Consider the following 57,671-nt stretch of genomic DNA (forward strand, 5'->3'; position numbering starts at 1 on the left):
CCGGCCGGGGTTTACTACGTCCACCCGCCCCCCCCCCCCCCCCCCCCCCCCCCCCCCCCCCCCCCCCCCCACCGCCTTGTCCGCATACGTTCGTCCCGCTGCGAGCCGCCGGGTCAACGGCGGCTCCCCAAACGGGAGATCGGGGGTGCGCGCGTGCGCATCGGACTGCTTACGGAGGGTGGCTATCCGTATGTGAGCGGTGATGCGGGGCTCTGGTGCGACCGGCTCGTGCGCGGGCTGGGACAGCACGAGTTCGACGTCTACGCGCTCAGCCGCAGTGAGCACCAGGAGGCCGCGGGCCAGGTCGCACTGCCGTCGCAGGTCACCCGCGTGCGCACCGCGCCGCTGTGGACCGCCGAGGACGACGGGGTGGCGCACGGGCGGCGCGCGCGCCGACGTTTCACCGAGCACTACGGCGCACTGGTGTCCGTCCTGTGCGAGGGAGCGCCCGGCGACGCGGGGACGAGCCGTTCCGCGCTTCAGGCGGACCGTTTCGGCAACGCGCTGTACGGGCTCGCGGAACTCGCCCGCGACGAGGGCGGCCTGGTGGGCGCGCTCCGCTCGGAGCACGCCGTACGCGCCCTGGAGCGCGCCTGTCGTGCGCCCGGCGCGCTCGGTACGGTGCGTGAGGCGCGCGTTCCCGACCTCCTCGCCGTCGCCGCGCACCTCGAAGAAGCCCTGCGCCCCCTCTCGCTCGACTGGTACGAGGACGGCGACGACGGGCTCGGCTCGGTCGACCTCTGCCACGCGGCCTCCGGGGGCGCGGCGGCGCTTCCGGGCCTGCTCGCCCGTCACTTCTTCGGCGTGCCCCTGCTGGTGACGGAGTACGGGGTCCGGTTGCGGACGCACTACCTGGGGGTGGGCACGGGCGGTGCCGCCGCGCCCGGCGCCGGGTCGGACCCGGCAGCCGCCCCGGTGCCGCACGCCCCGGCCGTACGGTCCCTGCTCGTGGCCTTCCACGGACGGCTCGCCGCCGAGGCGTACCGGCAGGCGGCGTGCGTCACGCCCGGCAACGCGCACGCCCGCCGCTGGCAGGAGCGCTGCGGTGCCGACCGGGCCAAGCTCCGCACGGTCCACCCGGGCATGGACGCCTCCCGCTTCGCCGGGGTCGGCGAGGCCCCGGACGCCGCCGACCCGCGCACGCTGGTCTGGGTCGGCAGGGTGGAACCGGCCAAGGACCTGGTGTCCCTGCTGCACGCCTTCACCGAGATCCACCGGGAGGAGCCCGGGACCCGGCTGCGGGTCTTCGGCGGCGCGACCTGTGCGGAGGGCGAGGCCTACCTCGGCCACTGCCGGATGCTCGCCGCGCAGCTCTTCCCCGACGAGGCCGCCGGACCGCACGCCGTCGGCGACAACCCGGTGTCCTTCGAGGAGATCGGCGGACCGGAGGTCCCCGGACTCGCCGAGGCGTACGCGGCCGGTTCCGTCGTCATCCTGTCCAGTGTCGTCGAGGGGTTCCCGGTCGGCCTCGTCGAGGCGATGCTCTGCGGGCGCGCGACCGTGTCCACGGACGTCGGCGCGGTGGTCGAGGTCATCGGAGGCACCGGACTCGTCGTCCCGCCGCGCAACCCGAGGGCGCTCGCGGAAGCGTGCGTGGCTCTGCTGCGCGACCCCGGGCGCCGCGCACGCCTGGGCGCGGCCGCCCGCGCCCGCGCCCTCGAACTGTTCACCGTCGAGCAGAACATCGCGGCGTTCCACGGCATCTACCTGGAGATCGTCTCCCGGATCCCGGTCCGCCGGGTCGTCCTCGACGCGGCCGGGGAACCCCGGCCCTTCGCGGTCCCGGCCGAGGCCTGGCTGCCCGGCCGGTGGGCCGGCCCCGGCGGACGGGCCGTTCCCCGGAAACCGCCCGGCTGGGCGGCGGAACCCCCGCCGCCGGGTGCGGCGGCGGGCGGTTCCGCCCCACCGCACGGCCCGTCCGTGTCCCGCGCCACCACTTCCGTCGCCGCGACCGAGGGTGCCCGATGAGCGGCCTGGGCGAACTCGACCACCCCGCGGCACCGGCACCCGCAGACCGGGACGAGCAGTCCGGCGAACGGCCCGCCGGCCGGGACGAACGGCCCGGCGAACGGCCCCAGGAGTGGCCCGTCAACAGGGAGCGGCCCGTGAACGAGGACACCCCTGCGGACGCCGACGCGCCGTCCGGTCCCGGCGAGCCGGCCACGACCACCCGGGCCGTGACCACCCGGGCCGGGCGCCCCGCGCCGGCCACCGCGGCGCGCCCCGGTCCGGAGACGGCCCCCGCCGCCCCTCGGCGAGGCGGTGCCGTGGACCCGGTGAAAGCGCTGATGCACCGTCACCGCGACCTGTGCGAAAGGGCGGTCGATCCGCTGGAGATCGCGGCGGGACTGGAGGCCCACGGCGTCACCGACCGGGCCGCCGCGAGGTTCCGGCACCGGGACGTCTTCTCCCTCGCGGAGGAGATGTACGCCCGCGTCCCCAGGGACGGCGACGCGCCTTCGCACCCGCGCCCGGAGTCCCCGCCGCCACGGGCCCGCCTGGACTGGGCACTGCTCACCTTCCTGCCCGGTGGCCTGGGTGCCGCGACCGCGGCCGGCCTTCGCCTCACCCACGGCCGGACCCGCCTCCTCGTGGTCACCGCGGGCGTCCTGGCGGTGGCCCTCGCCCTGCGGGCCGCCCTTCGCCGCGGCCCCTTGAGCCGCGGCGGCGGCCGGGGCCCGGCGACCCCGCGCGGAGGCCCACAGGCCGGCCCGCACGCCGGCCGGCCCCGCACCGGCGGCTGGACCGGCTGGCTCCTCGCCTACGCGGCCCTCGGCGACGGCCTGCTGCGCGCCGCGGCCGACGGCGGCCCCGACGGCCTGCCCACCGGAACCCCCGACGGGCCCTGGCCGCTCGCCGCGGCCCCGCTCCTGACCCTCGCCCTGGCCTGCGTGCCCGCCGCCTGGTGCGCGCACCTCCTCGCCGTACGCGTCCGGCGCCGGCTCGGCCGCAGCCGGGGCCTCGACGAGTTCGCCGCCTCCGTGCGGCCGCTCCTGCTCGGCGTCTTCGCGCTGTTCCTGTGCGCCCTCGCGGTCCTCACCGGTGTCTGCGCGGCCGCCCTCGGCGAACCGGCCGCCTACGCGGGCACGCTCACCCTGGGTGCGCTGCTCCTCCTCTCCCGCCTCCTCACCGTCCACGGCTTCACCCACGCCCCGACGGTCGCCCTCGGGGCCGCCGGAGCGGCCGAGGCGATCGCCCCGGCCCTGCTCTTCGCGGGCCGGCTGCCCGGCTGCGACTTCCTGGCCGTACCCGTCGACACCCTCGTGGCCGCCTGGGGACCCGCCGCGGTACCCGCCCTCGCCTGCGGGCCGGCCGCCCTCGGCCTGCTGGCCCACGCGACCCGCACCCTCACCAGGGCCTCGGCCCACGCGCCATCGGGTCAGCCGTGCTGACCCGGAGCCGTCCGCCCGCCCCCGACCACCGCGCGCCGCGCCACCCCCACCGTGCACGGACCGCACGACGCACGCGCTCCTCCACCCATGCAGTCCCCTTAAGGAGAGACCAGATGACCACCTCCCGATCCGGAGCGACCGGAGCCACCGGGGCACCCGCGGTCGCAGGAGCCCGCGCGGTCACCGGAGCAGCCGCGACGCACACCCAGGGAGCCACGCGATGAGGGTCCTGCTGACCGGAGCCAACGGTTACGTCGGCCGCTTCGTCGCCGACCGCCTGCTCGCCGACCCGGCCGTCCAGCTCACCGCGCTCGGCCGCGGCGACGACGCCGACGTCCGCTTCGACCTCGCGAGCGGCAGTCCCGGCGCCCTCACCCGCTTCCTCGACGCGGTCCACCCCCAGGTCGTCGTCAACTGCGCCGGAGCCACCCGGGGCGGGGCCCGGGAACTCACCCGGCACAACACCGTCGCCGTCGCCACCGTCTGCGAGGCACTGCGCCGCAGCGGGTGCGGCGCCCGTCTCGTCCACATCGGCTGCGGCGCCGAATACGGCCCCAGCCAGCTCGGGTCCTCGACCGCCGAGGACGCCGTGCCGCGCCCCGGCGGCCCGTACGGCGTCAGCAAGCTCGCCGCCACCGAGCTCGTCCTGGGCTCCGGTCTGGACGCGGTCGTGCTGCGGGTGTTCTCCCCGGCCGGTCCCGGCACCCCCGCCGGCTCTCCGCTGGGCCGGCTCGCCGAGGCGATGCGCCGTGCCATGCAATCCGGTGACGGCGAACTGAAACTCGGCGGACTCGGTGTCCAGCGCGACTTCATCGACGTCCGTGACGTCGCCCGCGCCGTGCACGCCGCCTCGCTGTCCGCCGCGCAGGGCGTGATCAACATCGGCTCCGGGCGCGCCGTCCGCCTCCGGGACGCCGCCGCCGTCCTCGCCCGCGTGGCCGGATACGGCGGCACCCTCCACGAACTCGACGGCCCGCCCGGCGGCCACCTCAGGCCGGCCATCGGCCACCCCCGTCCCGACTCCGACCACGCGGCTCCGGTCGCGCACCCGTACCCCGACGGGTGCGGCAGCTGGCAGCAGGCCGATGTCCGCACCGCCCGCGACCGGCTGGGCTGGCGGCCGCGGATCAACCTCGAGGAGTCCCTCGCCGACATCTGGATGGAGGCAGCGTGTCGTATCTGACCGGCACCCGGGCGGACACCGCGAACCTCGCGAGCACCGGCGTCCGCACCGGTTTCGGTGTCCCCGGTTTCGCGCACCCCCTCGTCGCGCCGGCCGAGTGGGCCGAACTCGCCCGCCCCGGCAGGCCCCTGCACTGGGTCGTCCTCGACGTCGCCGACGGGCCCGGTGTCCGCCCCGACCCGCACTGCCTGGAGGCCGCGGGCCGGCTCCGCAACGCGGGCGTCCGCGTCCTCGGTCACCTCGACGCCGTCCACGGCGCCCGCGCCCTCGCCGAGGTGGTCTCCGACGCCCACCGCCACCTCGACTGGTACCAGGTCGACGGCTTCCTCCTGGACCGCTGCCCGACCGAACGCGCCGGCCTTCCGCAGACCCGACGCACCGTCAACGCCCTGCGCTCGCTCCGTGACGCGCCTCACATCGTCCTCGGTCACGGCATCCATCCGCATCCCGGATACGCGGAGAACGCCGATCAGCTCGTCACCTTCTCCGGTCCCTGGAGCGACTACCGCTGGTCCCAGGCGGCCGAGTGGACCGTCGACCACCCGCCCGAGCGGTTCTGCCACTTCGTGCACGGCGTGCCCCGCGGCCACCTCGACGAGGCACTGCGGATCGCCCGCTGGCAGGGAGCGGCCACGATCTGGGTCACCGACCGCCACGACCACGACGGAGGGTTCGACCCGTGGGAGGCCATGCCCGGCTACTGGGACGAAATCGTCTCGCGGGTCGGAACGGGTGTCTCGGAATGAAGAAGGCCATGGCAGTGTTACGGAGAGAACAACCGTAGTGATTGACCGACCAACGGAGTCCCCGTGTCGCTGCCACCCCTGGTCGAGCCGGCTGCCGAGCTCACCGTAGACGAGGTCCGCAGGTACTCCCGCCACCTGATCATCCCCGACGTCGGGATGGACGGGCAGAAGCGGCTGAAGAACGCCAAGGTGCTGTGTGTCGGCGCCGGCGGCCTGGGCTCGCCGGCGCTGATGTACCTGGCCGCGGCGGGCGTGGGCACGCTCGGCATCGTGGAGTTCGACGAGGTCGACGAGTCGAACCTCCAGCGCCAGATCATCCACAGCCAGGCCGACATCGGCCGCTCCAAGGCGGAGTCCGCCCGCGACTCCGTCCTGGGCATCAACCCGTACGTGAACGTGGTCCTGCACGAGGAGCGGCTCGAGGCCGACAACGTGATGGACATCTTCAGCCAGTACGACCTGATCGTGGACGGCACGGACAACTTCGCCACCCGCTACCTGGTCAACGACGCCGCCGTGCTGCTGAACAAGCCGTACGTGTGGGGCTCGATCTACCGCTTCGACGGCCAGGCGTCCGTCTTCTGGTCGGAGCACGGTCCCTGCTACCGCTGCCTCTACCCGGAGCCCCCGCCCCCCGGCATGGTTCCCTCCTGCGCCGAGGGCGGCGTGCTGGGCGTGCTCTGCGCGTCCATCGGCTCCATCCAGGTCACCGAGGCGATCAAGCTCCTCACCGGCACCGGTGAGCCGCTGGTCGGCCGTCTGATGATCTACGACGCCCTGGAGATGCAGTACCGGCAGGTCAAGGTCCGCAAGGACCCCGACTGCGCGGTCTGCGGCGAGAACCCGACCGTCACGGAGCTCATCGACTACGAGGCCTTCTGCGGCGTCGTGTCGGAGGAGGCCCAGCAGGCGGCGGCCGGCGCGACGATCACTCCCAAGCAGCTCAAGGAGTGGATCGACGACGGCGAGAGCATCGAGATCATCGACGTCCGCGAGCCGAACGAGTTCGAGATCGTCTCCATCCCGGGCGCCAAGCTGATCCCGAAGAACGAGTTCCTGCTCGGCACCGCCCTCGCGGGCCTGCCCCAGGACCGGAAGATCGTCTTGCACTGCAAGACGGGTGTCCGCAGTGCGGAAGTCCTCGCGGTGCTGAAGTCCGCGGGCTTCGCGGACGCCGTCCACGTCGGCGGCGGTGTGATCGGCTGGGTCAACCAGATCGAGCCGAGCAAGCCGGTCTACTGAGCCGACCTGCCTGCCCGAGCGGCGGGGGTCGCGCGCACCACGGGTGCCCGCGGCCCCCGCCGTCGTCATGAGCAGACCTTGCCGTCCTTCGGCACGGTGCCGTCGAGCAGGTAGTCGTCCACCGTCGAGTCGACGCAGTCGCTCCCGCTGCCGTACGCCCCGTGGCCCTCGCCCTTCCAGGTGAGCAGCACACCCACACCCTCGCCCAGCTCGTCCGCCATCCGCTGCGCGCCCTCGTAGGGCGTCGCCGGGTCGCCGGTGTTGCCGACCAGCAGAACGGGGGCCGCCCCGGCCGCGCTCACCTCCGGGCTGTCGAACTGTCCCGCCACCGGCCAGTCGTGGCACCAGCCGGCCGTGTCCCAGCCGAGGAACGTGCCGAACACGGGCGAGATCCTCTCGAACTCCGGCAGCAGCTTCCTCGTCTCCTCCACCGTCGGCCGCTGCTTGTCGTCCAGGCACGATATGACCCGTTGCGAGTGGGTCGTCGTGCCGTAGTTCCCCTCGTCGTCCCGCTCGTTGTAGGCGTCGGCCAGGGCGAGCAGTTCGGAGCCGTCGCCTTCCCGAGCCGACTCCAGGGCACTGGTCAGGGTCGGCCACCCCTCCTTGCTGTAGAGCGGCAGGATGATGCCGGTGGCCGCGAGCGTCTGGGTCAGCTTCCGTCCGGAGGACGTCGGCAGCGGGTCGGCGTCGATCCGCTCCAGCAGGCCGGCGATCTCGCGGCTGCCCTGGGCGGGGTTCCGACCGGTCGACTTCAGGTAGTTGTCGAGCGCCAGCTGAAAGCCCTTCGCCTGGTTCTTCGCGTGCCCCACGGCGTCGGCGCCGGGGTCGACGACCGCGTCGAGGATCACCCGTCCCACGTTCTTCGGGAACAGGTGGGCGTAGACGCCGCCGAGTTCGGTGCCGTAGGAGATGCCGAAGTAGTGCAGCTTCTCGTCGCCGAGGACCTGGCGCATGAGGTCCATGTCGCGTGCGGTGTCGGTGGTCGAGACGTGCGCCATCAGCGCTCCGGCGTCCTTCTGGCAACCCCTGCCGAAGTCGACGGCGTCACGCAGGTAGGCCTTCTCCTCGGCCGTGGTGTCCGGGGTGGAGTCGACCGACTCGGCGGCCTGGATCTTCCTGTCGCTGCGGCAGCGCACGCCCTCGCTGGCGCCCACCCCGCGCGGGTCCCAGCTCACCAGGTCGTAGTGCTCGCGCAGGGAGGAGACCGTGGAGCCGTACGCCGGCATCGTCGACACCCCGGAGGCGCCCGGGCCGCCGAAGTTGAACAGCAGGGAGCCGATGCGCTTGCTGCCGGAGCTGCGGGAGGCGGCACGGATCAGTGCGAGGTCGATCGTCTCCCCGTCCGGCTTCGACCAGTCCAGCGGCACCTTCAGCTTCGCGCACCACCACTCGTCGCCCGGCGCCGCGGAGTCCGAGGTCGCCCCGCAGCGGCCCCAGGCGAGCTTCTGTCCGGTCAGCGAGGCGGGCGGGGCTGCCGCCGTCGTGTCCCCGGGGCCGGAGGAGGCCGACGTACGCGCATCGGCCGTACCCCCCTTGTCGTCCCCGTCGTCCGACGAGCCGCCGCAGCCCGTCATCAGCAGTGCGGCGGCGGCTCCCCACGCGGTCCACCGTACGAATCGCGCCATGTGCGTCCCCCTCGCGGAGCCGTCCGCACCGGTGGCGGACGGCTGTCAGGCCATAGTAGGCGGATCGCGGCACGCCCGACGGAGCCTGTGGATAACCGTTTGACCTGGGCGTTCATCGAGTTCTTGGGGGTCAGGAGCAGACCGTCCCGGCGGCCGGCACCCTCCCGTCCAGCAGGTAGCCGTCCACCGCCGCCCGCACACACGGGTTCTTGCTGTCGTACGCGCCGTGCCCCTGCCCCTTGTACGTCAGCTCCACCCCGACCCCCTTGCCGAGGGCGTCCACCATCCGGCGGGCGCCCTCGTACGGAGTGGCCGGGTCGCCGGTGTTGCCCACGACGAGGATCGGCGCCGAGCCGGCCGCGCTCACGTCGGGGCGGTCGGCGGCGCCCGGCACCGCCCAGTCGGTGCAGCCGACCATGCCCCAGGCCAGGAAGTCCCCGAACACGGGGGATGCCGCCCGGAACTCCGGAAGCCTGCGCTCCACCTGGGCGACGGAGTAGCGCGGCCTGTCGTCGGCGCAGTTCACGGAGACGTTGGCGGCGACGATGTTGCTGTACTCGCCGTTCTCGTTGCGGCCGTTCAGGGAGTCGGACAGCAGCATGAGGATCCTGCCGTCGCCGTCGTAGGCCTGGTCCAGGCCTTCGGTGAGGTACCCCCAGAAGTCCTTCGAGTACAGCGACTGCGCGATGCCGCCGGTCGCGGCGGTCTGGGTGAGTTCGCGCGGGAAGACGCCGGGGATCGGCCTGCCGTCCAAGGCCTTCAGCAGGGCCGTGATCCGGTCCTCGACGTCCTGCGGGGTGTCCCCGACGGGGCAGTCCTCCGCCTTCGACGTGCAGTCCTCCGCGTAGTTGTCGAGCGCGAGCTGGAAACCCCTGGCCTGTCCGAGCGCGCTCTGCTCGGGCGTCTGCGTCGGGTCCACGACCGCGTCGAAGACGGCACGGCCCACGTTCTCCGGGAACAGGTGGGCGTAGACGCCGCCGAGTTCGGTGCCGTAGGAGATGCCGAAGTAGTGCAGCTTCTCGTCGCCGAGGACCTGGCGCATGAGGTCCATGTCGCGGGCCGCGTCGGTGGTGCGCACGTGCGGCAGCATCTTCTTCGACTTCTTTTCACAGGCCGCGTTGAACTTCCTGGTGCTGTCCAGGAACGAGCCGCGCTCGGCGGCGTCGTCGGGAGTCGCGTCCTGCTGGAAGTAGGCGTCGAGCTGCCGGTCGTTCTCGCAGCGCACGCCGGCGCTGCGGCCTACCCCGCGCGGATCGAAGCTCACCAGGTCGTAGCGGGTGCGCAGGGTCGCGTAGTCCTCGCCGAACGCGGGCAGGGTGGTGACCCCCGAGCCGCCGGGCCCGCCGAAGTTGAACAGCAGGGAGCCGATCCGCCGGTTCTCGGCACCGCTCGCCCGCGCCCTGATCAGCGCGACGCCGATCGTCTCGCCGCGGGGGGCGCTCCAGTCCAGGGGCGCCCGCAGGGTCGCGCACTCCCACTTGCCGCCGTCCGGCAGCGGTGACGGGGCGTCGCCGCCGCCTTCGGACGAGGACGGCGCGGGGCAGTTCCTCCAGTTCAGCTTCTGCGCCGTCAGGTCCTCGTCCCGGGAGCCCTCACCGCACCCCGCCACCAGGGAGGACAACAGGACGGCGGTGGCGGTGAGCACGACGGCGCGAGGGCGGGAGGGGTTCGGCATGATCCCATCCTGGAGTCGTGCCCGCCCCCGCGCGCGGGGCACGGTCCGTACGAGGTACGGCCGTTCCCGGAACTACAGAGCGCCCTTGCGGGTGAGCTGGGTGAAGGCCAGCCAGCCCGGCAGCACCGGCAGCCACAGCGTCAGCAGCCGGAACAGCAGGACCGCGGGGGCGGCGACCTCCTTGGGCAGGCCGACGGCGATCAGACCGACCGTCAGGGTCGCCTCCACCGCCCCGACACCGCCCGGCGTCGGGGCGGCGGAACCGAGCGCGTTGCCGGCGAGGAAGACGACGGCGACGCTGGCGATGCTGATCGAGGTCGTCTCGTCGCCGAAGGCGCGGATCGAGGCGTCCAGGCACATCACGAAGCAGGCCGTCAGCAGCAGCATGCCGCCGATGCCGGTGACCAGTTTCTGCGGCCGCTGGAGCACGTCCAGCATGCGCGGCACGACCCCCGCGAACAGCGACCTCACGCGCGTGACGACGAATTTCCGCAGGAACGGCACCGAGGTCACCACCAGCACCAGCACCGCCACCGTCAGCAGGCCCGCGATGACGGTCCGGGACGGGGACAGCGACGGCGTCTTCTCGGTGCCCGTCAGATAGCCGAACGACAGCAGCATCAGGATGTGGCAACCCAGCCCGAACAGCTGTGAGGCGCCGACGCTCGCCACCGCGAGCCCCGGCCGCACGCCCGCGCGCTGGAGGAAGCGTGTGTTGAGGGCCACCCCGCCGACCGCGGCCGGTGCGACGATCTTCACGAAGGACCCGGCGACCTGCGCGGCCACCGTGCGCGGGAACGGCACCCGCTCCGGCACGAAACCCAGCAGGCTCATCGCGGCCGCCACGTAGCTCGCCGCCGAGAACAGCACGGCCGCGGCGACCCAGCCCCACTCGGCGTTGGCGATGAGCGGGCCGAACTCGATGTGGGTGAGCTGCGTCAGGAGGAAGTAGGCGCCGATCGCGCCGGCGATGAAACTGATCAGCGTGCGCGGCCGCACCCGCTCGAGGCGGGCGGGCTCGACCGGCGCCTGGGGACGGATGCGCAGCACCTCGTGCCGGATCTGGGTGAGCAGGTCCTCCTCGCGGGCCTCCTCCAGCGCCTCGTCGATGGCCCGCTTCTCGGCCCGCGCCTCCGCGCGCACGGCCTTCTTCTCGGCCTTGTCCGCGGGCGGCGGCCCGGCCTCGTGTCCGGCTGCCTCGTGGCGGGCCTGCTTGGCCTGCCGGGAGGCTTCCAGGACGGCGTCCCGCTCGCGCTGCGCCCGCTCCCGGGCGAGTCTGCGCAGGGTCGCGCGCGTGGAGCGGCTCAGCGCGATGGGCTGGAGCATCGGCAGGCAGTCGGCGACGGCGTCGGGACCGAGCACGCTCACCGCGGAGGCCACCGAACGCTCGGCACCCACCCGCAGCCCGAGCGTCACCAGCAGCTGCGAGGTGTCCATGCGCAGCAGCAGATCACCGGCGGCGATCTCGCCGACGCGCATGTCGGTGAGGATCACGGTGCCGGAACGATCCACCAGTATCGCGTCGCCGACGAGCCTGCGATGCGCGATGCGACGCGACTGCAGGGCGCGCACCTGCTGCCAGGTGTCGTGCAGCAGCTCGTCGGTGATCTCCTCGTCGGCCAGCGAGTCCAGGGTGCGGCCCCCGGTGTGCTCGTAGACGAGCATGACGGCGTCGGGGCCCAGCTCGGACGTCGCGATCAGCTTCGGCGCGTTGGCTCCGGCCGAGATCGCCGCGTAGGCCAGCAGCGCCTCCTGTTCCAGCGCCTGGCGCAGTGACTGGAGACTGCTGCGGGTGGCGAAGCCGCGCAGGGTCAGATTGCGCCACGCGCGGTAGAAGAAGCCCTGCGCCTGCTGCTCGCGGTCGACCACGGTGACGTCCAGTGGTGGGCCGTCCTCCAGCGTGACGAAGTAGCGCCGGCCGCGGTCGCCGGTCTCCGGGTTCTCCGGGACCTCCTGGCGCGCGGCGCTCACCGGGCGGAAGCCGACGTGCCGCAGGCCCGCCATCAGCGTCCGTCCCGTGGGCCGGACGTTGGGCGAGCCGACCGCGTACAGCGTGCCGTACGCGACGGTCCAGCCGATCAGCACCGTCAGGATGATCGAGAACGGTGTCGTGTAGCCGGTGACGAGCATCGAGAACGCGTCGAGCATCAGGACGATCCACAGCACCGCGCGCCAGCGGGGACGCCGGGACATGCCGACGGCCGTCATGTAGGCGATCACGGGCGCCAGATAGCCGTGGACGGGGTCGGTGAGGGCGTGGACGTCGCCCGGGGAGGGCTGGGTGAGCGCCTCCTGGATCGAGTCCGGGGCGGCCTTGGCCACCCACAGGTCGGTGGCGAGTGTCACTCCGTGGGCGAGGACCGCCGCGAGCACGCCGTCGGCGATCCGCAGCCCGTCCCGCTTGATGAGCCGCTCGATCGCGAACGCCACGGGCACCAGCAGGATCGCGATGCTGGACGCCAGTCCCGCGATCTTGATGAGGAGGTCGGGCGCCTGCCCGGTGCCCTTGTTGATGTCCTGTTCCAGGCCCGAGGTCGTCCCGTGCGCGAAGGCGGCGATGCCCAGCAGGACGACGACGGCCAGTACGCCGACCAGCAGCCGCATGAGGTCGGAGGGACGGTGCACGCGCGCGGGGAGGAGCGGTTCGTCGCCCTCGACCTCGTCGATGTGCGTCACCTCGACCAGGTCCTCGTCCTCTCGCGCCGGACCGGCGGTGTCCGGGCGCGACGCAGCGTCAGAGGTGCCCTCCGCGTCCTCGGGATGCACACCCTGCTGCTTCATCGTCTCTTCTTGGTCTCGTATCACCGGTCACCGCCCGCACGATGGTGGCATGCCGCACCGACACACAGGGGCATCAGGGTGCAAAGGCAGGGCGCACAGTCTGCCCGAAGCGCCGCCGCGGGGTGCGGGTCGCGCAGGGTCGCGGACCCGTCACATTGTCGGTGGGGTGGTGCAGGATGGGGCGGATGAGCGAGCAGAGCCTTCCGGACGCCGCCCGCCCGGAGTACACCGGCGACGTCCCGCCGGACCACGCCGGCGACGCGCTGCCGGAGTACGCCGAGCGCGTCCTCGAGGTCGCGGAGCTGATCCCGCGCGGGCGGGTCATGACCTACGGTGACGTGGCCGAATGGCTGGAGGAGGGCGGCCCGCGCCAGGTCGGCAGGGTGATGACCCTCTACGGCGGGGCCGTCCCCTGGTGGCGTGTCGTGCGCGCCGACGGGGTGCTGCTGGCGGGCCACGAACTGCGGGCCCTCGACCGGTACCGCGCGGAGGGCACCCCCCTGAGGGAGGCGAGCCGGGCCGCCGAGGGGCACCTGCCGCGCCTGGACATGAGACGGGCGAGGTGGGACGGCGGCGAGCGTGCGGAGGGTCACACCTGACAGCTTCCGCCATCGACCCCGCCCGAGGGGAGCCCGTGGCCCGTACGGGGGAGACGGGGCACGTCCGCGACATGGCGTACGTTCGACGGGCGAGGGAACCTGACGGCCTGCGGGTCGCACGGACCCCGGGGGAAGAAACGGAAGCCGTCCTTCCGAGCCGCCCGTCGGCGTAGCGTCGGCCGCACGCGTCGCCCTCATACCGGGACCACCGCCCGCCCCGGGCGGCACCCGTCCCACCACGAACCCCTCGCGACGGCGCCCCGCGCCGGACGTGACGATCTGCACACCCACCAGGACCGGCGAACCACGTGAGCTCCTCTTCCTCCACCAGGCGCCTGCCACACCCCCAGGGGCGGCAGGGGAGCCGTGGCGCGTACCGGCTGGTCCGGACCCCGCCGGTGCGGGTGGTTCCCCCTCGTCTGGACGCCGCACAGCGCTCCGTGGTTGACCACGCCACCGGCCCGCTGCTCGTCCTCGCGGGCCCGGGCACCGGGAAGACCACCACGCTCGTCGAGTCGGTCGCGGCCCGCGTGGCGCGCGGCGGCGACCCCGCGCGCATCCTCGTGCTGACGTTCAGCCGCAAGGCGGCCGTCGAACTGCGCGACCGGATGGCGCTGCGCATGGGCGCCGCCCGGGCGCCCCGCGCCACCACCTTCCACTCGTACTGCTACGCCCTGGTCCGCGCCGAACAGGACAGCGACCTGTTCGCCGAGCCGCTGCGGCTGCTCTCCGGCCCCGAACAGGACGTGGCCGTCCGCGAGCTGCTGGCCGGCCAGATCGAGCTCCAGCGGCAGGACCTCGCGCACGTGCGCTGGCCCGACGACCTCCGCGCCTGCCTCACCACGCGCGGATTCGCCGACGAGGTCCGGGCGGTGCTCGCCCGCAGCCGCGAACTGGGCCTGGGACCCGACGCCCTGGACGCCTTCGCCGGCCGCACAGGCCGCCCCGACTGGCGGGCCGCGGCCTCCTTCCTCGCCGAGTACCTCGACGTCCTCGACCTGCACGGCGTGATCGACTACGCGGAACTCGTCCACCGCGCCGTCCTGCTCGCCCACCGCCCCGAGACCGCCCGGCGGCTCGCCGCGCAGTACGACGCCGTCTACGTCGACGAGTACCAGGACACCGACCCCGCCCAGGTACGGCTGCTGCACGCCCTCGCGGGCGGCGGGCGCACCCTGGTCGCCTTCGGCGACCCGGACCAGTCGATCTACGCCTTCCGGGGCGCCGACGTGAACGGCATCCTGGAGTTCCCGCGCGCCTTCCCGCGCCACGACGGGCACCCGGCCCCCGTCGAGGTCCTGCGCACCTCCCGCCGCTCCGCGGCCGCGGTGCTCGCCGCCACCCGGCTCGTGACCCAGCGCATGCCCCTGACCCGCCTGCCGGCGGAGAAGGTCCGCGCCCACCGGGACCTCGCCCCCGCGCGCGAGGGCGGTGGCGTCGAGGTCTACACCTACCCGACGTCCGGCACCGAGCTCGACAACATCGCCGACATCCTGCGCCGCGCGCACCTGGAGGACGGCGTGCCCTGGGGTGAGATGGCCGTCCTGGTGCGGGCCGGCTCCCGCACGATTCCCACGGTCCGCCGCGCCCTGACAGCCGCGGGCGTCCCCCTCGACATCGACGGCGACGACCTGCCCCTGCGCCACGAGCCCGCGGTGGCCCCCCTGCTGACGGCCCTGCGCGCGGTGGCCACGGCGGAGGCGGCCCCGGGCCCGGCACGGCCCGCCGCGCCGGGGGAGGACGGCTCGGAGGAGGACGGCGGGTCCGCACGCGGTGGGACACCCCGTGCCGACGGGGAGGCGCCCGTCGACGCGGAGGGAACAGACACCCTCGGCCCGGACGCATCCGGCCCGGACGCACTTGCGCCGGACGCGTCCGACGCAGACACCACCGACACCACCGACACCACCGTCGCCGACACCGCCGACACCGGGCGAGCCGTGCCGGACGCCTCCCGCTGGCTCGACACCGAGACCGCCCTCACCCTGCTCACCTCGCCCCTCGCCAGCATGGACGCCGCCGACCTGCGCCGCCTCGGACGTGCCCTGCGGGACGAGGAACGGGCCGCGGGCAACCCCCTGCCGCCGCCGTCGGACGAACTGCTCACGCGCGCCCTCGCCGAACCGGAGCGCCTGGCCGTGCACGACCCCGTGTACGCGCGCGGCGCCCAGCGGCTGGGCGCGCTGCTGAGGAAGGCCCGGCAACGCCTCGCGGACGGCGGCACGGCCGAGGAGGCGCTCTGGGACCTGTGGGAGGGCACGCCCTGGCCCGCCCGCCTGGAACGGTCCGCCCGCCGCGGCGGCGCGGCCGGCCGCAACGCCGACCGCGACCTGGACGCCGTGTGCGCGCTGTTCGCCACCGCCGCGCGCGCGGAGGAGCGCACCGGCGGACGCGGCGCGCTGAACTTCCTGGCCGAGATCGAGGCCGAGGACATCGCCGCCGACACCCTCACCCGGCGCACCGTGCGCCCCGACGCCGTACGCCTGATGACCGCGCACCGCGCCAAGGGCCTGGAGTGGAGCCTGGTGGTCGTCGCGGGCGTGCAGGAGGGGCTGTGGCCCGACCTGCGCCGCCGCGGCTCCCTGCTGGAGGCCGACCGCATCGGCCGCGACGGACTCGCCGAACCGCTCACGCCGGGCGCCCTGCTCGCGGAGGAGCGCCGCCTGTTCTACGTGGCCGCCACGCGCGCGCGGGACCGGCTCGTCGTCACGGCGGTCAAGGCACCCGCGGACGACGGCGACCAGCCCTCCCGCTTCCTCACCGAACTCGGCGTCGAGCCCAGGGACGTCACGGGCCGTCCGCGTCGCCCCCTGTCGGTCGCCGCGCTGGTCGCCGAACTGCGTGCCACCACGGTCGACCCGCGCGTCTCGGAACCGCTCCGTGAAGCCGCGGCCCGCCGCCTCGCCCGCCTGGCCGCCCTGGCCGACGAGGACGGCCGGCCCCTGGTGCCGTCGGCGCACCCGTACCGCTGGTGGGGCATGTTCGAGCCGACCGAGAGCAAGGTGCCGCTGCGCGACCGCGACCGGCCCGTCGTGCTCTCCGGCAGCGCCCTCGAACAGCTCGCCAACACCTGCGCCCTCCAGTGGTTCCTGGGCCGCGAGGTGAAGGCCGACGCCCCCGCCACGGCCGCCCAGGGATTCGGCAACGTGGTGCACGTCCTCGCCGACGAGGTCGCCTCCGGACACACCCCGGCCGACCTCGCCGTTCTCACGGAGCGCCTCGACTCCGTGTGGAACGCGCTCGCCTTCGACGCGCCCTGGAAGTCGGCGCAGGAGAAGGAACACGCGCGCACGGCGCTCGAGAGGTTCCTGAAGTGGCACGTCATGGACCGCGCCGGCCGCACGCCCGTCGCGAGCGAGCACGACTTCGACGTCACCCTCGAGGCGGGCGAGTACGAGGTCCGCATCCGTGGCCAGATGGACCGCGTCGAGGCCGACGGCGACGGCCGGGCCTACGTCGTCGACTTCAAGACCGGCAAACAGGCGCCCACCGCGCGCGAGGTGGAGCGGCATCCGCAGCTTGCCGTCTACCAGCTCGCCGTGCGCGAGGGCGCCGTCGACGAGGTCTTCGACGGCGCCCGCCCCGAGCCGGGCGGCGCCGAACTCGTGCAGTTGCGCCAGGGCGCCGCCAAGCGGGACGGCGGCGAGACCCTGCCCAAGGTGCAGGCGCAGGAGCCGCTCGAGGGCGAATGGGTCGGCGAACTGCTGGCCACCGCGGCCGGCAAGGTCCTCGACGAACGGTTCACGCCCACCACCGGCCAGCACTGCACGCACTGCGCCTTCCGCGCCTCGTGCAGCGCCCGGCCCGAGGGGCGCCACGTGGTGGAGTGAGCCCGACGACGCCCACAGCGCGGGGACGACCCGGTGTGACGGACCGCACCGACCGTCCTGACCTGCACGTTCTGTGCGGCGGCAGGCGTTTTGTCATCGGCTGTCGGTAGTCGCCGTTAGCCTCTCCCCATGCCCGCCCGTATCACCGATCCCGAGCAGCTCAAGGAGCTCCTCGGGATCCCTTTCACCCCGGAGCAGACGGCCTGCATCACCGCACCGCCCGCCCCGCAGGTGATCGTGGCCGGAGCCGGGTCGGGCAAGACGACAGTGATGGCCGCGCGCGTGCTGTGGCTGGTCGGCACCGGTCAGGTCGCCCCCGAGCAGGTCCTCGGCCTGACCTTCACCAACAAGGCCGCCGGCGAACTCGCCGAGCGCGTCCGCAAGGCACTGGTCAGGGCCGGCGTCACCGATCCCGACGTCATCGACCCGGACGACCCGCCGGGCGAACCGGTGATCTCCACGTACCACTCCTTCGCGGGCCGTCTGCTGACCGACCACGGCCTGCGCATCGGCCTGGAGCCGACGTCCCGGCTGCTCGCCGACGCCACCCGCTACCAACTCGCCGCCCGCGTACTGCGTGAGGCGCCCGGCCCTTATCCGGCACTCACCCGCTCCTTCGCCGACCTGGTCAGCGACCTGCTCGCCCTCGACTCCGAGCTGTCCGAGCACCTGGTCCGCCCGGAGGACCTGCTCGCCTGGGACACCGGTCTGCTGCGCGACCTGGAGGGCACCCGGCTCAGCAACGCCGATCTGCGCAAGGTCCCCGAGACCGCCGCCGCCCGGCGCGAACTCGCCGGGCTGGTGATGCGCTACCGGGCGGCCAAGCGCGAGCGCGACCTGCTCGACTTCGGCGACCAGATCGCCCTGTCCGCCCAGCTCGCCCGGCTCCCCGAGGTGGGCCGCGTCCTGCGCGACGAGTTCCGCGTGGTGCTCCTGGACGAGTACCAGGACACCTCCGTGGCCCAGCGCACCCTCCTGGCCGGCCTCTTCGGCGGCGGAACCGGCCACCCCGTCACCGCGGTCGGCGACCCCTGCCAGGCGATCTACGGCTGGCGCGGGGCGTCCGTCGCCAACCTCGACGACTTCCCCGAACACTTCGCCCGCGCCGACGGCAGCCCCGCGACCCGCCAGGCGCTCAGCGAGAACCGCCGCAGCGGCGGCCGACTCCTCGACCTCGCCAACGGTCTGGCCGAACCGCTGCGCGCCATGCACGCGGGCGTGGAGGCGCTGCGCCCCGCCCCCGGCGCCGAGCGCGACGGAACGGTCCGCTGCGCGCTCCTGACCACCCATGCCGAGGAGGTCGACTGGATCGCCGACTCCGTCGCGCACCTGGTGAACACCGGCAAGGCGCCCGGCGAGATCGCCGTCCTGTGCCGTACGGCCACCGACTTCGCCGAGATCCAGGGCGCCCTGGTCGCCCGTGACGTACCCGTCGAGGTGGTAGGACTGTCGGGCCTGCTGCACCTGCCCGAGGTCGCCGACCTCGTCGCCGTCTGCGAAGTCCTCCAGGACCCCGGCGCCAACGCCGCCCTGGTGCGCCTGCTCACCGGCCCGCGCTGGCGCATCGGCCCCCGTGACCTCGCCCTGCTGGGGCGGCGCGCGCGGCTGCTCGTGTCCCGCACCCGCGGGGACGACGGCGACGACCCGGACCGGCGGCTCGCCGAGGCCGTCGAGGGGGTGGACCCCTCCGAGGTGACATCCCTCGCGGACGCCCTGGACACCTTCCTGGAGACAGCCCTGGAGGGATCCGACGACGGGCTGCCCTTCTCGCCGGACGCGCGCGTGCGCTTCGCCCGGCTCGCCACGGAACTGCGCGACCTGCGCCGCTCCCTGGCCGACCCGCTGATGGACGTCCTGCACCGCGTTCTCGCCGTCACCGGTCTCGAGGTCGAACTGTCGGCGTCCCCGCACGCCCTGGCCGCCCGCCGCCGCGAGACCCTGGCGAACTTCCTCGACGTCGCCGCCTCCTTCGCCGCCGCGGAGAGCGAGGCGAGCCTGCTCGCCTTCCTCGGCTTCCTGCGCACCGCCGCCCAGTACGAGAAGGGGCTGGACAACGCCCTGCCCGGCGGGGAGAACACCGTCAAGGTCCTCACCGCGCACCGGTCCAAGGGACTGGAGTGGGACGTGGTCGTCGTCCCCGGTCTGGTCACCGGCACCTTCCCCAGCGGCCAGGGCCGCGAGAAGTGGACCGCCCAGGCCAAGGTCCTGCCGCACGGGCTGCGCGGCGACGCCGACACGCTGCCCGACGTCGAGGCCTGGGACTCCCGCGGCATGAAGGCCTTCCACGAGGCCATGAAGGACCACCAGCACACCGAGGAACTGCGCCTCGGCTACGTCACCTTCACCCGCCCCCGCTCCCTGCTCCTCGGCTCGGGCCACTGGTGGGGCCCCACCCAGAAGAAACCCCGCGGCCCCTCCGACTTCCTCCACGCCCTGCACGACCACTGCGCCGCCGGGTACGGCGAGATCGAGGCCTGGGCCGACGAACCCGCGGAGGACGAGGAGAACCCCGTCCTCCACCGGGCGTCCGCCGACCAGGTCTGGCCGCTGCCCCTGGACGACGCCGCGCTGGCCCGCCGCCGCGCCGCCGCCGAGACCGTCCTCACCCACCTGGAGAACCTCGCCGCGACCGGGACGGACACACCCACGGCCGCACCCGAGACCCACGACGACCCCGACTGGCCCCCACCGCCGACCGACGACGAGCCGGATCCGTACGACGAGCCGGATCCGTACGACGAGTCCGACAGCCACAGCGGACCGACCCCGTACGACGAGTCCGACAGCCACAGCGGACCGGACCCGTACGACGAACCGACCCCCTACGACGAGCCGGACCCCTTCGCGGAGGCCGCTCCCGGCCTCCCCCGCAGCCGGCCCCGGCCCCCGGCCCGCGGCGGCGAGGGGAACACCGTCCGCCCCGCCGTTCCGCACCAGGCGTCCTCCCCCGAGCGGCGCCCGGCCCGCCTCACGCCCGAGGAGGCCCGCACGATCGCCTCCTGGGACCGTGACCTGGACGCGCTCACCGGGGAGCTGCTGCGCGCCCGGCAGAGCGTCACGGACGTACCCCTGCCGGTGACGCTGACCGCGTCGCAGGTGCTGCGCCTGGCCGCCGACCCCGACGGGCTCGCCCAGGAGCTCGCACGCCCCATGCCGAGCCCGCCCCAGCCGGCCGCGCGCCGGGGCACGAGGTTCCACGCGTGGGTGGAGGCCCGCTTCGAGGAGCTGCCCCTGCCCTTCCTGGAACCGGAGGAGCTGCCCGGTGAGGACGCGGAGATCGTCGACGAGCGCGACCTCGAAGCGCTCAAGGAAGCCTTCGAGCGCACCGAGTACGCCCACCGCACCCCCTGCCGCGTCGAGGCCCCCGTCCAGATCACCCTCGGCGGCCGCGTCGTACGGGGCCGTATCGACGCCGTCTACGAGGTCTTCGGCCACGACGGCGTGACGTACGAGATCGTCGACTGGAAGACCGGCCGGGGACGCGACGGTGACCCGGTCCAGCTCGCCGTCTACCGGCTCGCGTGGGCCGAGCAGCAGGGAGTGCCCGTGGAATCGGTCACAGCGGCCTTCGTGTACGTGCGCACCGGCGAGGTCGTACGGCCCGGGGATCTGCCGGACCGGGCCGCGCTGGAGCGCCTGTTGACGGGGGAGGAGGCCCCGGCGGACGGTCACGGGGGACCGGCCGTGAAAGTAAACCGTGCGTAAGCGCCCGGCCGGGAGGCCGGCGCGGCCGGATAGGCTCGGGGCCATGAGCCAGACCCCGGACAGCGCCGTCCGCACGTACATCGAGCACCACCGTGCGGCGTTCCTCGACGACCTCGCCGAGTGGCTGCGCATCCCGTCGGTCTCGGCCCAGCCCGACCACGCGCCCGACGTACGCCGAAGCGCCGACTGGCTCGCCGCCAAGCTCAGGGAGACCGGCTTCCCGACCGCCGAGGTCTGGCGGACGCCCGGCGCGCCCGCCGTCTTCGCCGAGTGGCCGTCCGGCGACCCGCAGGCACCCACCGTCCTGGTCTACGGCCACCACGACGTGCAGCCCGCCGCCCGCGAGGACGGCTGGGACAGCGACCCCTTCGAGCCGGTCGTCCGCGGCGACCGTCTCCACGCGCGCGGGGCGGCCGACGACAAGGGCCAGGTCTTCTTCCACACCCTGGGCGTGCGCGCCCACCTCGCCGCCACCGGCCGGACCGCCCCGGCCGTCAACCTCAAGCTGCTGATCGAGGGCGAGGAGGAGTCCGGCTCCCCGAACTTCCGCGCCCTCGTCGAGGAGCACACCCGGCGGCTCGCCGCCGACGCCGTGATCGTCTCCGACACCGGCATGTGGTCCGAGGACACCCCGACGGTGTGCACGGGCATGCGCGGGCTCGCCGAGTGCGAGATCCGCCTGTCCGGACCCGACCAGGACATCCACTCCGGCTCCTTCGGCGGCGCCGTGCCCAACCCGGCCACCGCCGTCGCCCGCCTCGTCGCCGCCCTGCATGACGAGCACGCGCGCGTGACCGTCCCCGGCTTCTACGACGGCATCGTCGAACTCACCGACCGCGAGCGCGAACTCTTCGCCGAACTGCCCTTCGACGAGGAGAGCTGGCTGCGCACCGCCAAGTCGCACGCCACCCACGGCGAGGCCGGGCACACCACCCTGGAGCGCGTCTGGGCCCGCCCCACCGCCGAGGTCAACGGCATCGGCGGCGGCTACCAGGGCCCCGGCAGTAAGACGATCGTCCCGTCCTCCGCCTTCGTGAAGCTGTCCTTCCGGCTGGTCGCGGGACAGGACCCCGACCACGTGGAGAAGGCGGTCCGCGCCTGGGCCGACGAGCAGGTGCCCGCCGGCATCCGTCACGAGATCACGTTCCGCCCCGCCACGCGCCCGTGCCTGACCCCGCTGGACCACCCGGCCCTGCAGTCCGTCGTGCGCGCCATGGGCCGCGCCTTCGAAGGACCCGTCCGCTTCACCCGCGAGGGAGGCTCGGGCCCCGCCGCCGACCTCCAGGAGGTACTCGGCGCCCCGGTGCTCTTCCTGGGCGTCTCCGTCCCCTCCGACGGCTGGCACGCGCCGAACGAGAAGGTGGAACTGGACCTCCTCCTGAAGGGCGTCGAGACCACCGCCTACCTCTGGGGCGACCTCGCCGACACCTGGCGCCGTGCGCCCTGACGACCCCGCCCGGTCCGGAGCGACACCGCGCGCGGGGCACACTGGAGAAGCCGCCCCGCACGCCGACACCGCACCCGGCCCGGTCGCCCCCTGCCGCACGACCCGCTGAACCGCCCGCCGAAACAACCGTTCCACCGGGGGAGTTGGAAGCACCTGTGACCACCTGGACCGACCAGAACGCCGACCGACCCATCTCGCTCACCGCCCCGAGCGGCATCGACCGCGCCGCCCACCACCGGCTCGACGAGGCCTGGCTCGCGGCGGCGTGGAGCCACCCCTCGACACGCTGCTTCGTCGTCTCCGGCGGCCAGGTCCTCATCGACGAGACGTCCGACGGCCGGACCGAACTCGTCATGACGCCCTCCTTCGAGGCCCCCCTCACCGAGGCCCACCGCTACTTCCTGGGCACCGACGCCGACGGCGTCAGCTACTTCGCCCTCCAGAAGGACGCGCTGCCCGGCCGCATCGACCAGTCCGCCCGCCCCGCGGGCCTGCGCGAGGCCGGACTGCTGCTCTCGCCGCGCGACGCCGGCCTCATGGTGCACGCGGTCGGCCTGGAGAACTGGCAGCGCACCCACCGCTTCTGCTCCCGCTGCGGCGAGCGCACGGTCATCGCCGCCGCCGGCCACATCCGCCGCTGCCCCGCCTGCGGCGCCGAGCACTACCCGCGCACCGACCCGGCGGTGATCATGGCGGTCACGGACGAGGAGGACCGCATCCTGCTCGGCCGCCAGGTCCACTGGCCGGAAGGCCGCTTCTCGACGCTGGCCGGCTTCGTCGAGCCCGGCGAGTCCATCGAGCAGACGGTGCGCCGGGAGGTCTTCGAGGAGGCCGGCGTCACCGTCGGCCAGGTCGAGTACGTCGCCAGCCAGCCCTGGCCGTTCCCGTCCAGCCTCATGCTCGGCTTCATGGCCCGCGCCACCTCCACCGACATCGACGTCGACGGCGACGAGATCCACGAGGCCCGCTGGTTCTCCCGCGACGAGCTCGGCGCCGCCTTCGAGTCCGGCGAGGTGCTGCCCCCCTACGGCATCTCCATCGCGGCCCGCCTGATCGAACTCTGGTACGGCAAGCCGCTGCCGACCCGCAGCGTCATGTGAGCAGGTGAGACCGAACACGAGGAGGGCGGCCCCTGAGACCCAGGGACCGCCCTCTCCGCTTTCGCCGTACCGCCGAGGCGTCCGGCGGGCTACGCGCCGATCTTCTGCTTGACCTGTGCCAGCGAGGGGTTCGTCAGCGTTGAACCGTCGCCGAACAGCACCGTCGGCACCGTCTGGTTTCCGCCATTCGCCTTCTCCACGAACGCCGCGGACTCCGGGTCCTGCTCGATGTTGATCTCGGTGTACGCGATGCCCTCGCGCTCCAGCTGCTTCTTCAGCCGCTGGCAGTAACCGCACCACGTGGTGCTGTACATCGTCACAGTGCCCAGCATGTCTCTCGTGCTCCTTCGGCGGGTCCGGGGTAACAGGTGGTCGCAGGGGGAGAACGCACGCGCACGGCGCACCATTCCCGCGCCGTGCGGACGGTGACCCTCACCGCGTCGGCTCGCCGCATCCGCTCATCGCATCAGTACGACTGCCGGTGCCCCCCTGTGGACAACCTGCTCACGCGTCTCCGGCGACCTGGCAGCATGGCTGTGTGACAGCAGCAACGCACTCCACCCTCTTCCCGCAGGTACCGGACTCGGCCGACGCGGTGCTCGAAGGGCTCGACCCCGAGCAGCGCGAGGTGGCCACCGCCCTGCACGGGCCGGTGTGCGTGCTGGCCGGAGCCGGTACCGGCAAGACGCGGGCGATCACCCACCGCATCGCCTACGGTGTGCGCGCCGGTGTCCTGCACCCCTCCAGCGTCCTCGCCGTCACGTTCACCAACCGCGCCGCCGGAGAGATGCGCGGGCGGCTGCGTCAGCTCGGTGCCCAGGGCGTGCAGGCCCGCACCTTCCACTCCGCGGCCCTGCGGCAGCTGCAGTATTTCTGGCCGAAAGCGATCGGTGGTTCGCTGCCCCGCCTCGTCGACCGCAAGGTCCAGCTCGTCGCCGACGCGGCAGCCGCCTGCCGCATCCGCCTGGACCGGGGTGAGCTGCGGGACACCACCGCGGAGATCGAGTGGTGCAAGGTCACCCAGACCGTCCCCGCCGACTACCCGGCGGCCGCCGCCGGGGCCGGCCGCGATACGCCCCGCGCGCCCGCCGAGATCGCCCAGCTGTACGCGGCCTACGAGGACCTCAAGCGCGAGCGCGGCGTCATCGACTTCGAGGACGTGCTCCTGCTGACCGTCGCCGTCCTCCAGGACCGACAGGACATCGCCGAGCAGGTCCGCGCCCAGTACCAGCACTTCGTGGTCGACGAGTACCAGGACGTCAGCCCCCTCCAGCAGCGGCTGCTGGAACTGTGGCTCGGCGACCGGGACTCCCTGTGCGTGGTCGGTGACGCCAGCCAGACGATCTACTCGTTCACCGGCGCCACCCCGGACCACCTCCTCGACTTCCGTACCCGCCATCCGGGGGCCACCGTCGTCAAACTGGTCCGCGACTACCGCTCCACCCCCCAGGTCGTCCACCTCGCCAACGGTCTGCTGGCCCAGGCCCGCGGCCGGGCCGCCGACCACCGCCTGGAGCTGATCTCCCAGCGCGCACCGGGACCCGAACCCGTCTACGCCGAGTACACCGACGAGCCCACCGAGGCCGAGGGTGCGGCCCGCCGCATCCGCGAGCTGCTGGCCGTCGGCGTCCAGCCCGCCGAGATCGCCGTCCTGTTCCGCACCAACGCCCAGTCCGAGACCTACGAGCAGGCCCTCGCCGACGCCGGCATCCCCTACCAGCTGCGCGGCGCCGAGCGGTTCTTCGACCGCCCCGAGGTGCGCAAGGCGATCAACGCGCTGCGCGCCGCCGCCCGCTTCGGCGGCAACGACGCCCTCCTCGAGGACGTCGTCGACCTGCCCTCCCAGGTGCGCGCGGTCCTGTCCGGCGAGAACTGGACGCCCCAGCCGCCGGCCGGTTCCGGTGCCGTCCGGGAGCGCTGGGAGTCGCTGGCCGCCCTGGTGCACCTGGCGCAGGACTTCACCGCCGCCCGGGCGGACGCGACCCTCGCCGACCTGATCGCCGAACTCGACGAGCGCGCGGGCGCCCAGCACGCCCCGACGGTCCAGGGCGTCACCCTCGCCTCCCTGCACTCGGCGAAGGGCCTGGAGTGGGACGTCGTCTTCCTGGTCGGCGTCGCCGAGGGCATGATGCCGATCACCTACGCGCGCACCGACGAGCAGATCGAGGAGGAGCGTCGCCTGCTCTACGTCGGCGTCACCCGGGCCCGTGAGCGCCTCCACGTCTCCTGGGCGCTCTGCCGTTCGCCGGGCGGCCGCCCGAACCGCCGGCCCAGCCGGTTCCTCGACGGACTGCGCCCCGGCTCGGGCAGCGCGTCCGGACGCGGCGCCGGAGCCGGCGCCGGGGGCGTCGAGCGCGGTTTCGGGAGCGCGGCCACGGGTGTGGCGGCCGGGCCACGCCGGACCCAGCGGACTCCGGCCCGTTGCCGGATGTGCGGGCGCACCCTGACCGACGGCGGCGAGATGAAGCTGATGCGCTGCGAGGACTGCCCCTCCGACATGGACGAGGGGCTCTACGAGCGGTTGCGGTCCTGGCGCGCGGTCCAGGCCCGGCGGTCCGGGCAGCCCGCGTTCTGCGTCTTCACGGACAAGACGCTGATCGCGATCGCCGAGACCGCCCCCGAGGAACCGGGCGAACTCGCGCGGATCCCGGGCGTCGGCACGCGCAAGCTCAACCGCTACGGAACCGATGTCCTGGCCATCTGCGCAGGCCAGGACCTGGCGGCGGAGGACGGCGACGACTGATCCGAACTCGTCGGAAAAATAGTTTGCGCATGCCCCGGGAATCCCCATAGGTTCTTAGGCACGAGAACAGAGGCCTTCTCCGAGGCCCCGGTTCCGTGCTCTACTTTCATATCCGTCGGACCGGTTCGTCCTGGTCCCCCGAGACGCCGAGAGGAGGCGCTTCCAGTGATCATCATCAACACCAACTCCGTCAGCACCGCCAAACTGACCGACCGCTCGAACGTCTCCACGTGCATTCTCGGCGCCTCGAACCTGGGCACCGGTCTGTCCGGCATTCGTGCCGATCGGCCGGCCTCCCTCTCCGTTGCCCCCGCGGGTCTTGTCGCCCGTGGTCGCAGCGAGCGACCGACCAAGGCACTGGAAGCGGCAGTAAAGGCACAGGCGAAGGCCTATGCCTTTACGGCGACCGGTGCCGGAGCCCGGAAGCAGACGACGCAGCACCACCTGATGTGGGCCTTCCGTGGGCCAGAACCCTGGAGTGATCCAGCCTGATCGTCGATCAGGCCGGCGCCTTCAGGGCCGCGGAACCCCACCCGGGATCCGCGGCCCTTCTGTTTGTCCCCGACCGGGGACGACAGAGCGAAGGGGCCTCGGGACAAGAAAAGAACCCGGTACCAAGCCGCCCCCGGCCCAACACGGCCGGAACGACCAGACGAGGAAGACGACCCGTGCAACTCGAAGCGCACGCCCCGTCCGTACCGCCTTCCGAAACGATCCCCCCGCCCGGCCTCACGGAGGACTCCACCTTGATCCCGCTCACGGCGCTCACCGCGCTCGACGACGCCATCGAGAACCTCGGCGTGCCCGTCCCATGCCACTCCTACGACCCGGAGGTCTTCTTCGCCGAGTCGCCCGCGGACGTGGAGTACGCCAAGTCCCTCTGCCGCACCTGCCCGCTGGTCGAGGCCTGCCTCGCCGGTGCCAAGGAGCGGCGTGAGCCCTGGGGCGTCTGGGGTGGCGAGCTGTTCGTCCAGGGTGTCGTCGTCGCCCGGAAGCGGCCCCGTGGCCGCCCGCGCAAGAACCCGGTCACGGCATGAACACCATCGCAGGAACGATCGACCGTCCCGTCACGCACGACCCCAAGAAGCAGGCCCCGATGAAGCCGTCCACCAGCGAGCCCGCAGGCTCCGCGACCCAAGACGTCACCACCACCGGCGCGAACGACTCGCGCCAGAACAGGACTCGCGAGATGCAACTCATCCCAGAAGCCCTGGCTCGTGCGCATATGCACGACCGGCTGCGGGCGGCCGAGCAGGAACGCCGGGCCGTGCGCCTGGTGACCGCTCGCCGGATGCAGCGTCGGGCCGAGCGCGCCTCGCTGCGTGCTCGCCGGGCGCTCGCCATGGCCGTGATGCAGTGACCCTTCTCACCTGAAGCGGTGGCCTCCCGGCAGGGAGGCGAAGCTCTCCCCGCGGGGGCCGGTCCGTCCGAACGGACCGGCCCCCGCGGCGCGTTGTGCCGCAGGATCCGGCGGCGCCGGCCGAGGGCCGGCCGGTCCGGGCGCACGATCCGCCGTCCCCGGCGGCCGCTCACGCCTCGGCGACCGACTTCTCCGCCTCCGGGCCCTCGTCGGCGAGGAATCCCGGAAGCCACTCCTCCAGTTCCTCCCGCAGTCGCACCGTCGCACCGAGCTGGCACAGCACACCGATCGTGCTGAGCGTCACCCGGTGGATCAGCAGGTAGGCCGGAGGAAGGTTGAGTTGCCTGCCCAGCTGGTAGGCGGGGGAGCGCGGGTCGGCGACCCGGGCCGCCTGCCGGCGCATCCATTCGCGCGTGAACGTGAACTCGTCGACCACCGCCGGTTCGATGATCGGCAGGAGGTAGTCGAGGACGGCGTCGGGCTCCAGCGCGACGGACTCCTTGACGAAGCCCTCCTCGCGCAGCAGCTCGTAGACCGCTCCCGCCTCGCCGTCGAGGGTCATGCGCAGGGAGGTGCCGATCGGCTCGGGCAGACCGCCCGGGAGCCGGTCGACGGTGCCGAAGTCCAGGACGCCCAGGCGCCAGTCGTCCTCGCCCTCCGGGCCACCGGGCACGAGACGGAAGTTGCCGGGGTGCGGGTCCGCGTGCAGCAGGCCGGTGCGGGCCGGCCCGGAGAAGAGGAACCGCGACAGCAACTGGCCGGCGCGGTTGCGCTGCTCGGGGGTGCCGGCGGAGATCACCTCGGACAGGGGGACGCCGTCGATCCACTCCGTGACCAGGACCTGGTCGCACTGGTGGACCACCGCCGGGACCACGACATCGGGATCACCGGCGAACTCCTCCGCGTGGGCCTGCTGCGCCTGCGCCTCCAGCCCGTAGTCCAGCTCCTCCGAGACCCGGTCCCGCAGTTCGGCGATCAGCGGCTTGACGTCCATGCCGGGGATGAGGGGACCCAGCAGCTTGGCGAAGCGACTCAGCTGGTTCAGGTCCGACAGCAGGGCCTCGCCCGCGCCGGGGTACTGGACCTTGACCGCCACCTCCCGCCCGTCGTGCCAGACCGCACGGTGCACCTGGCCGATCGAGGCGGCCGCGGCGGGCTTGTCGTCGAACGTGAGGAACAGTTCGGGCCAGTCCTCGCCGAGCCGCTCCGCGAGCACGGAGTGCATCGTGCGGGTCGGCATGGGCGGCGCCGCTTCCTGGAGCTTGGTGAGGGCCGCGCGGTAGGGGCCGGCGACCTCCTCGGGCAGGGCGGACTCGAAGACGGACAGGGCCTGCCCGAACTTCATCGCACCCCCCTTCAACTCGCCCAGGACCTTGAACAACTGCTCCGCGGTGCGCTGTTGCAGCTCACGGCCGACGATCTCCGCGGACTCGCCCACGATCCTCTTGCCCAGGCCCCAGGTGGCCCGGCCCGCGATGCCGAGCGGGAGCGCGGCGAGCTTGGCGGTCCGGGTGACCGCCTTCCGGGGAAGATCAGACATGCGCCCTCCAGGTCCCAGAAAGCCGCGCCGCGTCTGCCGTACGGCGTAACTCCTTCGAATGCCGTTGCTCCGCCATTGTCGCGCGCGACTCCGCGTCCTCGGAGAAGGTGTGTTCCTCATTACCTTTCTCCGCCGCCCCGCACGGGCATGCGGGGTGCGCCCACACCGGTCGCGCGTGCCACTGGAGGGCCGGCACGGACACCTCCCAGCGGGCGCCCGCGCTGGAGGGGAGCGTCCCGTCGAGAAAGGCCAGCGCATGCGCCGCCGCCAGCCCCGCGACCGTGGTGGCCAGCGTCAGGTCGCAGGCGCTGACGGCGCGCCGCGTCCCGGAGTGCCACTGCGCGACCAGCCGGGGCCAGGCCGGGTCCCGGTCGGTACGCGATCGGTGAAGGCACCCCGCGCAGGCCGTCTCACCCGGCAGGACGAGCGGGCCCACCGCTCCGGTCGCCTCCACCACCCCGGCGTGGAGATGCGGTGTGCCCGAGGCGATCAAGGACTCCGTCTCCGACGGGGCCGGAGCGTGCACGGACACGTCGTCCCTCGGGGCGAGGACCACCAGGGAGAAACCGGGCACGTCCGTCCCGGCGGGTGAGCGGGTGCTCCTGCGGGGCGGCCGGCCCGGTGCGGCCCGGCGCACCGAACGGCGGGCGGACTCGTCCCGGCGCTCACCGACCGCCTCGGCGGGCAGCCCGCCCGGGGCGACGTCCCCCGGCTCCACCACGCCGCCGTCGCGCACGTCCACCTCACCCACCCCGGCTCCCGAGAGCAGCGAGGCCACCACGGCGCCCACCCGCCCCGCGCCCCGCACCTGCACGCGCAGCCGACGCCGGGCGGCCAGGTGCTCGATGGCCTCGCCCGGTTCCGACGTGGTCAGCGACAGCGACGCGAGGTCCGGGCGCAGCCGCTCCATGACGTCCTTGTTCTCCCGCAGGGCGGCTCCCTCCGTCCCGCCCCCGCGTGCGTCGTCGAGCAGACCAGCCCGCGCCAGCCGCCGCACCAACTGGTCCACGTGCCCGTCCGGCAGGTCCATGCGGCGCCCCTCCTCCCGCAGGAGGGGGAGCCCGCGGGTGCCGTCCAGCAGGTCCAGGAAACTGCCCGTCGCCGTGTCCACCGGGCCGAGCGTCAGCGCGTGCGCCGGGGCCAGCCCGAACTGCACGGTGTTCAGGTCACGCCAGCCGCGCCGCAGCGCGGGCTTCACCATCGGATGCATCGAAGGCCCCCGTCCGCCTGGAATCTCCCCGTACGCCGGCGGAGCGGGGCCATGGGACGACCTGGCTCCGCCGACGACCGCCAGCATGCCCGGCGGCGCCGGAGGGCGCCGAAAGTTGTCCACAGGGAACGGGATTCGTCGTACGAATCCGTCGTACGGGGCAAACACGGGGCTCGGGATCGAAACCGAACCGTCCCGGAGTCGGGACTTCCCCCGTGCGCAGCGGGTAACGTCGGGGCGTGCCCGCCGACCCACCGCACCGTGCCGGAACGCCACAGCGCAGCACGACGAGCCAGCCGCCGGGCGGCTCGTGGGCGAGCGCGATCGAGGTCCGCAGGAGCGCCCGCCGGCGCCGCACGGTCTCCGCCTACCGCGAGGGCGATCGCACCGTCGTCCTCATCCCCGCCCGGATGTCCGAGGCCGAGGAGCAACGCTGGGTGAGCGTCATGCTCGACAAGCTCGCCGCCCAGGAGAGCCGCCGGCGCGCCCCCGGCGACGCCGAACTGGCCGAACGCGCCGAGCGGCTGTCGGCCCAGTACTTCGCGGGCCGGGCCCGGCCCGCGACGGTGCGCTGGGTCACCAACCAGAACACCCGCTGGGGCTCGTGCACCCCCGCGGAGGGCAGCATCCGCCTGTCGCACCGGCTCAAGGGCATGCCGGAGTACGTCGTCGACTACGTGCTCCTGCACGAGCTGGCGCATCTGCTGGTGCCCGGCCACGGCCCCGACTTCTGGCGGCTGCTGGAGGCGTACCCGCGCACCGAGCGGGCCCGCGGCTACCTGGAGGGGGTGGTCGCGGCCGAGCGGCTGCCCCGCCCGCCCGGAACCCGCGGGGAGTGAGCCTTTGCGCGCGGGACGTGCCGGAGCCGTCCCGCGCGGGTTGTGTACCGGGTCTGTACCGACATCGTCCGATGTCCGGGTTTGCCGTTAGCCTGACGCGACGCACTCGCAATCGGGACGGGGGACGGCGTTACGCATGTCCAGGGAATTCCAACGCGGCCACAAGGCCAGGATCAGTGACCTCACCGCGGGCACGGATCTGTACGTAGGCGTGCAGATCTCCGGTCCCGGTCTGACCTTCGACATCAGCTGCTTCGGCCTCGACGCCGACGAGCGGCTCTCGGACGACCGGTACTTCGTCTTCTTCAACCAGCCGAAGACCCCCGAGGAGGCGGTCCAGCTCCTGGGCGCCCAGGCGGGCGACACGGAGTCCTTCCGCGTCACCCTGGACCGGATCCCCCCGCAGATCCGGAAGCTGTCCTTCACCGCGACCCTCGACGGCGCCGGCCAGATGTCGCAGATCGCCCCCGGCTACCTGCGGATCGTCGCGGGCGGCCAGGAGGTGGCCCGCTACTCCTTCGACGGTTCGGAGTTCTCCACCGAGCGCGCCGTGATGCTGGGCGACTTCTACCTCAAGGACGTGTGGCGCTTCGCCGCCGTCGGGCAGGGCTTCGACGGCGGCCTGGACGCGCTGCTGAAGAACTTCGGCGGCGAGGTCGCCGAGGAAGAGGCGCCCGCCGCCGCGCCTCAGCCGCAGTCCGGTGCCGTTCCCGGCTTCGCCCCGCCCGCCCAGGCGTCCGCGCCGCCCGCGTTCGGCGCCCCGTCCGCACCCGCTCCGGCCCCCGCCCCGCAGCAGCCGCAGCCCGCGGCCCAGGGCTTCGCCCCGCCGCCCGGCCCGTCTCCCGCCGCGCCCCGGCCGCCGGTGCACGCCGCACCGACGATCGTCGCGCCCATGACACCGCCCGGCGGAGTGCAGGTCCCGCCGCCGTCCCCGGCCCCCGCACCGTACGGACCGCCCGGCCAGCAGCCCCCGTACGGCCAGCCGCCGCAGCAGCCGTACGGTCAGCCCGGTGCGCCGACCGCCCCGCCGCCGCCCGGTTACGGCCAGCCCCAGGCGCCCCAGGCCCCCATGCCGCCGGGCTACGGGCTGCAGACCCCGCCGCCCGGCCACGGACAGCAGCCCGCGTTCGGCCAGGTGCCGGGCCAGCAGCCCTACGGCGTCCCGCAGGGCGTGCCCCAGGGCGGCGCCGGCGTGGCCGCGGCCCTCCAGCAGTTCAAGGAGACGCCCACCGGGCAGCGCTGGACACAGCAGAACCGGAAGCTGATCCGCGTTGACCTCGGCGTCGGCGGCCAGCCCGTGCTGGCCCGGCAGGGCAGCATGGTGCTCTACCAGGGCAAGGTCGACTTCAGCTACAAGGGCGCCGGTTTCGCCGGCCGGATCGTCGGCAACGCGACCGGTCAGGAGATGCAGCTGATGCGCTGCACCGGCCAGGGACAGGTGTTCCTCGCCGAGGACTCCACGATGCTGCACCCCATCGAGCTCCAGGGCGACGGCATCTGCGTCTCCGCGGAGAACGTCCTCGCCTTCGACGAGAGCCTCCAGTACGAGGTGCGCCGCATCGAGGGCCACGGCATCCCCGGCGGCGCCCTGTTCACCATGCAGTTCACGGGCACCGGCACCATCGTCGTCAAGACGCACGGCACGCCCGTCGTCCTGCCGGTCACACCGACGACCTTCGCCGACTGCAACGCCGTCGTCGCCTGGTCGGCCGCGGCCCAGGTCGTCGTCTCGAGCCAGGTGCGCATGCGCCGCAACGCCTATCCGGGCGACACGGGAGAGAGCGTGAACCTCCAGTTCCGGGCCGCTCCCGGCAATTTCGTCGTCGTCCAGCCGTACGAGGTCTGAGGGAGCCCGTCATGAACCAGCCGCTCGCGGGCCATGCCCCCGCACCCGTCACCGCCCGCATGGAGAACCACGGCAACCACATGCTGAAGGTGGCCCTCCAGACCGGGAACGACCTCCTCGCGCGCGTGGGCTCGATGGTCGCCTACGAGGGCTTCATCCAGTACGAGCCCAACCCGCCGGCCGTGCGCCAGATCGCGCGCGACTGGATGACCGGCGAGGGCGCGCCCCTGATGAAGTGCTCCGGCGACGGCCTGCTCTACCTCGCCGACTACGGCGCGAACGTCGTCGTGATCAACCTCAACGGCGACGGCATTTCCGTCAACGCCACCAACCTGCTCGCCTTCGACGCCCACCTCACTTGGGGGGTCGAGCGGGTCAAGGGAATGGCGAAGTTCGCCGGACAGGGCCTGTGGAACACCAGGATCTCCGGGCAGGGATGGGTCGCGCTGACCTCCCGGGGCAAGCCGATCGTCGTCGACTGCGGCGGCGGCGAGAACGAGACCTACGTCGACCCGGACGCGCTCGTCGCCTGGTCCCCGAACCTCAAGGTCAAGGGCAAGCGCAGCTTCAAGGCGCAGTCGCTGATCGGCCGGGGCAGCGGCGAGGCCTACCAGATGGCCTTCTCCGGAGAGGGCATCGTCGTCGTCCAGCCCAGCGAGGACAGCACCGACCGCCTTCGGGTCCGGGGCTGAGGGGGAGCCAGAGTCACCATGCAGAGCCCGCTTTTCGCCTACAACGACCAGCAGACCCAGGAACGCTGGAGCCTGCAGAACAAGCAGATGCTCCGCGTCGCCCTGGAGGGCGGCGAAGACCTCCTCGCCCGCAAGGGCACGATGGTCGCCTACCAGGGACTCGTCGAGTTCGACGCGGAGTTCCAGAGCAGCAGCCGGTCACGCGCGCGTGCGCGGACCGGCGAGGGCCTGGACCTGATGCGCTGCCACGGGCAGGGCGTCGTCTACCTCGCCAACCTCGCCCAGCACATCCACGTCGTGGAGGTCGACCACGAGGGACTGACCGTCGACAGCAGCTACGTCCTCGCCATGGACTCCGCGCTGCACCACGAGGTCATCGCCGTCGACAGCCTCTACGGCATCTCCGGCTCCGGGAAGTACCAGCTCAACATCACCGGCCGCGGACGGGTCGCCCTGATGACCTCGGGCGCGCCCCTGATGCTGCAGGTCACGCCCGACAAGTACGTCAACTGCGACGCCGACGCCATCGTCGCCTGGTCCACCGGGCTGCGGGTGCAGATGCAGGCGCAGACGCATTCCTCCGGGGTGTGGCGGCGTCGCGGCAGCACCGGTGAGGGCTGGGAGCTGAGCTTCATGGGAACCGGCTTCGCGCTCGTCCAGCCGAGTGAACTGCTGCCGCCGCAGAACGCCCAGATCGGCTCCGGCCTCGCCGCGCAGTACGGCATGGGCCAGCAGGGGGTACGGACGCAGAACCAGGGCAACGCCTGGAGCTGACCGTCCGGAGCACGGACGCGAGGGGCGGCCACTCTCAGCCGGCCGCCCCTCGCCCGTGCCGCCTCACAGGCGCGTCCGCGCCGCCTCCAGCAGACGGACGACCGACTCGTCCGCCACCTTCGCGACCGCGTCGTAGGGGAACCAGCGCAGGTCGAGGGACTCCTCGCTGATGGCCTGGACGGCACCGGGCGGTGCCAGGGCCGCGTACTGGACGTCGAAGTGCCAGTGGCACGGCGCCGGGATCGGATGGCGGTCCAGCCGGACCGGGCCGCCCGGCAGCAGTGTCAGGCCCGGGATGCCGGACTCCTCGGTGGCCTCGCGCAGGGCGGCCGCCGTCAGGGAGGTGTCCTGCGGCTCGCAGTGGCCGCCCATCTGGAGCCACATCCGCAGCTTCCTGTGCAGGGTCAGCAGCACCTGCCCCCGCTCGGGGGCGATCACCAGGGCGCTGGCCGTCAGGTGCCCGGCCTCGCAGGCCTTCCACATGCCGTCCGGGTGCGCCGCCAGGTGGTCGAGGTACTCCTGACGCAGGTCCTCCTGGTCCTCGTACGCCTTCAGTGCGAGGACCGCGTCGTCGTGCAGGCTCACTCGGTGCCGTCGCCCTTGCCGTCGTCGGAGCCGTCGTCCTTCCTCAGGCGCGGCTTCTCCCCGGAACCGGAACCGGAGCCGGAACCGGAATCCGAGCCGGAACCCGCGCCGCCGCTCGCCGCCTCGCCGAGCATCTTGTCCCACTCGGAGAAGTCCATCTGCTCGCGGTGCACGAAGCCGTCCGGGTCGTCCAGGTCGGCGGCCGTCGGCAGCATGTCCGGGTGTGCCCACAGCGCGTCACGGCCGTCCACACCGCGCGCGTCCGTCAGCGAGGCCCACAGCCGGGACGCGTCCCGCAGGCGCCGCGGGCGCAGCTCCAGACCGATCAGCGTCGCGAAGGTCTGCTCCGCCGGACCGCCCGTGGCACGGCGGCGGCGCAGGGTCTCGCGCAGCGCGTCCGCGGACGACAGGCGCGGCTTGGCGGCCGCGTGGACCACCGCGTCGACCCAGCCCTCCACCAGCGCCAGAGCCGTCTCCAGGCGGGCCAGGGCGGCCTTCTGCTCCGGGGTGTCCTCCGGCTGGAACATGCCCTGCTGGAGGGCGTCCTGAAGCTGCTCGGGGTTCTGCGGATCGAACTGCCCGACCACGTCCTCCAGCTTCTCCGTGTCCACCTTGATCCCGCGCGCGTAGCCGTCGACCGCGCCGAACAGGTGCGAGCGCAGCCACGGCACGTGCGCGAACAGCCGCTGGTGGGCGGCCTCGCGCAGGGCCAGGTAGAGCCGCACCTCCTCCTTCGGGACGCCCAGGTCCTTGCCGAACGTCTCGATGTTCAGCGGCAGCAGCGCGGCCTTGCCGGCCGGACCGAGAGGCAGGCCGATGTCGGTCGAACCGACGACCTCGCCCGCGAGCACGCCCACCGCCTGCCCGATCTGCGAGCCGAACATGGCGCCGCCCATCGAGCGCATCATGCCGATCAGCGGGCCCGCCATGGCCTGCATCTCCTCCGGCAGGACGTCGCCCATGGCCGCGCCGACCCGCTCGGCGACCGGGTCGACCAGCTCCTTCCACGCGGGCAGGGTCGCCTCGACCCATTCGGCGCGCGACCACGCCACGGCGGTGCCGGCGCCGGACGGCAGTGACGTCGCGTCGTCCAGCCACAGGTCGGCCAGGCGGACGGCCTCCTGCACCGCGGTCCGCTCGGCGGGGCCGACGCTGGCGTCCTTGACGCCCTCGGAGGTGCCCTGGGAGACCGTCTGGCGGGCGATCTGCTTGGCCATGTCCCAGTTCACCGGGCCGCCCTCGTAGGAGAGCATCTGGCCCAGCTGCTGGAACGCCGCGCCCAGGTCGGTGGGGTTCAGCGAGCCGAACATGGCGGCGAGGGGGTTGTCCGCACCCGGGCCGCCGAAGCCTCCGGCGCCCGGCAGCCCGCCGAAGCCGAACGGGTTGGCCGGTCCCTGACCACCGCCGCCCTGCGGGTCCTTCTTCTTGCCCTCGTCGCCGTCGTCCGGCTCCTCCGGCGGAAGGCCGAATCCGAATGGGGTGTCACTCACGGGGTTCCTCGGCTGGTAAGGCCACCGGCTCTGGTCCGGCGGCGCGGCTGCCCTGCAACACCACCCAGCGTAGACACCCGGGCTCGATCGGGCCTCGGTGCTCCGCCGACTCGCGGCCTGCGGCAGGATGGATGCCACCTGGTACGAACGCGTCACTCGCGCCCGTATGGAAAACAACCGCTGGAGACACCTGGTGAGTTCCCCAGATCCGCAGGTTCGCGCAGCGCGAAACCCGTCGACCCCGGGCGGGCCGCGCGGCCCCGTCGTCGCCGTGACCGGCGCCGCGACCGGAGTGGGCGCGCTGCTGACCGAGCGGCTCGCCGCGTCCGAAGAGATCAAGCAGGTCATCGCCATCGACGAGCGGCGGGGCGAGTGCGACGCGGCGCAGTGGCACATTCTCGACGTCCGCGACCCGGCGATCGCCGAGAAGCTGCGCGGCGCGGACGTCGTCGTCCATCTGGCGCTCGATCTCGACCTGGGGAGCGAAGCCGCCGCCCGAACGGCCTACAACGTGCGCGGGACCCAGACGGTGCTGACCGCCGCCGCGGCCGCCGGGGTGCACCGCGTGGTCCTGTGCACCTCCGCGATGGTCTACGGCGCGCTCCCGGACAATGAGCTGCCGCTGTCGGAGGACGCGGAGCTGAAGGCCACGGCGGAGGCGACCGGCGTCGGGGACCTCCTGGAGATCGAGCGGCTCGCCCGCCGCGCCCCGCGCGCGCATCCCGGTCTCAACGTCACCGTGGTCCGGCCGGCGGTGCTGGTGGGCGGCACGGACACCGCGCTGACCCGGTACTTCGAGTCGCCCCGGCTGCTGGTCGTCGCCGGATCGCGGCCGGTCTGGCAGTTCTGCCACGTCGAGGACCTGTGCGGGGCGCTGGAGTACGCCGTCCTGGAGAAGGTCGACGGGGAACTCGCCGTCGGGTGCGACGGATGGCTGGAGCAGGAGGAGGTCGAGGAGCTGAGCGGGATCCGGCGGATGGAACTGCCGTCGGCGGTCGCGCTCGGCGCGGCGGCCCGGCTGCACCGGATCGGGCTCACGCCGTCCCCGGCGGGGGACCTGGCGTACACGATGTATCCGTGGGTGGTGAGCGGAAGTCGGCTGCACGACGCCGGGTGGCGGCCCCGCTGGACCAACGAGGAGGTGCTGGCGGAGCTGCTGGAGGAGGTCTCCGGGCGGCACACCGTGGCCGGGCGGCGCCTGGGCCGCAAGGACGCGACGGCCGCGGGGGCCGCGGGGGCGACCGTCGCTCTGCTCGGCGCCGCCGCCGTGGTGCGCAGGGCCCGCAAGGCACGGCGGCGGTAGCGGCCGCGGCGGCCGGATCCGCCGGCCCTCCGGGGGTACCCCTGGAGGAGGCTCCCGTCTCTGCGCGCGCGTGCCGGGTGATTCCGCTGTTCCCGCTGTCCGCGGGGTGCGGCACGATGGAGTCATGGCACCCAGCAACGATCACCCCGGTGAGCAGGCCGCGCAGGATCCCGTCAAGCTGATCGCGATCCGGGACGGCGCACTGTCCCTGGACGAGGTCTTCCGGGCCGTCGGGGACGACGCGGCCGGCGGGACGGCCCTGTTCGTGGGAACCGTGCGCAACCACGACGGCGGCGCCGACGTGGACTGCCTCGGGTACTCCAGTCATCCCAGTGCCGAGGCGGAGATGCGGCGGGTCGCGGAGAAGGTCGTCGCCGAGTACCCGGTGCGGGCGCTCGCCGCGGTCCACCGGGTGGGGGACCTCAGGGTCGGTGATCTCGCGGTCGTCGTCGCCGTGTCCTGTCCGCACCGCGGCGAGGCCTTCGAGGCCTGCCGCAGGCTGATCGACGACCTCAAGCACGAGGTGCCCATCTGGAAGCACCAGAGGTTCTCCGACGGCACCGAGGAATGGGTCGGCGCGTAGCGCCGTCCTCGGGGGGCGGTAGGGCGGCTCGAGGCCTGCCGGAGCGGCCACCCGTCCGGTTGCGTAACCCCACCCCTGCCATGAGCGTTGTCAGTGCGGAAGGTTAATCTGCTGATCAGTCAGTTGCGGTCGCACGTGGGGTTGGGAGGTCGCATGGGGGCGCTCGCCTGGTTGCTGATTCCGCTGTTCGCCGCGATCGGCGCGGGTCTGTGGGGCAGTTGGGCCAACCGCACGCGCAGAGCCCGCGGCGACGGCCCCGAGCTGGACGGTTACGCCCGCTTCCGCGCGGCCATGGAGAGGTCCCACTCGGGCACCTGAGGTCCGTGCCCCGGGCGGTGGCCCTGACGGTGCGCCGACAGGGGCGTCCCGTACTGTCGAGTCATGCCACGCCGCACCGCGACGATGCTCGCCTCCACCCTGATGCTGATCGCGCTCCTGTGCGCGGGAGTACTCATCCGCGTGCCGTACGCGGAGATGTCCCCGGGGCCGACGGTGAACACGCTCGGGGAACACGGCGGCGAGCCGGTGCTCCAGATCGCCGGGCGCAAGACCTATCCGACCGACGGTCACCTCAACATGACGACCGTGCGGGTGACCAGCGCCGACTACCGGATGAACCTGGTCGAGGCGGTCTACGGCTGGCTGGCGCACGACAACAAGGTCGTCCCGCACGACACGCTCTACCCGGACGGCAAGACCGAGGAGCAGTCCACCCAGGAGAACGCCGAGGAGTTCAGCCAGTCCCAGGAGAGCGCCAAGGTCGCCGCCCTGAAGGAGCTGGACGTCCCGGTGCGGTCCTGGGTGATCGTCTCCACCGTCGTGAAGGACTCGCCCGCCGAGGGCCGGCTGCACGCCGGAGACGTGATCAAGGACGTGGACGGTACGGCGGTGAAGGCCCCCGCCGACGTCGCGAAGCTGGTGACGAAGCACAAGCCCGGCGAGGACGTCGTCTTCACCATCGTGCCCGCGAAGGACCAGGCCGCCGCCGAGAAGGCGCAGAAGACGGCGACCAGGACCCAGAAGGTCACGATCAGGACGGCGGCCTCCGACGACGGCGGGCAGAAGCGGGCCGTCGTCGGGATCTCCGCCGGCACCGACCACACGTTCCCGTTCACCATCGACATCAAGCTCGCCGACGTCGGCGGCCCGAGCGCCGGCCTGATGTTCGCGCTCGGCATCTACGACAAGCTCACCCCGGGCAGCCTGACCGGCGGGAAGTTCGTGGCCGGCACCGGCACCATCGACGACGACGGCAAGGTCGGCCCGATCGGCGGCATCCAGCTGAAGACCGTCGGCGCCCGCGACAAGGGCGCGCAGTACTTCCTGACGCCGGCCGACAACTGCGCGTCCGCCGCCAAGGACACCCCGAGCGGGCTGACGCTCGTCAAGGTGAACACCATCGAGGACGCCCTCGGCGCCCTGAAGGACATCCGCAGCGGCGACACCGCCGACCTGCCGACGTGCACGGCCGGCAGGTCCTGAGGCGGCGCCGGGAGTCCGCCGGACCGTGCGGCGACGCCGTGGGGGCTACTCCTCGAACGTCGCCGACAGGGCCTCCGCGAGGCCCGGGACCAGTTCCGAACCGGTGAGGACCTCCGTCGGGGAGTCCTTCTCGCGCAGCCGCAGGGCCGAGTCCCGGGTGCCGTCGCGCAGCACCGCCACCGTCATCCGCACCTCCTGGCGGTCGGGGTGATCGGCCACCCACCGCGTCAGCTTCGCTCCGCTCAGCCCCTGCGGGACCTGCGCCTCGGCGGACGGGGGCAGCATCAGACGCTCCACGGTCAGCGCGCAGCCGGCCACGGAGTCGGGCCAGGCGATCGTCGCGAGGAACTCGTCGAGCGGCTTGTCCGTTGGCACTTCGTCCTGCTCGATCGGGGTGAGACCGGTGGTCTCGGGCGCGTCCTCCAGGCCGAGCTGGGCGGCGAGCGCGGGTTCCTGGGTCCGCAGCCGTGCGGTGTCTACGAGGGCGAAGAGGCGGGCGGGCTGGTCCCAGCCGAGGCCGGAGGCGTACTCGTCGATCTCGAGTACGGCCCGGGTGAGCGGGCTCGCCGCCATGGGAGTGTTGGACATGGTCACAATCCTGCCTCGTTCCCGGCCGGAATCGGGAACCAGGTAAACGGTGAGTAAGTTGCATAGGTGTGGGCCCGCGATCACGGGGGGCCACGGAGGGTCCACGAAGACGCGGGCCTGACCGATCAACAGCGAACTTCGGGGTGCGAACCTTGGCTTTCCAGATGCCGGACCGCGGCGGAGGCCCGACCGGGCCACGGATCAGAGTGGGCCGTCCGTCCCGGCGGGTCCGGACCCTGCTCATGACACTGGGCGTGCTTGCCGTCCTGGGCATGGTGTTCACCATGTTCGCCGGGTTCTGGACGGACTGGCTCTGGTACCGGTCGGTGGACTACTCCTCCGTGTTCACGACCACCCTGTCGACCAAGATCGGACTCTTTTTCGTCTTCGGTCTGCTGATGGCCCTCGCGGTCGGGCTCAACATCTGGCTGGCCCACCGCCTGCGGCCGCCGCTGAGCGCCATGTCGATGGAGCAGCAGAGCCTCGACCGGTACCGCATGGGGATCGCGCCGTACAAGAAGTGGCTGCTGCTCGGCATCACCGCCCTCGTCGGACTGATCGCCGGCGCCTCGGCGTCGGGGCAGTGGCGGACCTGGCTGATGTGGGTCAACGGCGTGTCCTTCGGGCAGAAGGACCCGCAGTTCCACCTCGACGTGTCCTTCTACGCCTTCGACCTGCCCTGGTACCGGTTCCTGCTCGGCTTCGGCTTCGCCGCCACGATCCTCTCCCTGATCGCCGCCGCGCTCACCCACTACCTGTACGGCGGGCTGCGCGTCACCAGCCCCGGCGCGCGCGCCACGGCCGCGGCCACCGGACACCTGTCGGTGCTGCTGGGCGTCTTCGTCGCCCTCAAGGCGGTCGCGTACTGGCTCGACCGGTACGGCCTGGCGGTGAAGTCCAGCGACTTCAAGGCCACCGACAACTGGACCGGCCTGCGCTACGTCGACGCCAACGCCTACCTGCCGGCCAAGACGATCCTGTTCTGCATCGCGGTCATCTGCGCCCTGCTGTTCTTCGCCACGCTGTGGCGGCGCACCTGGCAGCTGCCCGTCATCGGCTTCGGCCTGATGGTGCTCTCCGCGATCCTGATCGGCGGCCTGTACCCGGCCATCGTCCAGAAGTTCCAGGTCCAGCCCAACGAGCAGGCCAAGGAAGCGCCGTACGTCGAGAAGAACCTCAAGGCGACGCGCGAGGCCTACGGCATCGAGGGCACCCAGGTCACCGACTACTCGGGGACGAGCAAGACCGAGGACAAGACGACGCTGCGCGACGACGTGGCCGGCGCGGCGAGCATCCGCGTCCTGGACCCGAACATCGTGTCGCCGACCTTCCAGCAGCTCCAGCAGATCCGGAAGTACTACGCCTTCCCGACCAACCTGGACGTGGACCGCTACAGCGTGAACGGCCAGGACCAGGACACGGTCATCGGTCTGCGCGAGCTGAACCTCGCGGGCGTGGACAAGCAGAACTGGATCAACAACCACTTCCGCTACACCCACGGCTACGGCGTGGTCGCCGCCAAGGGCACCACCGCCGACGCCGACGGCCGTCCGGCCTTCACCGAGTCCAACCTGCCGTCGGAGGGCGTGCTCGGCAAGTACGAGCAGCGGATCTACTACGGCGAGAAGACGACCACGTACTCGATCGTCGGCGGTCCCCAGAAGGAGATCGACTACTCCGACGACCAGGGCGAGAAGACCACCAGCTACACCGGCAAGAGCGGGGTCAACCTCTCCAGCGCGGTCAACCGGGCGGCGTACGCGGTGGCGTTCGGCGAGCCGCAGATCCTGTACTCCGGCGCGATCGGCGAGGGTTCGAGGATCCTCTACAACCGCACGCCCAAGGAGCGCGTCGAGGCGGTCGCCCCGTGGCTGACCATCGACGGCGACGCCTACCCGGCGGTCGTGGGCGACCGGGTGCAGTGGATCGTCGACGCGTACACCACCACCAACGGCTACCCGTACGCCTCGCGGACCACCCTCGGCGACACGACGGCCGACTCGCTGACCGCCACCAACGACAACCGCGCGGTGGTGGCCCAGCAGAACCAGGTCAACTACATCCGCAACTCGGTGAAGGCGACCGTCGACGCGTACACCGGCGAGGTCAAGCTCTACCAGTGGGACACCAAGGACCCGGTCCTGAAGACCTGGATGAAGGCCTTCCCCGGCACGGTGGAGAAGAAGTCGGAGATCTCCGGCGCGCTGATGGCCCATCTCCGGTACCCGCAGGACCTGTTCAAGGTCCAGCGCGAACTGCTCACCCGCTACCACGTGAAGGACGCGACGACGTTCCTCAGCGGCAGCGAGGTCTGGCAGGTGCCCAACGACCCGACCAACCAGTCGAACGACGCGGTGCCGCCGTACTACCTGAGCATGAAGATGCCCGACCAGAAGGCGCAGGCGTTCTCGCTGACGACGACGTTCACGCCGAACGGCCGGGACAACCTCAGCGCGTTCATGGCGGTCGACTCCGAGGCCGGCACTTCCGGCTACGGCAAGATCAGAGTCCTGAAACTGCCGACCAGCACGACCGTCGACGGACCCAAGCAGGTGCAGAGCCAGTTCAACTCCGAACAGGACATCGCCGAGTCCATCAGGCTGCTGAAGGGCGGCGACTCGGAGGTCGAGTACGGCAACCTGCTGACGGTGCCGCTCGACGGAGGACTGCTGTACGTGGAGCCGGTCTACGTGCGCGGTGGTGGACTCAAGTACCCGCTGCTGCGCAAGGTGCTGGTGTCCTACGGAGGCGTCACCGCCTTCGAGGACTCCCTCGACGAGGCCCTCAACAAGGTCTTCGGCACGGAGGGGGCGACACCGAAGCCGCCGGCGGACGACGGTGACACCACCAACCCGCCACCGGCGACCGGCGACGCGACGGTCCAGGAGGCGCTGAAGGACGCCCAGGAGGCCTTCACCGCGGGCCAGGAGGCCCTGAAGAAGCCCGACTGGGAGGCGTACGCCAAGGCACAGGCGGATCTCGAGGCCGCGCTGAAGCGGGCCGAGGACGCGCAGGCCGCGGCGGGCGAGAACGGCTCGACCGGCCCGAGTCCGAGCGGCTCGCCGAGCGCGAGTGCCAAGCCCGGCACCGGCACCGGTCCCACGCCGAGTCCGAGCGGCAGTCCCAGCGGCTGATCAAGAACCACCCCGCGTCGTGGTACGGTTGTGGAACACGACGCGGGGTGGAGCAGCTCGGTAGCTCGCTGGGCTCATAACCCAGAGGTCGCAGGTTCAAATCCTGTCCCCGCTACTCCAGGCGAAGGCCCGGATCCTGAAAAGGATCCGGGCCTTCGTGGTGTGCGAACGCATGTCCCCGCACGAGGTACCGCCGTGCCGACGTGGGGAGTTGGGGCATCTGTGTTTGACTTGTCTCTCTGTGGGCATGTCGACAAAACGCTGAAGTGACCTCACGGACTGCGGTATACCAAGTGTGGCCGGGTTGCAGGTGGTGCGACGATGGACGTTATGGGGGACAAGGCAACTCTGTTCGAGACAGGGCGATTTGTGCAGCCTTCCGGCGAGGAAGGCACCCCGGACGAGACCTCGGAGGAGACTCCGGACATGGGTCGGGACGAGACGGGGGATGCCGTCGAGGAGGCGCGCCGACGGCTCGCCGCCGAGGCCGGCGACGTCGAGGCGATGAGCGTCCTCGGGGCCCTGCTGCTGCGCCGCGGCGATCTCGACGGAGCCGAACCCCATCTGCGCGCCGCCACCACGGCGGGCGACCGTGCCGCCGCCAACAACCTCGGCGTCCTCCTCCACCAGCGCGGCTACCCCGACGAGGCCGCCGGCTGGTGGCGGGTCGCCGCCGTCGCCGGCTCCGCGCCCGCGGCGCACGCGCTGGGCCGTCACCACCGCGAGCGCGGCGACGAACCCGCCGCCGAGTACTGGCTGCGCCAGGCCGCCGAGCAGGGGCACGTCCTGGGCGCCTACGCCCTGGCCGACCTCCTGGAACACCGGGGTGACCACCCGGGCGCCGAGCGGTGGATGCGGGCCGCCGCCGAGCGCGGGCACCGGGAGGCGGCGTACCGGCTCGCGCGGGCGCTCGACCGCAGGGAGCCGCAGCCCGCCGACGGCTGCCGGGACGCGGCGGACGACGGTGTCGCCGTGCCTGCGGAGGCCGAGCAGTGGTACCGGCAGGCCGCCGCGCGCGGACACCGGCGGGCCGCGCTGCACCTCGGGGCCATCCTGGAGCGGCGGGGCGAGCTGAAGGAGGCCGGGCGCTGGTACCTGACGTCCGCCAAGGACGGCGAGCCCCGCGCGGCCTGCGCCCTCGGTTTCCTGCTGCGCGACGCCGGTGACACCGAGAACGCCGCCGTGTGGTGGCTGCGCGCCGCACAGGACGGCGACGGCAACGCGGCCAACGCGCTGGGCGCCCTGTACGCCGAGCGCCACCAGACCCAGACCGCCGAACGCTGGTACCGGGCGGCCATGGACGCCGGCGACGACAACGGCGCCTACAACCTCGCCCTGCTCTGCGCCGAGCAGGGCCGTACCGCGCAGGCCGAGCAGTGGTACCGGCGTGCCGCGTACGCCGGGCACCGCGAGGCCGCCAACGCGCTGGCCGTCCTGCTGCTCCAGGGCGGGGACGCGGCCGGGGCCGAGCCGTGGTTCTCCAAGGCCGCGGAGGCGGGCAGCGTCGACGCCGCCTTCAACCTCGGCATCCTGTTCGCCGGCCGCGGCGAGGACGCGGTCGCGCTGCGCTGGTACGAGCGGGCCGCCGCGGCCGGGCACACCGAGGCGGCGCTCCAGGTCGGCATCGCCCGGCTGCGGGAGGGTGACGAACAGGCCGCCGAACGCCATCTGCGGTGCGCGGCGGGCGGGGGCAGCGCGGAGGCGGCGTACCGGCTGGCGTCCGTGCTCGACGCCCGTCGGCCGCCCCAGCCGGCGCACGAGCTGGGCGAGATCGTGCACGAGAAGACCGAGTGCGAGGAGTGGTACGAGCGGGCGGCGACCCAGGGGCACCGGCGCGCGCAGGTGCGGGTCGGGATGCTGGCCGCCGCGCGCGGCGACGTGGTGCAGGCCGCGCGGTGGTACCGGACGGCCGCGGAGGCAGGATCGCGCAACGGCGCCTTCAACCTGGGGCTGCTGCTCGCGAGGGAGGGCAGCGAGCCCGAGGCGGCCGTGTGGTGGGCGCGCGCGGCCGATGCCGGGCACGGGCGGGCGGCGTTGCGGCTCGCCCTCGTCTACGCGCGGCGGGGAGAGCTGGCGGAGGGGCAGCGGTGGGCGGACCGCGCGGTGTCGCTCGGGCCGGGGGAGGTGGCGGAGCGGGCCGCGCGGCTGCGGGACGCCCTCCGGGAGGAACTGTCGGCGTGAGCTTCGCGCGACGTGCCCTGACCTGGGACGACAGGGGGCGGGGAATCGATTTGCTTCTTCCTGTTCCCGTGACGTAACGTTGCATTCAACGACGCGGGGTGGAGCAGCTCGGTAGCTCGCTGGGCTCATAACCCAGAGGTCGCAGGTTCAAATCCTGTCCCCGCTACTGAAGGCCGAGGGCCGGAATCCGAAAGGGTTCCGGCCCTCGGTTCGTTTTCGGGCCGTGCCCGACGCGGACGGCGCCGGACTCGGGGATTCGGGCAGTGCCGGGCTCGGGCGGTGCCGGTAACGGCGGACGGCGCCCGGACAACGCGAAGCCCCGGCGTCCAGGGCGGACGCCGGGGCTCGTGTGTCGCGTGGATCAGGCCGACGCCGGTGCCGCCGCGCAGTTCGGGCAGACACCGCGGTACGTCACCTCGACGCCCGAGACCGTGAAGCCGAAGCGCTCGGTGTCGGGCAGGTCGGCCAGCGGATTGCCGCTCGGGTGGACGTCGCGGATCGCGCCGCACTGGGCGCAGACCAGGTGGTGGTGCGGCCGGTGCGCGTTCGGGTCGTACCGCTTGGCGCGCTTGTCGGTGGCGACCTCGAGCACCTCGCCGAGGGAGACCAGCTCGCCGAGCGTGTTGTAGACGGTCGCCCGGGAGATCTCGGGCAGCTTGGCGACGGCCCGCGCGTGGACCTCGTCGGCCGTCAGGTGGACGTGTTCGCCGTCGAGGACCTCGGCCACGACGCGCCGCTGCGCGGTCATCCGCCATCCGCGTCCGCGCAGCCGTTCCAGAAGGTCACTCATGGCACCAGCCTAACAGGAGGGGGGAACGAGTCCCGAACAGGTGTGACTTTGGATGCTTGCTTGACTTAGACAATGTCTATTGTAGGATCGATCCCGGCTTTGGCCAAGCAACAGGAACGGGCGATGCCGGGCAACCGGGCCGGACAACGGGACCAGGCGACAGGAACGGTCGGGAATGACGCAGGAGACGCACATGACGCAGGGGCCGCTCACGACGGAGGCCGGCGCGCCGGTGGCCGACAACCAGAACAGCGAGACCGCGGGCGTCGGCGGCCCCGTCCTCCTCCAGGACCAGCTGCTCCTGGAGAAGCTGGCGCACTTCAACCGTGAGCGCATCCCGGAGCGCGTGGTGCACGCCCGCGGCGCCGGCGCCTACGGCACCTTCACGGTGACCGCCGACGTCACGCCGTACACCAGGGCGGCGTTCCTCTCCGAGGTCGGCAAGCGGACGGAGACGTTCCTGCGGTTCTCGACCGTGGCGGGCAACCTCGGGGCCGCGGACGCCGTGCGCGACCCGCGCGGGTTCGCGCTGAAGTTCTACACCGAGGAGGGCAACTACGACCTCGTCGGCAACAACACCCCGGTGTTCTTCATCAAGGACGCCATCAAGTTCCCCGACTTCATCCACACCCAGAAGCGCGACCCGTACACGGGCTCGCAGGAGGCGGACAACGTCTGGGACTTCTGGGGGCTCAGCCCCGAGAGCACCCACCAGGTGACCTGGCTGTTCGGCGACCGCGGCATCCCGGCGAGCTACCGCCACATGGACGGCTTCGGCTCGCACACCTACCAGTGGAACAACGAGGCCGGCGAGGCCTTCTGGGTCAAGTACCACTTCAAGACCGACCAGGGCATCAAGAACCTCACCCAGGCCGAGGCGAACCGGCTCGCCGGCGAGGACCCGGACTCCCACCAGCGGGACCTGCGCGAGGCCATCGAGCGCGGCGAGTACCCGACCTGGACCGTGGGCGTGCAGGTCATGCCGGTGGCCGACGCGGCGACGTACCGGTTCAACCCGTTCGACCTCACCAAGGTGTGGCCGCACGCCGACTACCCGGTGATCGAGTTCGGCAGGCTGGAACTCAACCGCAACCCGGAGAACGTCTTCGCCGAGGTCGAGCAGTCGATCTTCTCGCCGGCGCACTTCGTGCCCGGCATCGGCCCCTCGCCCGACAAGATGCTCCAGGGCCGCCTCTTCGCCTACGGTGACGCCCACCGCTACCGCGTCGGCATCAACGCCGACCACCTGCCGGTGAACCGCCCGCACGCCACCGCGGCGCGCACCCACGCGCGGGACGGCCTCCTGTACGACGGCCGCCACGGCGGGGCGAGGAACTACGAGCCGAACAGCTTCGGCGGACCGTCCCAGACCGACCGTCCGCTGTGGTCCGCGACCGCCGTGACCGGCGGCACCGGCAACCACCCGGCGCCGGTCCACGCCGAGGACGACGACTTCGTGCAGGCGGGCAACCTCTACCGGCTGATGTCGGAGGACGAGAAGGAACGCCTGATCGGCAACCTGGCGGGCTTCATCTCCAAGGTCTCCCGCGACGACATCGCGGAACGGGCGATCGACAACTTCCGTCGGGCCGACGCGGACTACGGCAAGCGGCTGGAGGCCGCGGTCCAGGCCCTGCGCGGCTGACACTCCAGCACTGGACCGCTTGTCGTGAGCGGACGGGCCGGACCCCCTTCGGGAGGTCCGGCCCGTCCGTGCTCACAGGGCCGGGGCGGGTTGCCGTGCGGGGGCCCAGCAGCGGATGAGGTCGCGGACGGAGACGACGCCGACGGCCTCCTCGCGGTCCAGGACGACGAGGTGCCGGAAGCCGCCGTGCGCCATGGCCGCGGCCGCCTCCTCCAGGGTCCAGGTCGGGGCGGCGAAGACGACGTTGTTGGTGGTGTGGGCGTGGGTGCGTTCCGCGTCCGGGTCCTCGCCCCGGGCCACGGAGTTGAGGATGTCCCGCTCGGTGAGGATGCCGATGCCACCGGCGTCCGGGTCGAGCACCAGGGCCGCGCCGACGCGGCGTGCGGACATCAGGGCGGCGGCCTGCCGGAGGGTGTGTGCGGGGCCGATGGTGAGCACCACCGTGCTCATGGCGTCGCGGACGAGCATGGGCTGAACACCTCCTACGAACCCGCTGGTGCGCGGATTCACAAATTCACAAGTGGGGGTGTCGTCAGGGTGGCAGGTAAAGCGGGGGTCAACAAGAGGGCGTGCGCGTCCAGTTGAGGGCGCGCGCGCTCATTCGTGTCGGTCAGTCGCGCTCGTTGAGGTAGCCCAGCAGCTCGTCGTGGAGCAGCCCGTTCGACGCGGCGGCGTTGCCGCTGTGCGGGCCCGGACGGCCGTCCAGGCCGGTGAACGTACCGCCGGCCTCCGTCACGACGATCGCCGTGGCCGCCATGTCCCACAGGGACAGCTCGGGTTCCGCGCACAGGTCGACCGAGCCCTCGGCCACCATCATGTACGGCCAGAAATCGCCGTACGCGCGCGTGCGCCAGACCTCGCGGGTGAGGTCCAGGAAGCCGTTCAGCCGCCCCTGCTCCTCCCAGCCGCTGAGCGAGGAGTACGCGAAGGATGCGTCCGACAGCCGTGAGACGCGGGAGACGTGCATGCGGCTCGCGGAGGTCAGGCTGCGGCCGGTGTAGGCGCCGTGGCCCTTGGCGGCCCACCAGCGGCGGCCCAGCGCCGGGGCGGACACGACGCCCACGACGGGCTGGTAGCCGCCCTCGGCGGCCTCCGTCAGCGAGATGAGGGTGGCCCAGACGGGGACGCCGCGCACGTAGTTCTTCGTGCCGTCGATCGGGTCGATCACCCAGCGGCGGGGACCCGTCCCCTCGACGCCGTACTCCTCGCCCAGGATCGCGTCGCGCGGGCGGGCGCGCTGGAGCTGGCCGCGGATCAGCTCCTCGGCGGCCTTGTCCGCCTCGCTCACCGGGGTCATGTCCGGTTTGGTCTCGACCTTGAGGTCGAGGGCCTTGAAGCGGGCCATGGTCGCGGCGTCGGCGGCGTCCGCGAGGACGTGCGCGAGGCGGAGGTCGTCGTGGTAGTCCGGCATGGGACGAACGGTATCCGCCGTGGTGGGGGCGGGGCCACACAGGGCCCGTCGGGGACCCTGCGGGGATCCGGCGGAGATCCGGCGGGAGTCTGGCGGGGACCGGGTGGGACCGGTGGGGGTCTGGCCGGGACCGGTGGGACCCGGCCGCGGTGGTGTCGTTTTTCGCCGTGCCCGCGCAGCGCCGGGCGGACGCCGCCCTGCCCTCGTCGGCGGATCTGGTGACCGCCGTACGATCGGGCCGCGACCGCGGTGGGCGGGGGGAGCGGGGGTGGGGCGGGGCCGGTCTGCGAGGTGGCGGTGGGGCTCGCGCTGTCCTGCGTGGCGGCGCCGCCGGGGGCCGGGGGCACGGTGGGGGAGCTGGTGCGGGGGACCCTGCGCCGGCAGGACGCGGACCGGGAGGTGCCGTCGCCCCCGCGTGCCGGGTCCTAGTGGGCCGAGCCCGACAGCTGGAGGCCGATCACGCCGATGATCACGAAGCTGATCGAGACGATCTTCAGCACGGACACCAGGTCGCCCAAGAAGATCATCCCGTAGATCGCGGTGCCGGCCGCGCCGATGCCGGTCCAGACCGCGTAGGCCGGGCCGACGTCGAGTTTCTTCAGGGAGAGGGTCAGCAGGCCGAAGCTGCCCAGGGCGAACGCGGCGAAGGCGATCGTCGGCCACAGCCTGGTGAAACCGTGCGACAGCTTCAGGCAGACGGCGAAGCCGGTCTCGAGCATTCCCGCGACGACGACCAGCAGCCACGCCATGTGCTGTCCTCCCCTGTAAGCGGCTCGGTGCGATTATGCACTTACCGAACCCCGGCACCCACAAACACGCGAGGGTCAGTCGCCTTCCGTGCGCTCCCTCGTCGACAGCAGGCGCCGCAGCGAGTACAGCCGCGCCGGGTCCGCGTGCCCCTCGGCCACCCACGCGTCCAGCGCGCAGTCCTGCTCGTCGTGGCTGCACGCGCGCGGGCAGCCCTCCGTACCCGGCACCAGGTCGGGGAAGGCGAGGATGACGCGCGACGGATCGATGTGGGCCAGCCCGAAGGAACGGATGCCGGGGGTGTCGATGACCCAGTCGTCGGTGCCGCTCAGGGGCAGGGCCAGCGCCGAGGTGGTGGTGTGCCGGCCGCGGCCCGTGACCGCGTTGACGTGCCCTGTCACCCGCCGCCGCTCCTCGGGGACCAGCGCGTTCACCAGGGTCGTCTTGCCGACGCCGGAGTGACCGACGAACGCCGTGACCCGCCCGGCCAGCTGCTCGCGCACCAGCTCCGCCGCGTCGCCGCTCGCCAGCTGCTCGCGGTTGGTGACGACGTAAGGGATGTCGAGGTGGCCGTACAGCTCCAGCAGCTTGTCCGGGGACGCCAGGTCCGACTTCGTCATGACGAGCAGCGGGGTCAGGCCGCCGTCGAACGCCGCGACCAGGCAGCGGTCGATCAGCCGCGGGCGCGGCTCGGGATCGGCCAGGGCGGTGACGATCGCGAGCTGGTCGGCGTTGGCGACCACCACCCGCTCGTACGGGTCGTCGTCGTCCGCGGTGCGGCGCAGCACCGAGGTGCGCTCCGCGATGCGGACGATGCGCGCCAGGGTGTCCTTCGTGCCCGACAGGTCGCCGACCAGGGCGACCCGGTCACCGACGACCGCCGCCTTGCGGCCCAGTTCGCGGGCCTTCATCGCCATCACGATGCGGTCCTCGACGAGGCAGGTGAGCCGACCCCGGTCGACGGTGAGGACCATGCCGTCGGCCGCGTCCTCGTGCTTGGGGCGGATGTGCGTACGCGGCCGGTTGCCCTTGCGGTTCGGGCGGCTGCGGATGTCGTCCTCGTCGGTGTGCTTGCCGTAGCGGCGCATGGCGAACGTCCCTATGCCCCGGACGCCCCGAGCATGCCCGTCCACAGGTCGGGGAAGTCCGGCAGCGTCTTCGCCGTCGTGGCCACGTTCTCGATCTGCACGCCCTCCACGGCCAGGCCGATGACCGCACCGGCCGTGGCCATGCGGTGGTCGTCGTAGGTGTGGAAGATCCCGCCGTGCAGCCGGCGCGGGCGGATGCGCAGGCCGTCGGCGGTCTCGGTGACGTCGCCGCCCAGCTCGTTGATCTCCTTGGTGAGCGCGGCCAGGCGGTCCGTCTCGTGCAGCCGCAGGTGCGCCACGCCCCGCAGGGTGGAGGGGGAGTCGGCGAGGGCGGCGACCGCCGCGATGCCCGGGGTCAGCTCGCCGACGTCGCCCAGGTCGACGTCGATGCCGTGGATCGCGCCCGACCCGGTGAAGGCCAGGCCCTGCTCGGTCAGTTCGCAGGAACCGCCCATCTCGGTGAAGATCTCCCGCAGCCGGTCCCCCGGTTGGGTGGTCCGGGCCGGCCAGTCCGGTACGACGATCCGACCGCCGGTCACCAGTGCCGCCGCGAGGAACGGCTGCGCGTTGGACAGGTCCGGCTCGATGGTCAGGTCCCGGCCGAGCAGCGCGCCCGGCGTGACCCGCCAGACGTTCGGCTCGCCGCCCGACTCCGGGGTGTCCACCTGGGCGCCCACCGCGCGCAGCATGTCCACCGTCATCCGGATGTGCGGCAGGGAGGGCAGCGTGGCGCCGGTGTGCCGGACCTCGACGCCCTGGTTGAAGCGCGGCCCCGACAGCAGCAGGGCGCTCACGAACTGCGACGAGGAGGAGGCGTCGACCTCGACCGGGCCGCCGTCCAGCGCGCCCCCGCCGTGCACGGTGAGCGGCAGCGAGCCCCGGCCGTCGTCGTCGATGCGCGCGCCGAGCGCGCGCAGGGCGTCGATCACGCTGGCCAGGGGACGTTCGTACGAGCGCGGGTCGCCGTCGAAGCGGACCGGACCGTCGGCCAGCGTGGCGACCGGCGGCAGGAAGCGCATCACCGTGCCCGCGTTGCCGACGTCGACGGTGGCCGGGCCGCGGAGCCCCGCGGGCAGCACGCGCCAGGCCTCGCCGGTTCCGTCGGGTCCCACGCCCTCCTCGATGCCCACGCCCATCGCGCGCAGGGCGCCCGCCATGAGCAGGGTGTCGCGGGAGCGGAGGGGACGGCGCAGCCAGCCGGGTTCGGAGGCCAGGGCGGCCAGGACGAGAGCGCGGTTCGTGACCGACTTGGACCCCGGCACGTGGACCGTCGCGTCGACGGCCTCGCTCGCGTGCGGGGCGGGCCAGAGGGCGGTGTGGGCGGGGTTCGGGGCCATGGGCCCACTGTATAAGCAGGGCATGGCCGGGGCGGTCCGGCACGGGGGCCGGCCGGGGAGGCGCACGCCCGCGTCCGGACGGCCCGCGCCCCCTCACACGCCCCCGAAGGCGCCCCTCACACCCCCAGCAGCCAGCGCCCGCCGCCCAGCAGCGCGCACAGGCTCACCGCGTGGAAGAGGAACAGCCACAGGCCCGCCGGCACGTGGGTCAGGCGGGACAACTGGTCCGCGTCCGAGTCCCCGGCACCGCCGCGGGACCGCTTCGCCTGGAGTTCGAAGGCCGGACGCACGCCGCCCAGCAGCAGGAACCACACCACCGCGTACGCGAACGCCGCCTGCACCTGGGCATCGGCCAGCCAGGACACCAGCAGGAACGTGCCGCCCGTGAGGAACACCGTCAGCACCCCGTACGCGTTGCGGATCATCACCAGCATCGCCACCAGCAGCGCCGTCGCCAGCCACAGCAGCAGCGTGATGCGGCCGGCACCGAGCAGCGCGGCGCCGCCCAGGCCCAGCAGCGGGGGAGCGGTGTAGCCGGCGGCCGCGGTCAGGATCATGCCGAGGCCGTACGGCTTGCCCCGGCTCAGGGTCAGGCCGCTGGTGTCGGAGTGCAGGCGTATGCCGGTCAGCCGACGGCCGGTCAGCAGGGCGACCAGACCGTGACCGCCCTCGTGGGCGATGGTGACGGCGTTGCGGGAGAGGCGCCAGAGCGTGTGCGGCACGACCACCGCCAGCGCGGCGACCATGGTGGCGATCACCACCCACAGGTCGGGGTCGGACTGGGTGCCGACGAGCCGGTCCCAGAGGTCGGGCAGCGCGGTGGCGGCGGTGCTGTCCATGATGTCGGGTGGCTCCCTCTCGTCCTACGGAATCTGGCAGTGTGGCACGCATGTGCGGACGGTATGCAGCGAGTCGCAGGCCCGAGGATCTCGCGGAAACCTTTGAGATCGAGAAGATCGAGGAGCGGGAGCCCGAGGAGGACCTCGGGCCCGACTACAACGTGGCCCCCACCAAGGAGGTCCACGTGGTCCTGGACCGTCCTCTGAAGGACGCGCCGGATCCGCGCCCGGTTCGTCAGCTGCGCAGACTCAGGTGGGGCCTGGTCCCGTCCTGGTCGAAGACGCCCGAGGGCGCCGCCCGGATGATCAACGCGCGCGCGGAGACCGTCCACGAGAAGCCGTCGTTCCGCCGCGCCTTCGCCACCCGCCGCTGCGTGATCCCGGCCGACGGCTACTACGAGTGGGTCACCGGGCGGCAGGAGCGCGACCTGGAGGTCGAGGGCCGGAAGAAGCGGCCCCGCAAGCAGCCCTACTTCGTGCTCCCGGCCGACGGCTCGGTCTTCGCGATGGCCGGCCTCTACGAGTTCTGGCGCGACCGCACGCTGCCGGACGACCATCCGCAGGCGTGGTGGGCGACCTGCTCGGTGATCACCACGGAGGCGGAGACGAGCCCGCTCGCCGTGCCCCCCGCCGAGGGTCCGCGCACGCTGCACGACATCCACCCCCGGATGCCCCTGATGCTCACCCCCGACCGCTGGGACGCCTGGCTGGACCCGTCCCGTACGGACGTCGAGGACCTGCGTTCCCTGCTCGAGCCGCCCCCGCCCGGCCTGATGCGCGCCTACCCGGTGTCGACCGCCGTGAGCAACGTCCGCAACAACGGCCCCGAGCTGCTGAGAGAGCTGGAGGGCCCCGAGGAGGGCACACTCTTCTGACGTGACCGACGGGACGGATGCGGCAGACGTGACCACCAGGACCACCAGGACCACCAGAACCACCGAGAAGAACGGGGCCACCGGGGCCGCCGGGACCCCCGGGGCCGGCGACGCCGCCGGGACCACCGGGACGGTCCGGACCGTCGACACCGACGCCGGGCCCGCCCGCATCACCTGGCACCGGGCGAAGCGGCCGAGGCTGGTCCTCGCCGTGAGCCACGGGGCCGGCGGCGGCATCGAGGCGCGTGATCTGCGCGCGCTCGCCGACGTCCTCCCCGGGCACGGCGTCAGTGTCGCCCTCGTCGAGCAGCCCTGGCGGGTCGCCGGGAAGAAGGTGGCGCCCGCACCGAGGACACTCGACGCCGGCTGGCGCGGGATCTGGGCGGCCGTCGCGGCCCCCGGCCTGCCGGTGATCTCCGGCGGCCGCAGCGCGGGCGCCCGCGTGGCCTGCCGCACCGCGACCGAACTCGGCGCCCACGCCGTGCTCGCGCTCGGCTTCCCGCTCCACCCGCCCGGCAGGCCGGAGCGGTCCCGGGCCGCCGAACTGCTCGGCGTCGCGGTGCCCACGCTCGTCGTCCAGGGGGGCAACGACCCCTTCGGCAAGCCCGGGGAGTTTCCCGAGGGGACGTACGAGCTCGTCGAGGTGCCCGGCGGCGATCACGGTTTCGCCGTGCCCAAGAGGGCCCCGGTCACCCAGGAGCAGGCCCTGGAGACGATCACCGCGGCGGTCGCCGGGTGGACCGCGTCACTCGGGTGAACGGCGGGGAATGCCGCGGGGCGGATGGCTGTTGAGCCGGACAGAAGTGCTGAACACGCAGCACCGATGTCGTAGGAGAGGAAGTCCGGCGCATGGGTTCGACCATCTGCCCCAGCCGCACCGACCTGGACTGGACGGTGCTGCACGCGGCCAGGACCGCACCCGTTCGAGCGGCGGGTGGGACGGGTAGTCGTCTATCCTCCGATTCGAGTGGGACCGGTTTCGGTTCTGCCCGCGATCTTGAGGAGGTGGGTCCGGTCACCGGTACCGACGCAGGGACCGACAACGGCCAGGCGGAGCTGCCCGAGGGCCCGGGCACGGACGTGGGGACGGGAGCGGAGTCCACCGCGGAGCGCAGCGCGCGCTTCGAGCGGGACGCGCTGGAGTTCCTCGACCAGATGTACTCGGCCGCCCTGCGCATGACGCGCAACCCGGCGGACGCCGAGGACCTGGTGCAGGAGACGTACGCCAAGGCGTACGCGTCCTTCCACCAGTTCCGCGAGGGCACCAATCTCAAGGCCTGGCTGTACCGGATCCTGACCAACACCTTCATCAACTCGTACCGCAAGAAGCAGCGCGAACCCCAGCGCAGCGCGGCCGAGGAGATCGAGGACTGGCAGCTGGCGCGCGCCGAGTCGCACATGTCCACCGGTCTGCGCTCCGCCGAGTCGCAGGCGCTGGACCACCTGCCCGACTCGGACGTGAAGGCCGCGCTCCAGGCGATCCCCGAGGAATTCCGCATCGCCGTCTACCTCGCGGACGTCGAGGGCTTTGCGTACAAGGAGATCGCGGACATCATGGGGACACCCATCGGTACGGTGATGTCCCGGCTGCACCGGGGCCGCCGTCAACTGCGCGGCATGCTCGAGGACTACGCCCGTGAGCGCGGGCTGGTCCCGGCCGGCGCCGGAGAGTCGAACGAAGCGAAAGGCTCGGGCTCATGAGCTGCGGAGAGCCGCACGAGACGGACTGCGGTGAGGTCCTCGACCATCTCTACGAGTTCCTCGACAGTGAGATGCCGGACGTCGACCGCGACAAGTTCAAGCAGCACTTCAACGAGTGCTCGCCGTGCCTGGAGAAGTACGGGCTGGAAGAGGCCGTCAAGAAGCTGGTCAAGCGCTGCTGCGGCCATGACGAGGTGCCGACCGACCTGCGCTCGAAGGTGATGGGCAGGCTCGAGCTGATCCGCTCCGGACAGGCCGTGCCCGAGCACGACGTGTCGGTCACCCGCCAGGAGTCCTGAGGCCTCCTCCCGGAGCCCGGGACCCGAGGCCCGAGACCGGCCCGGTTCCGCCCGGCACCCCTGCGCGCGCCTCGGCACGTCTCGCCGGGACCGGTCGAGATCACCCGAATGTGCTAATCCGCGCGTGATGCGCCCGCGTCGCCACCTCCCGCCACCCTAGGCTCCGGAACCTGGACCAGCCGTGGCCGGGGGAGGCGACATGGACGGCATTCCGGTGAGGGCGCGGGTGTACGTCGCCTGTGCCGCCCTGGGCGGGGTGTGCTGCCTGATCCCGCTCCCGACGGACCGCGCACCCTGGTGGCCGGTCCTGCTGCTGGCCCCGCTGTACGCGTGCGGCGAGCGCGTCGCCCGCCGCCGGTTCACCGGCACCTGCTACCCCGTCCTGCTGGCCGGGGCCTTCCTGCTGCCGGCGGCGGCCGCCGCGCTCGTGCCGCTGCCGGGCGCGCTGCTGTCCCCGGTGGAACAGCGCCCCGGCGTGCTGCGGCGCGTGTGGCGGGCCGCCCGGCTGGCACTCGGCGTGTGGGCCGCGTCCCGCACCCACGAAGCGCTGGGCGGCCGGGACGCCGTCGAGGCGTCCGGCGTTCCCGCCCTCCTCCTGCCGGCCGGGGCGGCCGTCCTGGTCCTGTCCCTGGTGCTCGCCGCCCTGGACGCGGGGATGCTCGCCCTGGCGGAGGGGCTGCCGCCGCGGCGGGCCCGGCACGGGCTGTTCCCGCGCTCCCTGGCACCCCTCGGGGTGCACGGACTCGCCGGCCTGATGATGGCCGTCCTGTGGAACAGCCCCTACGGGCCGGTCGCCGCGCTGCTCGTGCTGTTCCCGATGGGCGTGTCCTGGTGGGTGTTCGCCCAGTACCACCGGGAGCGCGCCGCCCATCAGGCGACGATCCGCGCGCTGGTGCAGGCCGTGGACATCAAGGACGGCTACACGCGCGGGCACAGCGAACGCGTCGGACGGGCCTCCACGATGATCGCCCGTGAGCTGGGCATGAGCGAGGACCGGGTCGAGGTGATCCGCTTCGCCGGGATCCTGCACGACGTCGGCAAGCTGGGCGTGCCCACCCGCCTGCTCCGCAAGGACGGCCCCCTGACGCCGGAGGAACGGCGCGTGATCGAACTGCACCCCGAGTACGGGCACGAGATCACCCGGGGCATCTCCTTCCTCGGCGAGGCCCGCTCGGCGATCCTCCACCACCACGAGCGGCTGGACGGCAACGGCTACCCCTACGGGCTGGCCGGCGGCCAGATCCCGGAACCGGCGCGGGTGGTG

46 protein-coding genes and 2 tRNA genes (1 of these 48 cut by a window edge) are annotated in these 57,671 nt (G+C 72.9%); 32 read left to right on the top strand and 16 right to left on the bottom strand.

The annotated features are described in order from the left end of the window. Positions 1-153: 153 nt before the first annotated feature. From ACF09K_RS03525 to moeZ, 5 genes are all read left to right on the top strand, one after another. The gene (locus ACF09K_RS03525) at positions 154-1,968 is read left to right on the top strand and encodes a DUF3492 domain-containing protein (protein WP_392240786.1); all 1,815 of its coding nucleotides are present in this window, start codon (positions 154-156) and stop codon (positions 1,966-1,968) included. Further along, positions 1,965-3,392 carry a hypothetical protein gene (locus ACF09K_RS03530; protein WP_392240787.1) on the top strand — a complete coding sequence of 476 codons (1,428 nt, stop codon included), beginning with the start codon at positions 1,965-1,967 and terminating at the stop codon, positions 3,390-3,392. Before ACF09K_RS03525 ends, ACF09K_RS03530 begins: the two co-directional genes overlap by 4 nt. Before the next feature lie 220 nt (positions 3,393-3,612). Continuing rightward, a complete protein-coding gene (locus ACF09K_RS03535) occupies positions 3,613-4,575 on the top strand; it encodes an NAD-dependent epimerase/dehydratase family protein (RefSeq protein WP_392240788.1) in 963 nt (320 codons plus the stop codon). Beyond that, positions 4,563-5,321, top strand: coding sequence for a spherulation-specific family 4 protein (locus tag ACF09K_RS03540; protein WP_392240789.1), 759 nt, complete (start codon positions 4,563-4,565; stop codon positions 5,319-5,321). The genes ACF09K_RS03535 and ACF09K_RS03540 overlap by 13 nt, the downstream gene beginning before the upstream one ends. A gap of 63 nt (positions 5,322-5,384) precedes the next feature. Then, positions 5,385-6,563 carry an adenylyltransferase/sulfurtransferase MoeZ gene (gene moeZ / locus ACF09K_RS03545; RefSeq protein ID WP_392240790.1) on the top strand — a complete coding sequence of 393 codons (1,179 nt, stop codon included), beginning with the start codon at positions 5,385-5,387 and terminating at the stop codon, positions 6,561-6,563. Positions 6,564-6,628: 65 nt separating this feature from the next. On the opposite strand, the gene ACF09K_RS03550 is transcribed toward moeZ, so the two are convergent. The 3 genes from ACF09K_RS03550 to ACF09K_RS03560 form a co-directional block, all read right to left on the bottom strand. Further along, positions 6,629-8,188, bottom strand: coding sequence for an alpha/beta hydrolase (locus ACF09K_RS03550; RefSeq protein ID WP_392240791.1), 1,560 nt, complete (start codon positions 8,186-8,188; stop codon positions 6,629-6,631). Positions 8,189-8,318: 130 nt separating this feature from the next. Next, a complete protein-coding gene (locus ACF09K_RS03555) occupies positions 8,319-9,863 on the bottom strand; it encodes an alpha/beta hydrolase (protein WP_392240792.1) in 1,545 nt (514 codons plus the stop codon). 72 nt (positions 9,864-9,935) lie between these two features. Beyond that, entirely contained in the window at positions 9,936-12,644 is a 2,709-nt protein-coding gene (locus ACF09K_RS03560; RefSeq protein ID WP_392240793.1) for a lysylphosphatidylglycerol synthase domain-containing protein, read from the bottom strand. Positions 12,645-12,829: 185 nt separating this feature from the next. Between ACF09K_RS03560 and ACF09K_RS03565 the strand changes: the two genes are divergently transcribed. The 5 genes from ACF09K_RS03565 (at position 12,830) to nudC (ending at position 23,325) form a co-directional block, all read left to right on the top strand. After that, a complete protein-coding gene (locus ACF09K_RS03565) occupies positions 12,830-13,243 on the top strand; it encodes an MGMT family protein (RefSeq protein ID WP_392240794.1) in 414 nt (137 codons plus the stop codon). Positions 13,244-13,551: 308 nt separating this feature from the next. Then, positions 13,552-17,073: an ATP-dependent helicase gene (locus tag ACF09K_RS03570; protein ID WP_392240795.1), complete on the top strand. Its 3,522-nt coding sequence runs from the start codon at positions 13,552-13,554 to the stop codon at positions 17,071-17,073. Positions 17,074-17,202: 129 nt separating this feature from the next. Then, positions 17,203-20,778 carry a UvrD-helicase domain-containing protein gene (locus ACF09K_RS03575; RefSeq protein ID WP_392240796.1) on the top strand — a complete coding sequence of 1,192 codons (3,576 nt, stop codon included), beginning with the start codon at positions 17,203-17,205 and terminating at the stop codon, positions 20,776-20,778. A gap of 43 nt (positions 20,779-20,821) precedes the next feature. After that, positions 20,822-22,225, top strand: coding sequence for a dipeptidase (locus ACF09K_RS03580; RefSeq protein WP_392240797.1), 1,404 nt, complete (start codon positions 20,822-20,824; stop codon positions 22,223-22,225). A 155-nt stretch (positions 22,226-22,380) separates the two neighbouring features. Continuing rightward, the gene (gene nudC, locus ACF09K_RS03585; RefSeq protein WP_392240798.1) at positions 22,381-23,325 is read left to right on the top strand and encodes an NAD(+) diphosphatase; all 945 of its coding nucleotides are present in this window, start codon (positions 22,381-22,383) and stop codon (positions 23,323-23,325) included. Positions 23,326-23,414: 89 nt separating this feature from the next. Here nudC and ACF09K_RS03590 read toward each other — a convergent pair whose 3' ends face one another. Continuing rightward, on the bottom strand, positions 23,415-23,657 hold the full coding sequence (locus tag ACF09K_RS03590; RefSeq protein ID WP_392240799.1) for a mycoredoxin: 243 nt from the start codon (positions 23,655-23,657) through the stop codon (positions 23,415-23,417). 206 nt (positions 23,658-23,863) lie between these two features. Between ACF09K_RS03590 and ACF09K_RS03595 the strand changes: the two genes are divergently transcribed. The 4 genes from ACF09K_RS03595 (at position 23,864) to ACF09K_RS03610 (ending at position 27,428) form a co-directional block, all read left to right on the top strand. Next, positions 23,864-26,068 carry an ATP-dependent DNA helicase UvrD2 gene (locus tag ACF09K_RS03595; RefSeq protein WP_392240800.1) on the top strand — a complete coding sequence of 735 codons (2,205 nt, stop codon included), beginning with the start codon at positions 23,864-23,866 and terminating at the stop codon, positions 26,066-26,068. Positions 26,069-26,233: 165 nt separating this feature from the next. Further along, complete coding sequence (locus ACF09K_RS03600) at positions 26,234-26,560, top strand: hypothetical protein (RefSeq protein WP_392240801.1); 327 nt, start codon at positions 26,234-26,236, stop codon at positions 26,558-26,560. A 176-nt stretch (positions 26,561-26,736) separates the two neighbouring features. Continuing rightward, positions 26,737-27,105: a WhiB family transcriptional regulator gene (locus ACF09K_RS03605; protein ID WP_392240802.1), complete on the top strand. Its 369-nt coding sequence runs from the start codon at positions 26,737-26,739 to the stop codon at positions 27,103-27,105. Further along, positions 27,102-27,428, top strand: a complete 327-nt coding sequence (locus ACF09K_RS03610) for a hypothetical protein (protein ID WP_392240803.1) — start codon at positions 27,102-27,104, stop codon at positions 27,426-27,428. The genes ACF09K_RS03605 and ACF09K_RS03610 overlap by 4 nt, the downstream gene beginning before the upstream one ends. A 169-nt stretch (positions 27,429-27,597) precedes the next feature. On the opposite strand, the gene ACF09K_RS03615 is transcribed toward ACF09K_RS03610, so the two are convergent. Next, positions 27,598-28,968 (bottom strand): ABC1 kinase family protein, encoded by a 1,371-nt coding sequence (locus ACF09K_RS03615; protein WP_392240804.1) that lies wholly within the window; start codon positions 28,966-28,968, stop codon positions 27,598-27,600. After that, entirely contained in the window at positions 28,961-30,178 is a 1,218-nt protein-coding gene (locus ACF09K_RS03620) for a TOMM precursor leader peptide-binding protein (RefSeq protein ID WP_392240805.1), read from the bottom strand. Before ACF09K_RS03620 ends, ACF09K_RS03615 begins: the two co-directional genes overlap by 8 nt. Positions 30,179-30,417: 239 nt before the next feature. On the opposite strand from ACF09K_RS03620, the gene ACF09K_RS03625 reads away from it, so the two are divergent. The 4 genes from ACF09K_RS03625 to ACF09K_RS03640 all read left to right on the top strand — a co-directional run bounded on the left by ACF09K_RS03625 (position 30,418) and on the right by ACF09K_RS03640 (position 34,329). Further along, on the top strand, positions 30,418-31,017 hold the full coding sequence (locus ACF09K_RS03625; RefSeq protein ID WP_392240806.1) for a M48 family metallopeptidase: 600 nt from the start codon (positions 30,418-30,420) through the stop codon (positions 31,015-31,017). 136 nt (positions 31,018-31,153) lie between these two features. Then, on the top strand, positions 31,154-32,863 hold the full coding sequence (locus ACF09K_RS03630) for a TerD family protein (protein WP_392240807.1): 1,710 nt from the start codon (positions 31,154-31,156) through the stop codon (positions 32,861-32,863). An 11-nt stretch (positions 32,864-32,874) separates the two neighbouring features. Beyond that, positions 32,875-33,555 (top strand): AIM24 family protein, encoded by a 681-nt coding sequence (locus ACF09K_RS03635; protein WP_392240808.1) that lies wholly within the window; start codon positions 32,875-32,877, stop codon positions 33,553-33,555. Between the two features lie 18 nt (positions 33,556-33,573). Further along, complete coding sequence (locus ACF09K_RS03640; RefSeq protein WP_392240809.1) at positions 33,574-34,329, top strand: AIM24 family protein; 756 nt, start codon at positions 33,574-33,576, stop codon at positions 34,327-34,329. A 63-nt stretch (positions 34,330-34,392) separates the two neighbouring features. Here the strand turns inward: ACF09K_RS03640 and ACF09K_RS03645 are convergent, their stop codons facing one another. Beyond that, positions 34,393-34,914 (bottom strand): NUDIX hydrolase, encoded by a 522-nt coding sequence (locus tag ACF09K_RS03645; RefSeq protein ID WP_392240810.1) that lies wholly within the window; start codon positions 34,912-34,914, stop codon positions 34,393-34,395. Further along, positions 34,911-36,404, bottom strand: a complete 1,494-nt coding sequence (locus ACF09K_RS03650) for a zinc-dependent metalloprotease (protein WP_392240811.1) — start codon at positions 36,402-36,404, stop codon at positions 34,911-34,913. The genes ACF09K_RS03645 and ACF09K_RS03650 overlap by 4 nt, the downstream gene beginning before the upstream one ends. A 193-nt stretch (positions 36,405-36,597) precedes the next feature. Between ACF09K_RS03650 and ACF09K_RS03655 the strand changes: the two genes are divergently transcribed. From ACF09K_RS03655 to ACF09K_RS03670, 4 genes are all read left to right on the top strand, one after another. Further along, a complete protein-coding gene (locus ACF09K_RS03655; RefSeq protein ID WP_392240812.1) occupies positions 36,598-37,707 on the top strand; it encodes an SDR family oxidoreductase in 1,110 nt (369 codons plus the stop codon). Positions 37,708-37,831: 124 nt separating this feature from the next. After that, positions 37,832-38,290 (top strand): molybdenum cofactor biosynthesis protein MoaE, encoded by a 459-nt coding sequence (locus ACF09K_RS03660; protein ID WP_392240813.1) that lies wholly within the window; start codon positions 37,832-37,834, stop codon positions 38,288-38,290. A 153-nt stretch (positions 38,291-38,443) separates the two neighbouring features. Beyond that, positions 38,444-38,608 (top strand): hypothetical protein, encoded by a 165-nt coding sequence (locus tag ACF09K_RS03665; protein ID WP_392240814.1) that lies wholly within the window; start codon positions 38,444-38,446, stop codon positions 38,606-38,608. Positions 38,609-38,671: 63 nt separating this feature from the next. Further along, positions 38,672-39,772: a PDZ domain-containing protein gene (locus tag ACF09K_RS03670; RefSeq protein ID WP_392240815.1), complete on the top strand. Its 1,101-nt coding sequence runs from the start codon at positions 38,672-38,674 to the stop codon at positions 39,770-39,772. Between the two features lie 45 nt (positions 39,773-39,817). Here ACF09K_RS03670 and ACF09K_RS03675 read toward each other — a convergent pair whose 3' ends face one another. Further along, entirely contained in the window at positions 39,818-40,360 is a 543-nt protein-coding gene (locus ACF09K_RS03675; RefSeq protein WP_392240816.1) for a PPA1309 family protein, read from the bottom strand. Positions 40,361-40,524: 164 nt separating this feature from the next. Here ACF09K_RS03675 and ACF09K_RS03680 point away from each other — a divergent pair, with 164 nt between their 5' ends. The 4 genes from ACF09K_RS03680 to ACF09K_RS03695 all read left to right on the top strand — a co-directional run bounded on the left by ACF09K_RS03680 (position 40,525) and on the right by ACF09K_RS03695 (position 45,841). Beyond that, complete coding sequence (locus ACF09K_RS03680; RefSeq protein WP_392241031.1) at positions 40,525-43,494, top strand: UPF0182 family protein; 2,970 nt, start codon at positions 40,525-40,527, stop codon at positions 43,492-43,494. Positions 43,495-43,535: 41 nt separating this feature from the next. Beyond that, positions 43,536-43,609: transfer RNA gene (locus ACF09K_RS03685), tRNA-Met, on the top strand. Between the two features lie 206 nt (positions 43,610-43,815). After that, positions 43,816-45,675 carry a tetratricopeptide repeat protein gene (locus ACF09K_RS03690; RefSeq protein ID WP_392240817.1) on the top strand — a complete coding sequence of 620 codons (1,860 nt, stop codon included), beginning with the start codon at positions 43,816-43,818 and terminating at the stop codon, positions 45,673-45,675. Positions 45,676-45,767: 92 nt separating this feature from the next. Continuing rightward, positions 45,768-45,841 (top strand) — tRNA-Met (locus ACF09K_RS03695). 195 nt (positions 45,842-46,036) lie between these two features. Here ACF09K_RS03695 and ACF09K_RS03700 read toward each other — a convergent pair. Continuing rightward, complete coding sequence (locus ACF09K_RS03700; protein WP_392240818.1) at positions 46,037-46,465, bottom strand: Fur family transcriptional regulator; 429 nt, start codon at positions 46,463-46,465, stop codon at positions 46,037-46,039. 193 nt (positions 46,466-46,658) lie between these two features. Between ACF09K_RS03700 and ACF09K_RS03705 the strand changes: the two genes are divergently transcribed. Next, positions 46,659-48,110, top strand: coding sequence for a catalase (locus ACF09K_RS03705; protein ID WP_392241032.1), 1,452 nt, complete (start codon positions 46,659-46,661; stop codon positions 48,108-48,110). A gap of 72 nt (positions 48,111-48,182) precedes the next feature. Here ACF09K_RS03705 and ACF09K_RS03710 read toward each other — a convergent pair whose 3' ends face one another. From ACF09K_RS03710 to ACF09K_RS03735, 6 genes are all read right to left on the bottom strand, one after another. Further along, positions 48,183-48,578 carry a cyclic nucleotide-binding/CBS domain-containing protein gene (locus ACF09K_RS03710; protein WP_392240819.1) on the bottom strand — a complete coding sequence of 132 codons (396 nt, stop codon included), beginning with the start codon at positions 48,576-48,578 and terminating at the stop codon, positions 48,183-48,185. Between the two features lie 142 nt (positions 48,579-48,720). Next, positions 48,721-49,521: a histidinol-phosphatase gene (gene hisN / locus ACF09K_RS03715; RefSeq protein ID WP_392240820.1), complete on the bottom strand. Its 801-nt coding sequence runs from the start codon at positions 49,519-49,521 to the stop codon at positions 48,721-48,723. Positions 49,522-49,946: 425 nt separating this feature from the next. After that, positions 49,947-50,270, bottom strand: a complete 324-nt coding sequence (locus tag ACF09K_RS03720; protein ID WP_382784856.1) for a DMT family transporter — start codon at positions 50,268-50,270, stop codon at positions 49,947-49,949. Between the two features lie 75 nt (positions 50,271-50,345). Then, on the bottom strand, positions 50,346-51,356 hold the full coding sequence (gene rsgA, locus ACF09K_RS03725) for a ribosome small subunit-dependent GTPase A (RefSeq protein WP_392240821.1): 1,011 nt from the start codon (positions 51,354-51,356) through the stop codon (positions 50,346-50,348). An 11-nt stretch (positions 51,357-51,367) separates the two neighbouring features. Then, a complete protein-coding gene (gene aroA, locus ACF09K_RS03730; protein WP_392240822.1) occupies positions 51,368-52,693 on the bottom strand; it encodes a 3-phosphoshikimate 1-carboxyvinyltransferase in 1,326 nt (441 codons plus the stop codon). Between the two features lie 116 nt (positions 52,694-52,809). After that, complete coding sequence (locus ACF09K_RS03735; RefSeq protein ID WP_392240823.1) at positions 52,810-53,532, bottom strand: M50 family metallopeptidase; 723 nt, start codon at positions 53,530-53,532, stop codon at positions 52,810-52,812. Positions 53,533-53,582: 50 nt separating this feature from the next. On the opposite strand from ACF09K_RS03735, the gene ACF09K_RS03740 reads away from it, so the two are divergent. From ACF09K_RS03740 to ACF09K_RS03760, 5 genes are all read left to right on the top strand, one after another. Further along, positions 53,583-54,407, top strand: a complete 825-nt coding sequence (locus ACF09K_RS03740; protein WP_392240824.1) for an SOS response-associated peptidase — start codon at positions 53,583-53,585, stop codon at positions 54,405-54,407. Between the two features lie 169 nt (positions 54,408-54,576). Then, positions 54,577-55,164 (top strand): alpha/beta family hydrolase, encoded by a 588-nt coding sequence (locus tag ACF09K_RS03745; protein WP_392241033.1) that lies wholly within the window; start codon positions 54,577-54,579, stop codon positions 55,162-55,164. A 248-nt stretch (positions 55,165-55,412) separates the two neighbouring features. After that, positions 55,413-56,108, top strand: a complete 696-nt coding sequence (sigR, locus tag ACF09K_RS03750) for an RNA polymerase sigma factor SigR (RefSeq protein WP_392240825.1) — start codon at positions 55,413-55,415, stop codon at positions 56,106-56,108. After that, entirely contained in the window at positions 56,105-56,407 is a 303-nt protein-coding gene (gene rsrA / locus ACF09K_RS03755; protein WP_392240826.1) for a mycothiol system anti-sigma-R factor, read from the top strand. Before sigR ends, rsrA begins: the two co-directional genes overlap by 4 nt. Before the next feature lie 199 nt (positions 56,408-56,606). Further along, positions 56,607-57,671: the 5' portion of an HD-GYP domain-containing protein gene (locus ACF09K_RS03760; protein ID WP_392240827.1), read on the top strand. The gene runs 345 nt beyond the window's last position; the window shows 1,065 of its 1,410 coding nt (coding positions 1-1,065); the start codon lies at positions 56,607-56,609; its stop codon lies off the right edge, out of view.

The organism is Streptomyces sp. NPDC014882 (assembly GCF_043081325.1).
Taxonomy (GTDB): domain Bacteria; phylum Actinomycetota; class Actinomycetes; order Streptomycetales; family Streptomycetaceae; genus Streptomyces.

What these genes read in the sequence shown, in the direction of transcription:
- ACF09K_RS03560 (WP_392240793.1), bottom strand. Translation starts at nt 12,644, where the DNA reads ATGAAGCAGCAGGGTGTGCATCCCGAGGACGCGGAGGGCACCTCTGAC.
- ACF09K_RS03630 (WP_392240807.1), top strand. Translation starts at nt 31,154, where the DNA reads ATGTCCAGGGAATTCCAACGCGGCCACAAGGCCAGGATCAGTGACCTC.
- ACF09K_RS03635 (WP_392240808.1), top strand. Translation starts at nt 32,875, where the DNA reads ATGAACCAGCCGCTCGCGGGCCATGCCCCCGCACCCGTCACCGCCCGC.
- rsgA (WP_392240821.1), bottom strand. Translation starts at nt 51,356, where the DNA reads ATGCGCCGCTACGGCAAGCACACCGACGAGGACGACATCCGCAGCCGC.
- ACF09K_RS03610 (WP_392240803.1), top strand. Translation starts at nt 27,102, where the DNA reads ATGAACACCATCGCAGGAACGATCGACCGTCCCGTCACGCACGACCCC.
- ACF09K_RS03720 (WP_382784856.1), bottom strand. Translation starts at nt 50,270, where the DNA reads ATGGCGTGGCTGCTGGTCGTCGTCGCGGGAATGCTCGAGACCGGCTTC.
- rsrA (WP_392240826.1), top strand. Translation starts at nt 56,105, where the DNA reads ATGAGCTGCGGAGAGCCGCACGAGACGGACTGCGGTGAGGTCCTCGAC.
- ACF09K_RS03535 (WP_392240788.1), top strand. Translation starts at nt 3,613, where the DNA reads ATGAGGGTCCTGCTGACCGGAGCCAACGGTTACGTCGGCCGCTTCGTC.
- ACF09K_RS03670 (WP_392240815.1), top strand. Translation starts at nt 38,672, where the DNA reads ATGCCACGCCGCACCGCGACGATGCTCGCCTCCACCCTGATGCTGATC.
- ACF09K_RS03615 (WP_392240804.1), bottom strand. Translation starts at nt 28,968, where the DNA reads ATGTCTGATCTTCCCCGGAAGGCGGTCACCCGGACCGCCAAGCTCGCC.
- ACF09K_RS03550 (WP_392240791.1), bottom strand. Translation starts at nt 8,188, where the DNA reads ATGGCGCGATTCGTACGGTGGACCGCGTGGGGAGCCGCCGCCGCACTG.
- ACF09K_RS03580 (WP_392240797.1), top strand. Translation starts at nt 20,822, where the DNA reads ATGAGCCAGACCCCGGACAGCGCCGTCCGCACGTACATCGAGCACCAC.
- ACF09K_RS03700 (WP_392240818.1), bottom strand. Translation starts at nt 46,465, where the DNA reads ATGAGTGACCTTCTGGAACGGCTGCGCGGACGCGGATGGCGGATGACC.
- ACF09K_RS03660 (WP_392240813.1), top strand. Translation starts at nt 37,832, where the DNA reads ATGGCACCCAGCAACGATCACCCCGGTGAGCAGGCCGCGCAGGATCCC.
- ACF09K_RS03620 (WP_392240805.1), bottom strand. Translation starts at nt 30,178, where the DNA reads ATGCATCCGATGGTGAAGCCCGCGCTGCGGCGCGGCTGGCGTGACCTG.
- ACF09K_RS03705 (WP_392241032.1), top strand. Translation starts at nt 46,659, where the DNA reads ATGACGCAGGGGCCGCTCACGACGGAGGCCGGCGCGCCGGTGGCCGAC.
- ACF09K_RS03565 (WP_392240794.1), top strand. Translation starts at nt 12,830, where the DNA reads ATGAGCGAGCAGAGCCTTCCGGACGCCGCCCGCCCGGAGTACACCGGC.
- hisN (WP_392240820.1), bottom strand. Translation starts at nt 49,521, where the DNA reads ATGCCGGACTACCACGACGACCTCCGCCTCGCGCACGTCCTCGCGGAC.
- ACF09K_RS03675 (WP_392240816.1), bottom strand. Translation starts at nt 40,360, where the DNA reads ATGTCCAACACTCCCATGGCGGCGAGCCCGCTCACCCGGGCCGTACTC.
- ACF09K_RS03740 (WP_392240824.1), top strand. Translation starts at nt 53,583, where the DNA reads ATGTGCGGACGGTATGCAGCGAGTCGCAGGCCCGAGGATCTCGCGGAA.
- ACF09K_RS03680 (WP_392241031.1), top strand. Translation starts at nt 40,525, where the DNA reads ATGCCGGACCGCGGCGGAGGCCCGACCGGGCCACGGATCAGAGTGGGC.
- aroA (WP_392240822.1), bottom strand. Translation starts at nt 52,693, where the DNA reads ATGGCCCCGAACCCCGCCCACACCGCCCTCTGGCCCGCCCCGCACGCG.
- ACF09K_RS03690 (WP_392240817.1), top strand. Translation starts at nt 43,816, where the DNA reads ATGGACGTTATGGGGGACAAGGCAACTCTGTTCGAGACAGGGCGATTT.
- ACF09K_RS03665 (WP_392240814.1), top strand. Translation starts at nt 38,444, where the DNA reads ATGGGGGCGCTCGCCTGGTTGCTGATTCCGCTGTTCGCCGCGATCGGC.
- ACF09K_RS03530 (WP_392240787.1), top strand. Translation starts at nt 1,965, where the DNA reads ATGAGCGGCCTGGGCGAACTCGACCACCCCGCGGCACCGGCACCCGCA.
- ACF09K_RS03735 (WP_392240823.1), bottom strand. Translation starts at nt 53,532, where the DNA reads ATGGACAGCACCGCCGCCACCGCGCTGCCCGACCTCTGGGACCGGCTC.
- ACF09K_RS03640 (WP_392240809.1), top strand. Translation starts at nt 33,574, where the DNA reads ATGCAGAGCCCGCTTTTCGCCTACAACGACCAGCAGACCCAGGAACGC.
- ACF09K_RS03575 (WP_392240796.1), top strand. Translation starts at nt 17,203, where the DNA reads ATGCCCGCCCGTATCACCGATCCCGAGCAGCTCAAGGAGCTCCTCGGG.
- ACF09K_RS03555 (WP_392240792.1), bottom strand. Translation starts at nt 9,863, where the DNA reads ATGCCGAACCCCTCCCGCCCTCGCGCCGTCGTGCTCACCGCCACCGCC.
- ACF09K_RS03710 (WP_392240819.1), bottom strand. Translation starts at nt 48,578, where the DNA reads ATGCTCGTCCGCGACGCCATGAGCACGGTGGTGCTCACCATCGGCCCC.
- ACF09K_RS03590 (WP_392240799.1), bottom strand. Translation starts at nt 23,657, where the DNA reads ATGCTGGGCACTGTGACGATGTACAGCACCACGTGGTGCGGTTACTGC.